The organism is Faecalibacterium sp. An192 (genome assembly GCF_002160175.1).
In the GTDB taxonomy this organism is placed as follows: Bacteria; Bacillota; Clostridia; order Oscillospirales; family Ruminococcaceae; genus Faecalibacterium.
In genome coordinates this window covers 1-51,514 of the sequence record NZ_NFKB01000023.1, presented here as the reverse complement: position 1 = coordinate 51,514, position 51,514 = coordinate 1, and the positions used below count along the sequence as shown (strand labels likewise).

Here is a 51,514-nt window from a genome sequence, read left to right as displayed (position 1 = left end):
TCCTGAATGTGGCTGTATTTTCTGGGCATAGCAAAGACCTCCTGTAGTAGTTTTATTCTACCACAGGAGGCCTTCTTTTTTCATTGTCTACTTTTACTGGAGCGGTTCACAGCTGGATGGCGCCGGGGCTCTTTTTTGAGGTTACAGGGTGCCCACCGGCAGGGTGACGCCGTTGATCTTGGCGGCGTCCTGGCTCAGCAGGAACAGGATGGCCGGCACCACATCGGCGGGGCTGACGGGGCCGGGCTCCCCGGTCTCGGTCTGGAACGGCCCGGCCTGGACGCAGTTGACGGTGAGGCCGGCGGAGGCGTACTCGTCCGCCAGGGAACGGGCCAGGCCGGTGAGGGCGTTCTGGACCACTGAGGCGGAAGCGGTCTGCCCGGCGGGAACACCCGGCAGGGCGCCGTTCAGCTGGAACAGTACCCGGCCGGCGCCGGCGGCAGCCATCCGGGGCAGGAAGGTCTTGCACAGCAGCAGGGCGCTGTCCAGCTGGACAGCCCGCTCTTCGGCAAAACGCTCCTCGTCAAAGCAGGCGTAAGCGGCGGGAATGGTCCGCAGCCCGGCCAGATGAATCAGATGGGTGGGGGCGGGGTAGGTATCGGTCAGATCGCTGAGGAATGCCCGCACCGCCAGCGGCTGGGTGAAATCCACGTCGTAGGGGCGGATGAAGCCGGGGCGGGCCTGGCACAGCCCCGCCAGCCGGGAGAGATCGCCGCAGCCCTGGGCCAGGATCAGATCTCCTTCCGCCAGAGTGGGCAGCAGCCGCTCCATCAGGGCCAGGCCCAGGGGAGAGGTGGCGCCGGTTATCAAATAAATGTTGGACATAAAAAGCCCTCCTGGTAAGTTACAAAATTCTTACAAGTCAGTATACCCTAACAGGCGGGCCGCTGTCAACCGTTCAAGCGCCCAGATCTTCCAGCAGGGTCTCCAGCTCCTGGCGGCTCCAGACCAGATACCCCGCCTTGAACCGCAGCGCGTCCTGTTCGGGCAGCAGGTTGACGTAGATGTCGGTCAGCTCCAGCCGCTGGCGGGGAGTGCCGTCGGCGGTGCAGCTGTACACCGCCAGCCGTCCGCCCTCGTCGCAGAGATAGTAGCCCTCCTGCTGAGTTTCCTGGGGCACGTCCGCCAGGGAGTTGCCCGCCCGCAGGCTGGGGGTGCTGCTGGAGGAGGACGAACTGGGGGAAACCGAAGAAGCGGACCGGGGCGGCATGGTGGCCATCCAGTACAGGCTGAAGACAATGGTGAAGGCACACAGGCCATAATAGAGATAATACCAAAGTTTACGCATAAAAGCCGGGCTCCTTTCGGCGATAGTATGGGCAAAAGGGGCCCATTTCACACAATAGACGCCAAATTTCACAGCGGGGTGCTGTACTTTCACCGGATAAGTGTGTTATAATAACACGCAGGACTGTGCGCCGCCAGGCATGGACGGCGGCCGCAGAAAACGCCGAAGATCATCCCTCTGCCGCCGGGCGGCAGACGGGGAACAGATAACCGGAACAATCCGGATAAGGAGGCAATTTGCATCGCTATGAATGAAATGAGGCGCATTCACCGCAGCGACAGCACGGGCAGCGGCAGCCACAGCGCCGCGTCGGGCTCGGGCCGCCGGGTGGTCAATACCACCCACAGCCGCAAAGAGTCTGCACAATCCGCGCCGTCGGGCAGCGGGCGGCCCCCCCGTGAGCCGGGTGACCCCCAGCGGGGCCGCGGGCCCAAAAAGCAAAAGAAAGGCCATCCCATCCTGCGGGGTGTGATGCGGGTCATCGCCACCCTGTTCTGCCTGGGCATCATGGCCGGGTGTGCCCTGGCGGTCTGCCTGGTCTTTTATGTGGTGCAGGCCACCGCCAACGACGGCGACCTGCTCAACCTGGACAACATCGAGCTGAGCCAGTCCAGCGTGGTGATGGCCACCGACCCCGACACCGGGGAACAGATCGAGTACGCCACCCTGCGCTCCAGCAACAGCCACCGGATGTGGGTGGATCTGGAACAGATCCCCACCTACCTCCAGTACGCCTTCATCTGCACCGAGGACAAGGACTTCTACAGTGAGCCCGGCTTCAACCTCAAGCGGACGGTGGGCGCCATGATCAACGAGTATATCATCCCCATCTACAGCTCCAAACAGGGCGCGTCCACCATCGAGCAGCAGCTCATCAAGAACCTGACCGACGATGACAGCGCCAGCGGCATCGAGGGCGCCCTGCGCAAGGTGCGCGAGATTTACCGCGCCTATACCCTCTACCGAAACTACTCCAAGGAGACCATCCTGGAGGCGTACCTCAACACCATCAGCTTCACCGGCACCATCCAGGGCGTCCAGACGGCGGCTCTGGAATATTTCAACAAGGATGTCAGCCAGCTGACCCTGTGGGAGTGCGCCACCATCGCCTCCATCACCAAGAATCCCACCAACTACAACCCCTACACCAACCCCGAGAACCTGATCAACCGCCGGAATTTCATCCTTTATAATATGTGGGATCAGGGGGTCATCTCGGAGGACGTCTACCGCGAGGCCATCGCCCAGCCCCTGGTGCTGGCGGAGGAGGACGCCTCCAAGACCACAGCCACCAACAACTCCTACTTCACCGACGCCCTGTTTGAGGAAGTGGTGGAGGACATCATGGAGAAGGAGGGCATCACCGAGGCGGCTGCCCAGCAGATGCTGTACACCGGCGGCTTCACCATCGAGGCCACCGTCAATCCCAAGATCCAGACCCAGATGGAAGAGCTGATGCTCAACACCGGCGACGCCTACTTCCCGGCGGGCTGGCATGAGGAGCCGGTGTCCTCCCTGTCGGAGGACGACACCCCCGTCTACAACGCCGACGGCGCCCTCAAGACCACCACCGCCGAGGACGGCACCGTCACCTACTACCGCAACGTCCGCACCCAGGCGGCCATGGTCATGCTGGATTACGACGGCAACGTGGTGGCCATGGTGGGCGGCCTGGGCGAAAAGACCCGGGACCTGACCCTGAACCGCGCCTACAGCGTCACCCGCCAGACCGGTTCGTCCATCAAGCCCATCGGCGCCTACGCCCTGGGCATCGAGTATGGCCTGGTCAACTGGTCCACCATGCTCAACAACTCGCCCCTCTACCTCAAGAGCGACATGGTCATCCGTGACGACGACTACTGCCGCCGGAACGGCCTGTCCGGCCTGTCCGACCAGGCTCTGCGGGCTTATCCCAACGCATGGCGCAGCTGGCCCCAGAACTATGGCGGCAACTACGGCGACAACCAGGATGTTCCCCTGTGGAACGGTCTGGCCCGCTCCCTGAACACCATCGCCGTCCGTGTGGGCGACCTGGTGGGCGCCAGCACCATCTTCAACTTCGTCTATAACACCCTCCAGCTGGATACCCTGGACCCGGTCAACGACGTCGGCCTGGCCCCCATGGTCATGGGCAGCCAGACCCACGGCGTCACGCCGCTGGCTCTGGCGGCGGCCTTCCAGATCTTTTGCGACGGCCAGTACACCACACCGCATCTGTACAGCCGGGTTCTGGACCGGGACGGCAACATCTATCTGGAGAACAACGCCACCAGCTACCAGGCTCTGACTCCCCAGACCGCCACCATCATGAACCAGCTGCTGCAGAACGTTCTGTACAGCAGCGTCGGTACCGCAGCCGGCCGCTATCCCACCACCGGCGGGATGCGCTCCTTCGGCAAGACCGGTACCACCACCGATGAAAAGGACCTGTGGTTTGTGGGCGGCACTCCCTACTACGTCACCGCCGTCTGGTGGGGCTATGACTCCCCCTACGACATGACCAAGACCCTGGGCAGCCAGGCCAAGACCCGCACCTGTGTCGAGGCCTGGAAGGCGCTCATGAACGAGGTCCAGGAAGGCTACGCCTACAAGGAATTCCCGGTGGCCGACGGCGTGGTCCAGCGGTCCTACTGCACCCAGAGCGGCCTGCTGGCCACTTCGGGCTGTCCCAGCACCGCGGTCGGTTACTACAAGGCCGATGACCTGCCCGCTACCTGCAACTACGACCACAGCGGCGGCGTAGTGCCTGCATCGGTGGACACCGAGGGCGTGGATACCGACTGATTCGGGGCAATTCGGACACCTAAACCGTGTTCACTCAAGTGAAAACTGGCGATTCTGCCAAAAACGCATCCGTCCTCTTGCATTGCAGGGGGGCGGATGCTATTATATTTCCTGCAAGAACAGTTGTGCTTGAGAGGTGAACAGATTGGAGCGCCGATTTTATCTTGTAGACGCGCAGGTGCTGCCGGAGGTTTTTCTGAAGGTGATCCGCGCCAAAGAGCTGCTGGCCAGCGGCCAGGCCCGGAATATTTCCGCGGCCACCCGCAGCGTGGGGCTGTCCCGCAGCGCATTTTATAAGTACAAAGACTGCATTTTCGACTCAGAGAACGGGCGGGAGCTCATCACCGTAATGGCCACCCTCCGGGACGAGACCGGTGCTCTGCAGAGCCTGCTGGCCGGCATCAGCAGCGCCGGGGCCAGCATCGTCACTATCAACCAGGCCACCCCCGAGAACGGGACGGCCCAGGTGGCGGTGACCATCCGCACCGACACCATGCAGATGACCCCCGACGAGCTGGCCGCCATGCTGGGCCGCCAGAGCACCGTGGTCGGGGTCCGGCTGGGCTACGACGTCTGAGCCGCAAAACAGAAGGATAGGAGCGAGGGCAAGACTATGGCTAAGATTGCAATTTTAGGGTTCGGCACTGTGGGCAGCGGCGTGTATGAGGTTTTGAACCGCAACGCCGCCAGCGTGGCCCGCCGGGCCGGCGAGCCGGTGGAGGTCAAGTACATTCTGGATGTGCGGGATTTCTCGGACCGTCCCGACGCGGCCCTGTTTGTCAAGAACATCGACGTCATTCTGGCAGACCCCGAGGTCAAGGTGGTGGTGGAAACCATCGGCGGCACCCGCTTCGCCTATCCCTACGTGAAGCAGGCCCTGGAGAGCGGCCGCAGCGTCTGCACCTCCAATAAGGAGATGGTGGCCACCTATGGCGCCGAGCTGCTGGCCCTGGCCAAGAGCCATAACTGCGCCTTCCTGTTTGAGGCATCGGTGGGCGGCGGCACCCCCATCATCACCCCCATGCACCAGTGCCTGGCCGCCAACGTCATCACCGAGGTGGAGGGCATCGTCAACGGCACCACCAACTTTATGCTCACCAAGATGGCCCGGGAGAATATGGGCTTTGATGAGGCCCTCAAGATCGCCCAGCAGCTGGGCTACGCCGAGACCAAGGACCCCAGCGACGATGTGGACGGCCGCGACGCCTGCCGCAAGATCGCGATTCTGTCCTCGCTGGTCTGCGGGCATCACGTCTACCCCCAGAACATCCCCACCCGCGGCATCCGTGACGTGACGGTGGAGGATATCCAGGCCGCCGACAAGCTGGGCTGCGTCATCAAGCTCATCGCCTGGATGAAGCTGCTGCCCGGCGGCGGTGTGGCCGCCGGCGTGGAGCCCTGCCTGGTGCCCAAGGTCAACCAGCTGGCCGGCGTGGACGACGTGTTCAACGCCGTCAAGGTCAAGGGCGATATGCTGGGCGACGTGGTCTTTTACGGCAAGGGCGCCGGCAAGCTGCCCACCGCCAGCGCGGTGGTGGCCGACGTGGTGGACGCCCTGAAACACGGGGTCCAGATGCACGACAGCCTTTTCTGGCAGCCCGCCCAGCCGGCGGAGGGGATGCTCACCGACCCCGCCCCCGCGGCATACTATGTGCGTGTGGAGGGGGCTGCGCCGGCGGTGGTGGAAGCCATTTACGGCAAGGGCCGCCTGGTGGCGGAACACTTCGACGGCTGCGCCTACCTGGTCGAGAAGGCGGACGCCTCCGCCCTGGAGGAAGCAGCCCGCAAGATCGGCGCCGTGGGCGGCAGCGTCAAGCTGGTGCTCCGCCGCCTGCCCGAGGAAGAATAAAGAGGGGAGAGACGGAAGATGAAAATTAAGGTATCCGTCCCGGCCACCAGCGCCAACGTGGGCTCGGGCTTTGACGCCCTGGGCCTGGCCGTGACCCTGTACAATACCGCAACCTTTGAGGAGAGCGACAAGCTGGATATTTCGGCGGCGGACGGCACCCGCATCCCCCGCAACGAGTCCAACCTGATCTATCGCTCGGCCAAGAGCCTGTTTGACCGGGTGGGCAAAAAGATGCCGCCCCTCAAGATCGTCCAGACCAACCCCATCCCCATGGCCCGGGGCCTGGGCTCCTCGTCGGCCTGCATCATCGCGGGCCTGCTGGGCGCCAACCGGATGCTGGGGGATGTGCTCAACACCCAGGAGCTGCTGACCCTGGCCACCGCCATCGAGGGTCACCCCGACAACGTGGCCCCGGCTCTGCTGGGCGGCCTGACCTCCAGCGTCTTTGAGGATGGGCAGGTCTATTCGGTTAAGCGGGATGTGGACCCCAGCCTCTGCTTTGCGGCCATCGTGCCCGACTACAAGCTGCTGACCGAGGCAGCCCGGGCGGCTCTGCCGGCCCAGGTGCCCCACAAGGATGCGGTCTATAACCTGTCCCGGGCGGCGCTGCTGCCGGCGGCCTTCTGCGACGGGCGGCACGATCTGCTCCACATCGCCACCGGCGACCGCCTCCACCAGCCCTACCGCATCCCCCTGATGCCGGGGTCCAAAGAGGTCTTTGCCCTGGCCAAAGAGTGCGGAGCTCTGGCTGTTTATGTCTCGGGCGCAGGCAGCACCGTCATGGCGGTGGCCGAGCGCAGCGGGGCGGAGAAGTTCTACGCCGGTCTGGAACAGGGCCTGGAGGCTCTGGAAGGGCTGGACGGATGTGAAGCATTTACACTGCTGCGCCTGGACGCGGACAACACCGGCGCGACAGTTGAATGACAGAGGGAAAAGGGAAGAACCAAAACCATTTGGGGATGAACGCCCACTGTTGACAGAGGAAGAAAAAGAGGAGAGTGACAAGTATGGCGTTGATCGTACAAAAGTTCGGCGGCTCATCGGTCCGTGACCGCGAGCGTATTTTCAACGTGGCGCGCATTGTGGCCAACACCCACAACGCAGGCAACGACGTGGTGGTTGTGGTGTCCGCCCAGGGCGACACCACCGACGACCTGATCGCAAAGGCGGCAGAGATTACCCATAATCCCTCCGCCCGTGAGATGGATATGCTGATGGCCTCGGGCGAACAGATCAGCATCGCCCTGCTGGCCATGGCGCTGAATGAGATCGGCTGCCACGCCACCAGCCTCACCGGCTGGCAGGCAGGCTTCCGCACCGACCGTGCCTACACCAAGGCCCGCATCAAGCGGATGGATACCGAGCGGATCACCTCGGAGCTGGAGCGCAACCGCGTGGTGGTTGTGGCCGGCTTCCAGGGTCTGAACAAGCTGGATGACATTACCACCCTGGGCCGCGGCGGCTCGGATACCAGCGCAGTGGCCATTGCAGCGGCCCTGCACGCCGACCGGTGCCAGATCTTCACCGATGTGGAGGGCGTCTACACCGCCGACCCCCGCAAGGTGCGCAACGCCCGCAAGCTGCCTGAGATCACCTTTGACGAGATGCTGGAGCTGGCCAGCCTGGGCGCTCAGGTGCTGAACAACCGCAGCGTGGAGCTTGCCAAGAAATACAATGTCGAGCTGGAGGTCCTCTCCAGTCTGAACCCGGTGCCGGGCACAGTGGTTAAGGAGGTTGCAAAAGAAATGGAAGGTATGCTGATTAAGGGTGTTGCAAAAGACACCGACGTGGCCGTTATCACCATCATGAACGTCCCCGATGAACCCGGCATGAGCTTTAAGATCTTCGGCATGCTGGCCCAGAAGAAGGTCAACGTGGACATCATCCTGCAGTCCACCGGCCGCGACGGCAAGAAGGACATCATCTTCACCTGCTCCCAGGGCGATGCCCCCATTGCGGTCCGCGCTCTGAAGGAGAGCGGCAAGTTCTCTGAGGTCAGCTGCGACAACAGCTACGCCAAGGTGTCCATCGTGGGCGCCGGCATGCAGAGCCACAGCGGTGTGGCCGCCAGCATGTTCGAGGCCCTGTCCAACAGTAACATCAACATCCACATGATTTCCACCAGTGAGATCAAGATTTCCTGCATCATCGACAAGGATGAGGCCGACCGCGCTGTCAGCGCTATCCACGACAGCCTGTTCCACTGATTCCGCCGCTTTTGCAGAAAACCCCGCGAAGGGGCAGAAAATGAGCGTCTTTTACGGCAGATTGTGCGCCTGGCCAGCGGCCAAGTACACGGTCTGCCGTAAAATTTTGCCTTTTCGCAGGGGAAACCCAGCCCGGCCCCCGGCGGGGCGGGGCAGGGGACGCAGGCCGCTTTTGCCGCGCTGTGACACAATTTTTTAACTTTTTTCATCGTTTACAGACCGGCGCAAAAGCGGTATACTAACATCCGAGCTCTGCGGGGGCCCGTCCCCCGGCCCGGAGCGCGGACTACCAAACGATGGAGCAATCATGGAACAGAAACAACGACCCCCGGCAGGAACCGCCGGCAGGCCCCGCCTGACGCGGGAACAGTGGCTGGCGCGCCGCCGTCGCCGCCGCATCCGGCTGATCCGCAACTGGATTCTTTTTTTGTCGGCCTGCGCCGTCCTGGTGGGGCTGATGACCGGCGTGATTCTCTGGGCCCTGCCCCAGATCAGCGGCATGCTGGGCAAGCATCAGGAATTCACCGCCCCCACCTACGATTTGTCGGGCTATGTCTTTGACCCCGACGACCCCTATCTAGTTCTGGCGAACAACAACCTTCCTCTGGAACAGACCGAGGCCCCCATTCTGGAGGTGGCCGACGAGTCCACCGGCCAGCAGCTGGAACAGCAGGCCGCCGCTGCCTGGAAGGCCATGGCGGCCGCCGCCCGGGAAGTGGGGATTGAGCTCACCCTGACCGAGGGCTACCAGACCCCCGAGCGCCAGCAGGAGGCCTTTGACGCCCGCAAACAGACCTATCTTCAGGAAGGAAAGAGCGAGGAGGAGGCCGACGCCCGCGCGGCGGCCATCGTGCCCCGGCCCGGCTGCAATGAGAGCGGCACCGGCCTGGCGGCAGATATCACCTCGGCGGATTACCCCGCCCTGGACACCGGCTTCGCCGACACCGACGCTTTCCGCTGGCTGAAAGCCTACGCCGCCGACTATGGCTTCATCCTCCGCTGGCCGGAGGACTGCCAGGCCGTCACCGGCATGGTGTATCAGCCCTGGCACTGGCGCTATGTGGGTGTGGACAACGCCCGCGCCATCGCCGCCAGCGGCCTGTCCCTGGAGGAATTTGTGGCGGTGCATCAGCTCAGCTGAGCCCGCACCCTTTGCGATGACACATACACGGCCCGGGGAGACGGGCCAGGAGGATAGACAGATTGGAACGTAAGCAGCTTGCACCTGGGGTGCATCTCTCCTGCGATCCGGCCGAGAAACTCAACCGCTGCCGGATCAGCATTCACTTTACTTTTCCCGCCCAGCGGGACACCGCTACCGCCCACGCCCTGCTGCCGCTGGTGATGGAGCGGGGGTACGCCGGCTGCCCCGACATGACCGGCCTGACCAAAAAGCTGGCCCGCCTCTATGGGGCGGACCTGACGGTGGACGGCCGCCCCATGGGGGCCAACCGGAACCTGTGCATCAGCGTCACCGGCATCAAGAACCGGTTTGCCCTGGCCGGGGAGGACCTGAGCCAGGAATACACCCAGCTGGTGCTGGGGGTGGCCTTCCATCCCTGCATGGCGGACGGCGCCTTTGACGCCGAGGCGGTGGCCATCGAAAAACAGATGCTCCGCCAGTCCCTGGAGGACGAACTGAACGACAAGCGGCTGTACTGCATGCGCCAGACCGCCCGGGAATTCTATGGGGACAGCCCCATGGGCATCCGCCAGGAGGGCTATCTGGAGGAAGTGGACGGCCTCACCGGGGCCGACCTGGCCGCCGCCTATGAGGACATGCTCCGCACCGCCTCCATTGAATTGATGGTGCTGGGCTGCACGCCCGACGAGACCGCCCGCATCGAGGCGGCCTTCCTGGCCGAGCTGGACAAGATTTCCCGCCGTCCCCAGCCCATGGCCCCCTTCCTGGCCATGCCCCGCCAGACCACCGTCCACAAGACCGAATACTTTGATATGGTCCAGGCCAAGCTGTGCATGGCCTTCACCCTGGGCCAGCCCATGGACCTGGCCGACCTGGCGGCCTGCCGCCTGGCCATGGCCCTCTACGGCGGCAGCGTCACCAGCCGCCTGTTCCTGAATGTCCGGGAGCGGGACCACCTGTGCTATTACTGCGCCTCCTCCTTCCAGAGCTTCACCGGCAGCATGACGGTGTCCAGCGGCATCGAGCCGGGGGACGCCGCCCGGGCCGAGGAGGCCATTCTGAACGAGCTGGCCGACCTTTGCACCGGCCCCATCACCGACCAGGAGCTGGAGGACTGCCGCCGGGGCCTCATCGACGGGCTGGAAGGGGTAGAGGACTCCCTCAGCAGCCTGGAAAGCTGGTACGGCATGGAAATCATCCGGGGCGGGGCCATTACTACCCCCGCCCAGGCCCGGGCCGACCTGGCCGCCGTCACCGTGGACCAGGTCCGGGCGGTGCTGCGGCGGTTCAGCCTGTCGGTCAGCTATCTCTTGACCAAAAAGGAGGGGCCCTATGTCTGAGCATCTGCGCGCCATTCTGGACTGTGCCGGGAATGAACGGTACGTCCTGCCCTCGGGCCTCACCGTCCTGGTGCGGCCCATGCCCGGCTACGCCGCCGCCCACGCCATCGTGGCGGCGCGGTTCGGCTCCATTGACCTTCACTTCCGGCTGGGGGAGGAGGAACTGACCCTCCCCGCCGGCGTGGCCCACTACCTGGAACACAAGATGTTTGAGGACCAGGAAGGGGATGCTTTCGCCCAGTTCGCCCGCACCGGCGCCAACGCCAACGCTTTCACCAGCTTTGACCGCACCTGTTACTATTTCACCGCCACCAACGCGGTGGACGAGAGCCTGGACGTCCTGCTGAACATGGTGACCCATCCCTATTTCACCGACGAGACGGTGGCCAAGGAGCAGGGGATCATTGCCCAGGAGATCAAGATGTATGAGGACAGCCCCGACTGGCGTCTGATTACCGAGCTGTGCCAGTGCCTGTACTATACCCATCCCATCCGCAGCGACATTGCGGGCAGCTGCGAGAGCATCGCCCGGATCACCCCCGCCATGCTCTACGACTGCTGCCGGGCCTTCTATGCCCCCTCCAACCTGGTGCTGGCCGCGGCGGGCAACATCACCGCACAGCGGGTGCTGGCGGCCTGTGCCCGGGCCGGGCTGGACAAGCCCGCCGCCGCTCCGGCGGCCGGGCGCCTGTTTGACCCCGAACCCATGACCCTGCCCTGCGCCGAAAAGACCCTGAAAATGGCGGTGGCCAAGCCCTGTTTCGGCATCGGCTTCAAGGAGGAGCCTCTGGCCCCCGGCGACGGCCGCACCGAGGCTTTGTACGATTTGATCCTCTGCTGTATCAGCGGGGGAATGTCCCGGCTGTATCGCCGCCTCTACGATGAGGGCCTGGTGAACCCCGGCTTTGGGGGCGAGGTGCTGCGGGTGGACGGCTGCTGCTGCATCCTGTTCACCGGCGAGAGCGACACCCCCGACACGGTGGAACAGCTGCTGCTGGAGGAGATCGAGCGGATTCGCGCCGAAGGGGTGGACCGGGAGATCTTTACCCTGTGCAAAAACGAAAAGTACGGCCAGCTGGTGGAAAACCTGGAAAACGTGGAGGATTCCGCCAGCCAGATGGCAGACTTTGCCCTCATGGGCCAGACGGTGGCCCAGCAGATCGAGATGCTGGCCGGCCTCACCCCCGAGGACGCCGACGCCGCTTTGCAGCGGATTTTGCAGCCCGGCCGGATGGCCCGGGTGCGGATTCTGCCCGACGGCTCTGCTGCCCCCGATTCCGACGAGACCGACTGAAACCCCAAGGAGGTACGTAATTATGACAAATCTTGTGACCTTTCCCGGGCTGGGCCTCAGCTTTGAGATCAGCCGGGTCGCCTTCACCATCGGGGGCGTGAACATCTACTGGTACGGCGTGGTCATCGCTGTGGGCCTTGTGCTGGCTATGATCTTTGCTATGCGCCACTGCACCGAGTTCGGCATCGACGGCGATTCCATGGTGGACGTCCTGGTGGTGGGCGTGGTGCTGGGCATCCTGTCCGCCCGTGCCTACTATGTGGCCATGGCCCCCTTCAAGTACCAATCCATCCGGGAGATCCTGTCCCTCCGGGACGGCGGTCTGGCCATCTATGGCGGCATCATCGGGGCGGTGGTCTTTGGCGGCCTGGCCTGCAAATGGCGCAAGGTGCCGGTGCTGCCCATGTTTGACCTGACCGGCATGGGCTTCCTCATCGGCCAGTGCCTGGGCCGCTGGGGCAACTTCTTCAACCAGGAGGCTTTCGGCTGCAACACCACCCTGCCCTGGGGCATGTACAGCGCCGCCACCGAGGCCTATCTGCGGGGCAGCACCGTGACGGTGCCCGCCGGCGTCACCATCGATCCCACCATGCCGGTCCACCCCACCTTCCTGTATGAGAGCATCTGGTGCCTGGTGGGCTTTGTGGCGCTGCGGTTCTACATGAAAAAACGCCGTTTCAACGGCGATATCGCCCTGCTGTATGCCATCTGGTACGGCCTGGGCCGGTTCTGGATCGAGGGCCTGCGGACCGACAGCCTGCTGCTGGTGCCCTCCATGGGCCTGCGTGCGTCCCAGCTGGTGGCGGCCATCGCTGTGGTGGGCGGCATCATCGCCCAGGTGATCCTCCGCCGCAAGTACAAGGATCAGACCCTCATGGTGCATCTGGCCATCACGGCGGACAACCGCAAACTGCAGGCCCAGGTGGCCAAGAAGGAGGGCGTCGCCGTCAAGGACGTGGTCCTGCCGGTGGAGGAGGCTTATGCCGGCCTGTCCCGTGCAGAGTTTGCCGACCGCACCAAGACCTACAATGACCAGCTGAAGGAAATGCTGGAAGCCCGCCTGAAGGGCGAGCCCCAGCCCGACGCCCATACCGACGCGGACACCGGCGCCGACGGCCAGTAAGGCCCCGGCGGATGGTGCTCTCTCACAAAAAGCAGTCCGGTTTTTTGTGCTTTGTGCCGATGGACGGGAAAATGCGATTGTGATAGAATAAGAAAGAAATCAAGGCGTTACTCCCCGGAGGCGCTACTTGTACATCTGCCCTTAGAGAGGGTAGGTGTATGTTGTAGTCGCTTCAGGGGATTTTTTTATTGGTTTGAGCGGTGCCCGCGTGACCGGGCTGGCCGGGGAGGAAAGTGGTTCCGACGTGCGCATCATCAAAAAGATCAACAACAACGCAGCGCTGGGGCTGGATGGCAGCGGCACCGAAGTGGTGGTGCTGGGCAAGGGGATCGGCTTTGCCGACATGCCCTACGAACTGACCGATTATTCCAAGATACAGCGTACTTTTTACGATATGGACCCCCGCTATGTCCAGATGGCGGCCGGCATCCCGGACGCGGTGCTGGAGGCCAGCGCCGACATTGCCGAGCTGGCCGAGATGGAGCTGGAGTGCGAGCTGAACCCCAATTTGCCCTTCACGCTGGCGGACCATCTGAACTTTGCACAGGAGCGTCTGCGCAGCGGCACCGTCCTGTCCACGCCGCTGTCCTACGACGTGCGGCACCTGTACCCCAAAGAGGCCGCCCTGGGCCGCAGGGCCCTGGACATCATGGAAGCCTATACCGGCACCCGCCTGCCCGACTGTGAGGCGGTGAGCGTGGCCCTCCACCTCATCAACGCCGAGAACGAGTCGGGGGATATCCATTCCACCATGCTGGCCCTCAAGATCACCGAGGACGTGGACGCCATCATTGAGAAGGAGCTGCACATCCGGCTGGACAAGGACAGCTTTCAGTATTCCCGGTTCGCCATGCACCTGCGCTACCTGATCCAGCGGCTGATGAGCGGCCGCCAGGTGGAGGACCAGGCCGTGGGCCTGCTGGGCCAGATGCGGCGGGAATACCCCCAGATTTATGTCTGCGCTAAAGCGGTGGTGGAGTATTTCGCCTCCGCCTGGAGTTGGCAGTGCAACGACGAAGAACTTTTGTACCTGATGCTGCACATCTACCGCGTGCAGCAGAAAGGGGACTGACAGGCCCTGCCTGTCCCGCAATCAGAATGGACCGGTCTATGGCGCGCGTGGCCCGGTGCAGATAAAAAGGAGAGATCAACCGTGAATCAGGAGCAGTTTTTGCAGCAGGTATACCCGTACATCGGCGGCCAGGCCAACGTGGGCCGTTGGCAGGCCAGCGGAGACAAGCTGTATATCACCGTCAAGGACCGCAGCATGGTGGATCTCGCATCGGTACGCGGGGTGCCCGGCGTGGCGGCGGCAGAACTGGGCCGCAGCCGCCTGAGCATCACGGTACAACCAGACTCTCAGGAGGAATTGTACATGGCTAAAAAAGGAAACTACGACGAGCTGGCCAAAAAGATCATCGCCCTGGTGGGCGGTGAGGCCAACATCGCCAACGTCACCCACTGCATCACCCGCCTGCGCTTCAATCTGAAGGACGAGAGCAAGGCCGACACCGAGGCCATCCGCAGCACCCCGGGCGTGGTGGGCGTCACCTCGGCCAACGGCCAGTATCAGGTCATCATCGGCGCCGAGGTCACCCAGGTGTATGAGAAAGTGGCGGCCCAGCTCCACAATCTGGAGGGCGGCTCCGCCGCTCCCGCCAAGCAGGAGGGCTCCTTCGTCAGCCGCCTGATTGACACCATCACCGGCATCTTCACCCCCATCCTGCCCCCGCTGACCGCCGCCGGCATGCTGAAGGCCGTTCTGGCCATCCTGGTGGCCTTCAAGCTGGTGGACAGCGCCTCCAGCACCTACCAGGTCATCAACTTCATGGCCGACGCCACCTTCTACTTCCTGCCCATCCTGCTGGCCAACTCGGCCGCCAAAAAGCTGGGCTGCAACCCCTACCTGGCCATGATGCTGGGCGGCATCCTCATCCACCCCAACTTTGTCAGCATGGTCACCGCCTCCAAGGAGACCGGTGACGCCATCACCGTCTTTGGCCTGCCCATCTACAACGCCACCTACTCCTCCTCGGTCATTCCCATCCTGCTGGGCGTGCTGCTGATGTCCAAGGTGGAGCCTCTGGCCAACAAGTTTGCACCCAAGGCGGTCCGCTTCTTCACCGCACCTCTGATCACCATGCTGGTGGTGGGCATCGCCACCCTGTGCGTCCTGGGCCCCATCGGCTACGTGATCTCCAACATCCTGGCCTCCGCCATCAACGGCCTGGGCGCCAACGACACCCTGGTGCCGGACGGCAAGGGCGGCTTCACGGTGGAGGACGACTACCGCATCAAGTATATGAACGACCACCTGGTCCAGGTCAGCGAGGCGCTGCACGACGGGGTGGACGTGATGGGCTATACCGCCTGGGGCTGCATCGACCTGATTTCCTGCTCCACCGCCGAGATCAAAAAGCGCTACGGCATGATCTACGTGGACCTGAACAGCGACGGCACCGGCACCCTGGCCCGCTGGCGCAAAAAGAGCTTTGACTGGTACAAGGAAGTCATCGCCACCAATGGCGAGAGCCTGAAAGTCTGAGCCTCTGCATGACACTCTGAAGACGGCCGCCCGGGTGGAGATTCCACAGGGCGGCCGTTTTTGACTGGGAAACCCCGGGCCCGGCGGCCGGCCGGGACGGCTCCCCGCCGAAACCACGCTGCAAGGCGAAAAGATTCGCCGGAAAATCCGAAAAACCCCTTGCAATGCCCCCGATTTTCTGGTATACTATATCAGCCGCTTGGCGTGGGCGCCCAAAATGGCCCGGATGCGGGCCTGCCTTGACAGCCAGCGAGTACACAGAAAAGGATGAAACACATGTACGCAATCATTGTTACCGGCGGTAAGCAGTACCGCGTGGAGCAGGGCGACATCGTCTACATTGAAAAGCTGGACGTTGAGGCTGACTCCGAAGTGAAGTTCGATCAGGTCCTCGCTGTGGGCGAGGAAGGCTCGGTGAAGGTGGGCGCTCCCGTCGTGGAGGGTGCTTCGGTCACTGCCAAGGTCATCAAGAATGGCAAGGGCAAAAAGCTGAACATCATCACCTATCGTCCCAAGAAGCACAGTGCTCGCCGCATGGGCCATCGTCAGCCCTACACCAAGGTTGAGATCACTGCGATCAACGGCTAAGGAGGAAGTATACAATGGCACACAAGAAAGGCGTAGGCAGCACCAAGAACGGCCGCGACTCCATGGCCCAGCGTCTGGGCGTGAAGCGTGCCGATGGGCAGAAGGTTCTGGCTGGCAACATCCTGGTCCGGCAGCGCGGCACCCACATTCAGCCGGGTGAGAACGTTGGCAAGGGCAGCGATGACACCCTGTTCGCTCTGGTGGACGGCACCGTCCGTTTTGAGCGCGTGGGCAAGTCCGGCAAGAAGTGCAGCGTCAAGCAGTAACTTCCCAAGGACCTGACAAACTGCAGATCGAAGAGCCGGACCGTTTGGCCCGGCTCTTTTATGTGTAAGAGAGTTTGGATGACGCCCCGGATGCAGGGGAATGCTGAGAGCAGAATCTCCGCAGCCCGGGCGCCGGCCCGCTCACCTGCGGCAGAATAAAGGAGAAACACATGGCAGCACAGACAAATTTCATTGATATCGCCACCATCTGGCTCCACGCGGGCAAGGGCGGCGACGGGGCGGTCAGCTTCCACCGGGAAAAGTTCGTGGCGGCGGGCGGCCCCGACGGCGGCGACGGCGGCCGCGGCGGCGACATCATCTTTGTGGTGGACGATCACCTGACCACCCTGATGGATTTCCGCTATAAGCGCAAGTACACCGCTCAGGAGGGCGGCCCGGGCCGGGGCAGCAACTGCCACGGCGCCAACGCCCCCGACCTCATCATCAAGGTGCCCATGGGCACCGTCATCAAGGACACCGCCAGCGGCCTGGTCATTGCCGACCTGTCCACCCACGACCCCGTGGTGGTGGCCAAGGGCGGCCGGGGCGGCTATGGCAACGCCCATTTCGCCACCCCCACCCGCCAGGTGCCCAAGTTCGCCAAGCCCGGCATGCCCGGCGAGGACATCCAGGTCACCCTGGAGCTGAAGCTGATCGCCGACGTGGGCCTGATCGGCTTCCCCAACGTGGGCAAGTCCACCCTGATTTCCACCATCAGCGCCGCCCGGCCCAAGATCGCCAACTACCACTTTACCACCCTGGTGCCCACGCTGGGCGTGGTGTCGGTGGGTGAGGGCGCCAGCTTTGTCTGCGCCGACATCCCCGGCCTGATCGAGGGCGCCAGCGAGGGCGTGGGCCTGGGCCACGATTTCCTGCGCCATGTGGAGCGGTGCCGTCTGCTGCTCCATGTGGTGGACGTCTCGGGCAGCGAGTGCCGGGACCCCATGGACGACTTTGAGAAGATCAACCAGGAGCTGGAGCGGTTCAGCCCGGCCCTGGCCCAGCGGCCCCAGATTGTGGTGGGCAACAAGTGCGACCTGGCCACCGAGGAACAGATCGAGGCCTTCCGCCAGTATGTGGAGGCCAAGGGTCTGACCTTTGTGCCCATCTCGGCGGCCACCATGCAGGGGGTCAAGGCCCTGCCCGGCCTGGTGTACAACCGTCTGAAGGATATCCCGCCGGTGCCGGTCTTTGCGACCGAGTACAAAAAGCCGGAGGTCAAGCCCGACGACCGCAGCTTCACCATCACCCGGCTGGAGGCCCACCGCTGGTCCATCGACGCTCCCTGGCTGGAGCGGATTCTGGCCGGCAGCAACGTGGACGACTACGAGAGCCTGCAGTTCTTCCAGCGGCAGCTGGGGGAGAGCGGCATCCTGGACGCCCTGGTGGACAAGGGCGTGGAGGAAAACGACACCATCCTCATCGGCGATTATCAGTTCGACTATATCTTCTAACCGGAGGGCAGCGCCATGGACAAGACACCCGCGGAAAAGATCGACCTGCGTGAGATCAGCCCCCTGGCCCTGGCCTTTGTGGGGGACAGCGTGCTGGAACTGCTGGTGCGCCGGCGGCTGGTGGAATATCACCGGCTGGCTCCCGGCCGCCTGAACGCCGAAAAGATCAAATATGTATCCGCCCGGGCCCAGTTCCGGGAGGAGCAGCTGCTGGAGCCTCTGTTCACCACGGAGGAGCTGGAGATGTTCAAGCGGGGCCGCAACGCCAGCCGCGCCGCCGTCTCCAAGCACGCCACACCCCAGGAATACCGGGCCTCCACCGGCTTTGAGTGTTTGCTGGGCTGGCTGTACCTCCAGGGGAACACCGCCCGCATCGGCGAGCTGTTCGAGGCGCTGTGGGCGGGGTATGACCCCGCCGCGCCCGGCAGCTGACCCTGACCCCCAGAGGGCCCGCCATCCCGACGGAAAAAGCCCGCTGCTTCCCGCACGGGAATCCGTGAAGGGGAGGCAGCGGGCTTTTCAGGTGTGTGAAAGGTCAGGGAAGGGAAGATGCGCCCGGAAACGGGTTACGCTCCCGGACCAAAGCCGGGGAATCAGCGGCAGTTCTTGCTGCTGGTCTTGGTGGACTTGGCGTTCTGTGCGCCCTCGTCGTCAGCGCCCTTGGTGTACTGGTTGGGGTGCTTGTGCTCGTTGGTGGAGCTGGTGGTGCGGCTGTTGGACGCACGGTTGCTGTGGGTGCTGGACTGGGCGCCGGACTGCTTGACGTTGTTGCTGCGATTTTCCATGATTTGATTGCTCCTTTCGGATTGTGGTCAGGTTGTGGTCGCATTTCCTGCGGGGACGGCTGCCCCCGCTGGTCATAGTTTGGCCGTTTGCGACGGCTTTATACATCTGCCGCAAGGGCACAAGGGGGAGATTTTCTTGCCGACCGAATACTTTGAACAGCGGGAGCGGGCTTTGTTGGGTTCCCGCTATGAGGAGCTGTACGCCCCGCCGGCGGCTCAGGCCGCCCGGGGGGTTACCGTCTCGCCGCTGCGGATGTCCCCGGCGGATTTCGCAGCCGGGGCCGGCTTTGCCGTGACGCCTTCCCCCTTCTGCGGGGCGGGGTTCCTGGTGCAGGAAGAGGACTTCAAGCCGGGGCGGCACCCCTGGCACCATGCGGGGGTATTCTATTCCCAGGAGCCCTCAGCCTCGTCGGCGGCCCCCCTGCTGGGGGTCCGGCCGGGGATGCGGGTGCTGGATCTGTGCGCCGCGCCGGGAGGCAAAACCAGCCAGCTGGCCGCCGCCCTGGCGGGGGAGGGCCTGCTGATCGCCAACGAATACGTGGCCGCCCGGGCCGAAATCCTCAAGAGCAACCTGGAACGGATGGGAGTGGCCAACGCAGTGGTTCTGAACGAGAGCCCCGAGCGGATTGCGGCGGCCCTGCCCGAGTTCTTCGACCGGATTCTGGTGGACGCCCCCTGCTCGGGGGAGGGAATGTTCCGCAAGGAGCCCGCCGCCCTGGCCCAGCATTCGGAGGCCCTGGTGGCCCAGTGCGCCGCCCTGGGCTCCTCCATTCTGGACAGTGCCGCGGCAGCTCTGGCCCCCGGCGGCGAGATCGTCTACTCCACCTGCACCTTTGCCCCCGAGGAGGACGAGGGCCAGGTGGCGGCCTTTCTGGCCCGGCACCCGGAATTTGCCCTGGCCGACGTGATGGAACGGGCTTTTGCGCCCTTCGGCAGCCCGGGCGAGGAAAACCGCACCGGCGGCCTGCCTCTGGATGTGAGCCTGGTCCGCCGGATCTGGCCCTGCCAGGGGGGCGAAGGGCATTTTATGGCCCGTCTGGTGAAGGCGGGGACCACCGATCCCGCCCAGCGGGCTGCCGAGGAGGCGGTGTGGCTGGCCCGGCTCCAGAAGCCCCAGCCCGACCGCAAATCCTCCGCCCCCAAAGGGAAAAACCGCACCCCTGCGGGCCGCAATCCCCGGGGCGGAAAGCCGGAACCCGTCCCGGCAGGGCAGATGCTGGCGGCGTGGAAGGATTTTGCCGCCCAGTTTTTCCCCGCCCTGGCGGATAAGCCCGCCGTGGTGCTGGGAGAATCGGTGCTGCTGCCCCCGGTCTGCCCGGCCCTGGGCCTGCATATCCTGCGGGCAGGGGTGCTGGCCGGCACCGTCCAGAAGGGGCGGTTTGTGCCGGGACATCACCTGTTCACCGCCTTCGGCAAAGAGTGCGTCAATACAGAGGCCCTGACCCGCAGCGATCCCCGCTGCCGGGCCTACCTGCTGGGGCAGGAGATCGAGGCCGCATCGGCCAAAGACGGCTGGTGCTGCGTGACGGTGGACGGCTGCCCCCTGGGCGGCGGCAAGGTGTCGGGGGGACGGGTGAAAAACCACTATCCCAAGGCCCTGCGGCTGCTGGGCTGAGGCGGCGGCCAAACTGGCGCTTGAAGAAAGAACCAGTTTGTGCTAAAATTGATAAGAAAGTCTGATGAAAGATACCTTCAGGACTTCACCAGAGGGAAAGGACACGCCGCGCCGGGTCGGCTGGCATCGGGGCGGCACGTGAAAGATACAGCTAGGAGGCTCAATCCCATGTCAGGACACAGCAAATGGAACAACATCAAGCGCAAGAAGGAAAAGACCGACGGCGCCCGCGCCAAAGTCTTTACCAAGATCGGCCGCGAGATCAGCGTCGCGGTCCGCAACGGCGGCCCTGACCCCGCCTCGAACGGCAAGCTGGCCGACCTGATCAGCAAGGCCAAGCGGATGAATGTTCCCAACGATAATATCCAGCGCATCATCAAGAAGGCCGAGGGCGGCGACAAGACCGAGTACGAAGCCATCAACTACGAGGGCTACGGCCCCGGCGGCGTGGCCGTCATGGTGGAAACCCTGACCGACAACCGCAACCGTACCGCTGCCGACCTGCGCCACTATTTTGATAAAAATGGCGGCAATCTGGGCACACTGGGCTGTGTGGGCTTCCTGTTCACCCAGAAGGGCGTCATTGACATCTCGCTGGAGGACAAGGACGCCGACGAGGCCATGATGGACGCTCTGGACGCCGGCGCCGAGGACTTCGACGCAGGCGAGGACGCCGCCGAGATCACCACCGATCCCGACAGCTTCTCGGCCGTGTGCAACGCACTGGAGGCCAAGGGCTATGAGTTCATCTCGGCCGACCTGGCCATGGTGCCCATGACCACCACCCGGCTGACCGACCCCGATCAGCTCAAGCTGATGGGCAAGCTGCTGGATGCTCTGGAGGAGGACGACGACGTCCAGAACGTCTGGCACAGCCTGGAGAACGAAGAGGACCTGCCGGAATAATCCGCACACACAAGCCGGGCCGTGGCTTTGGCCCGGATGAAGCGTGTCTGTGACACGCTCCAGGGGGAACCCATTTCTGCCTGTCTGCGCAGGTCAGAAATTCCTTCCCCCTGGTATATCCCTCTTGCGCTTAGCCGATTTTTGCAGCGCGCCGTAGCGGCGCTTGCAAAAACGGAGCGCTGCGCCAGCGGCGGCTCCCTGATTCATCCACTGGATGCGGTTGCCGCCGCTGCCCAGGGGACAAAATTGCCCGCAGAACCGCGCACTCGCCCTGATGGGCTCGCACACTCTCTGCGGGCAATTTCCCTGTATGTGTCCAGACCGTACGCACTTGTCGTCCGGTCTGGACTTTTTCTACAGGTTGATAAATCAACACAAACCACCGGAGAGGGGGAGCGCAGATGGAACCGCAGAAGATCCTTTGCCCGTACTGCCGGGCCGAACTGACCGAGGGGGCCGCCAGCTGTCCCCATTGCCGGCGGAGCTTTGCCGGGCGGAATCCGGCGGGGGCCCTGCCGGTGGGCACTTTGCTGGCGGGCCGGTACACGGTGGGGGAGATGCTGAGCATCGACGGCGAAGGCATTCTCTACCGCGGCGTGGAAAACCGGGGCCGGTTCCGGGTGACCATCAAGGAATACCTGCCCATCACCCTGTCGGCGGAGCGGGGCAGCGACTGTCAGCTGCGGGCCAAGCCCGGCAGCGAGGTGCTGCTCAAGACCACCCGAATGGATTTCGCCGACCTGTACCGGTCCATCCAGCGGATCACCCCGGCCACCGGCCTGGAGGCGGTGCTGGATGTGGTGGAGGCCAACAACACCGTCTATGCCGTTCTGGAAAACCCCGGCGGCGTGCCGCTGGACCAGTGGCTGGACAAGCAGCGCCGCACCATCACCCCCGAGGAGGCCTGCGCCATGCTGCAGCCGGTGTTCAATGGGGTGGCAGCCATGCATCAGGTGGGGCTGGTTCACCGGGGCATCTGCCCTGAGAACATCCGGGTGCTGGACAATGGCCGGGCCCGGCTGACCGGCTACGCCACCATCGGCCTGCGGACGGCAGGCAGCGGCCTGCACGGCCAGCTGTACGAGGGATATTCGGCCCCGGAACAGTATTCGGCTGTGGAGTTTGAGGGCCGCTACACCGACGTGTACAGCCTGTCGGCGGTGCTGTACCGGATGGTGTGCGGCCAGAGCCCGGTGCCGGCTGCCCAGCGGATGGTCACCGACTCCAACCCCAAAGCCCGCACCGTCAACCCGGCGGTGCCGCCCTATGTATCGGAAGCACTGGCCCTGGGCCTGCAGCTGGACCCGGCCCGCCGGATTCAGACGGTGCCCCAGCTGAGCCGGGCCCTGTCCTCGCCGTCGGCGGCAGAGGAGGAAGCCCGCACCGTCCATGCGGCCGGACGCCGCAAGGCGCGGGAGAAAAAGCAGAAGCCCGCCCTGACCCTGACGGCCATCCTGACCGGCATTTTGGTTCTGCTGGCGGTGCTGACCCTGCTGACGCTGTGGAGCCTGTTGGGCCGCAGCCAGCCTCCCGCCGACCAGACGGCCCCCTCCGAGTCCACCAGCGCACCCAGCGTCGTGACGGTGAACTACGTCCCCAACTTTGTGGGGATGAGCTATTCCCAGATTCAGAACAACCGGGAATACACCGGCATCTATCTGTTCTACGTCACCGAAGAATACAGCGACAGCGCCCCGGCGGGCACCGTCCTGACCCAGGATCCCGCCCCCGGCACCGCCATCACCGAAGGGGAAAACTCCACCATCCGCCTGGTCATCAGCAAGGGCCCCCAGATGGTGGAAATGCCAAATACCATCGGTTTCACCCAGGAGGGAGCCATCCGGGAACTGGAAAGCCGGGGCCTGGTGCCCAGCTGCTTCATGGTAGTGAACGACGGGTCGTATGCGTCGGGCTGCGTGGTGGCCTGCAGCGTGGAGCCGGGCACCATGGTGGAGGCAGGCAGCACCATTGTGGTGTATATTGCCGCCGATCGGGATGTCCAGATCACCACTACCCCCGATACCGTCCCGGATCCGGGCGGCGCCCTGACCGAGGAGGACATCGACACCAGCGGCGTGGATACCGACTGAGACGCCGGGAAACCGCCGCATTCCAAGCATAAACAAACAACCCCCGCCTCTTTTTGAGAAGCGGGGGTTTTGTTATTGTTTTTTCAGGGCGTACCGGGTGAAGAAAGCGGGCTATCCGAAATCTTGGACTCACTGGGCCGCAGACCGGGAGCCTTCTAAAGCGGCTGACAATCCTTGACCTGTAAAATCAGGTTTTGAGTCCGTTTACATCGCACCGCGCCGCAGGCGCAAACGCAACGAGCGAGCCGGGGCGTATATGTCCCGCGGAACCTTCGGAGACCCGCCAACTTGATGGTACACAGTGAAAAGTCTTTTGCCTACTTTTCTTCAGAAAAGTAGGTTGGTGTAGCCCATGAGGTACTGGTCCACCTGGGCGGCGCAGTCGCGGCCTTCACGCAGGGCCCAGACCACCAGACTCTGGCCCCGGCGCATGTCGCCGCAGGCAAAGATTTTGTCCGCGCTGGTTCGGTAATCGGGTGCGTCGGCACAGCCCCGGGCGTTCAGATTCACCCCGAAAGCCTCAGCCCCATAAGGCTCGCAGCCCACAAAACCCGCCGCAATCAGCGCCAGCTGACACTCGTAGGTAAAGGTTTCCCCGGTGGGCACCATCGACGTGCGCCCCGTCTCCGGGTCCCGCTCGGGCCGCAGCCGGGCAATGACCGCCCCGCACAGCTTGCCTTCCTCGTCGGTCAGGAACTCCTGAACTGTGGTCTGGTAGGCCCGGGGATCTTTGCCCAGCCGGGCCAGACTCTCCACCTGACCGTAATCCGTCTTCTTCACCCGGGGCCATTCGGGCCAGGGATTGGATGCGGTGCGCTGGGCGGGGGGCTCCGGCATCATCTCCAGGGCCAGCAGGTCGGTGCAGCCCTGGCGCAGGGCGGTGCCCTGGCAGTCGTTGCCGGTGTCGCCGCCGCCAATCACCAGAACGTTTTTCCCCGCCGCCGAAATGGCTTTGCCGTCCGACAGGTCCGAGTCCAGCAGACTCCGGGTGACGCTGGTCAGGTAATCCACCGCAAAGCAGACCCCCTGGGCATCCCGGCCCGGAACGTTCAGGTCCCGGGGCCGCTTGGCCCCGCAGCAGAGCACCACTGCGTCGTAGTGGGCCGCCACCTCGGCGGCGTCCACCGTATGGCCCACATCCATCCCGGTGAGGAACTCGATCCCCTCCGCCTGCATGATCCGGATGCGCCGTTCGATGACCTCTTTCTCCAGCTTCATGTTGGGGATGCCGTACATCAGCAGGCCGCCGGGCCGGTCCTCCCGCTCGTAGACGGTGACGCTGTGGCCCCGCCGGTTCAGGTATTCCGCTACCGCCAGGCCCGCCGGGCCGCTGCCGATCACCGCCACGCTCTTGCCGGTGCGGGCCGGAGGCGGGGCGGGCTTCATCCAGCCCTTGGCATAGCCGGTCTCGATGATGGCGTGCTCGTTCTCCCGCACGGTCACCGGACTGCCGGTGACGCTGCCGCAGGTGCAGGCCGCTTCACACAGGGCCGGGCAGACCCGGCTGGTGAACTCGGGGAACCGGTTGGTGGCCAGAAGCCGCCGCAGCGCCAGCTCCCATTTGCCCTGCCACACCAGCTCGTTCCACTCGGGAATCAGGTTGTGCAGGGGACATCCCGACGCCGCCGGGCCGATCATCAGCCCCGCCTGGCAGAAGGGGACCCCGCAGTCCATGCAGCGGCCCGCCTGGGTCTGCTGCTCCTCCCGGGAGAGGAAAGCGTGAAACTCATTGTAATGCTCCAGCCGCGCCAGGGGCTCGGCGTCGGCGCTGACTTTGCGCTCAAACTCCATAAATCCTGTGGTTTTGCCCATGATAGGTTCCCTCCCTCACTTGACTTTCTGCTGGGCGTAGAAGGCTTCGATCTGGGCCTGCTCGCCGTCCAGGCCGCGCTCCTCCATGGAGGCGATGATCCGAAGCATCCGGTCGTAATCGTAGGGCAGGACCTTCTTGAACTTGGGCAGGTAGTCGCTGAACTGATCCAGGATTTCCTGGCCCCGGGGGCTGCCGGTGGCCTCCACATGGGCCCGGATCAGCTCTTTCAGGGCGGCCACGTCGTGCTTGTGCTCCACCGGCTCCAGGCTGACTGTCTCCTTGTTGACCCGCTGGTAGAAGTCCCAGTTTTCGTCCAGAACGTAGGCGATGCCGCCGGTCATGCCGGCCGCAAAGTTCTTGCCGGTGGGGCCCAGGACCACCACCGTGCCGCCGGTCATATACTCACAGCCGTGGTCGCCCACACCTTCCACCACCGCCGTGGCTCCCGAATTGCGGACGCAGAACCGCTCGCCGGCCACGCCCGACAAAAACGCCGTGCCGCTGGTGGCGCCGTACAGAGCCACGTTGCCGGTGATGATGTTGTCCTCGGGACGGGACGCCATCCCCTCGGGGGGACGGACGATGATCTTGCCGCCCGACAGGCCTTTGCCCAGATAGTCGTTGCAGTCGCCGGTGAGGCGCAGGGTGAGGCCCTTGGGAATGAAGGCGCCGAAGCTCTGGCCGCCGGCCCCGGTGCACCGCACCGTAAAGGTATCGTCGGGCAGGGCGTTGCCGTATTTCCGGGTGATTTCGCTGCCAAAGATGGCGCCGAAAGCCCGGTCGGTGTTGGACACCGCTACATCCACCGTCTGGGGATTCTTGCTGTTCAGGCGGAACTTCTTCATCAGCACCCGCATGTCCAGGGTCTGTTCCAGGTGGAAGTCGTAGGCGTCGGCGGGCTGATAGTGCACGTTCAGGTTGTCGATGGCGGGGTTGTGGAGGATGGATTCCAGGTTCAGCTTGGCGGCCCGGCCGGCGGCGGGCTTCACCCGCAGCAGGTCGGTACGGCCCACCAGCTCGTCGATGGTGCGCACACCCAGCTTCGCCATATACTCCCGCAGCTCGGAGGCCACAAAGGTCAGGTAATGGATGATATACTCCGGCTTGCCCATGAAGTTCTTCCGCAGCTCGGGGTTCTGGGTGCAGATGCCCATGGGGCAGGTGTCCAGATTGCACACCCGCATCATGACGCAGCCCTCGGCCATCAGCAGGCTGGTGCCGAAGCCGAATTCCTCTGCGCCCAGCATGCAGCTGATGGCCACATCCCGGCCGCTCAGCAGCTTGGAGTCGCTCTCGATCCGCACCCGGGTCCGCAGGCCGTTGAGGATCAGGGTCTGATGGGTCTCGGCGATGCCCAGCTCCCAGGGCAGGCCCGCATTCTGGATGGAGGTGCGGGGGGCTGCGCCGGTGCCGCCGTCGTAGCCCGACACCAGAATCACCTGGGCGCCGCCCTTGGCCACGCCGGCGGCAATGGTGCCCACGCCCGCCTCACTGACCAGTTTTACGTTGATCCGGGCGTCCCGGTTGGCGTTCTTCAGGTCGTAGATCAGCTGGGCCAGGTCCTCAATGGAATAGATATCGTGGTGGGGCGGGGGAGAGATCAGCCCCACGCCGGTGGTGCTGTGGCGGGTGCGGGCAATCCAGGGATAGACCTTGCTGCCGGGCAGCTGGCCGCCCTCGCCGGGCTTGGCGCCCTGGGCCAGCTTGATCTGGATTTCCTCCGCAGACACCAGGTACTGGCTGGTGACGCCGAACCGGGCCGAGGCCACCTGCTTGATCTTGGAGTTGCTGGGGCTGTGGTACCGCTCGGGGGGCTCGCCGCCCTCGCCGGTGTTGCTGCGGGCCCCGATCTGGTTGAAGGCCAGGGCAATGGTCTCGTGGGCCTCGCTGCTGAGGGCGCCGTAGCTCATGGCCGCACCCTTGAACCGCTTGAGGATGGAGGACACCGGCTCCACCTCTTCCAGAGGGATGCCTCCCTCCTGGGGATAGGCGAACTCCAGCAGGCTGCGCAGGTGGACGCCGTTGTCGCCCATCTGGTCTACCGCCCGGGTGAACTGCTTGAAGGCATCGTAATCGTTCTCAAAGCAGGCCTTGCGGAACAGGTGGATGGTCTGGGGAGTGAACAGGTGATCTTCGCCCCCGGCGCGGTACTTGTGGTCGCCGCTGGAGGCCAGCTGCATATTGATGTCCAGCCCCAGGGGGTCGAAGGCGGCGGAATGCCGGGCCTCCACGTCGGCCTGGATCTCCTCCAGCCCAATGCCCCCCACACGGCTGACGGTGCCGGTGAAATACTTGTCGATGACCTCTTTGGAGATGCCCACCGCCTCGAAAATCTGGCTGCCCTGGTAGCTCTGGATGGTGGAAATGCCCATCTTGGAGGCAATCTTGACGATGCCGTTCAGGACGGCGTTGTCGTAGTCCTGCACCGCGGCATAAAAATCCTTGTTCAGCAGGCCGTCCCCGATCAGCTGGCCGATGGCCTCATGGGCCAGGTAGGGGTTGACGGCGCAGGCGCCGTAACCCAGCAGGGCCGCAAAGTGATGGACTTCCCGGGGCTCGGCGCTCTCCAGAATCAGGGCCAGGGCGGTGCTCTTTTTGGTGCGGACCAGGTACTGGCTCACCGCCGACACCGCCAGCAGGCTGGGAATGGCCACATGGTATTCGTCGATGTCCCGGTCGGACAGGATGATGATGTTGGCCCCGTCCTTATAGGCCCGGTCCACCTCCAGGAACACCCGGTCGATGGCTTTTTCCAGGCTGGTGTTCTTGTAGTAGTTGATGGAGACGGTGGCTACCTTGAACCCCGGCACGTTCATGGCCTGGATTTTCAGCAGGTCGGTCTCGCTGAGAATGGGGTTGTGGACCTTGAGCACCTTGCAGTTTTCGGGCCGGTCCTCCAGCAGGTTGCCGTGGGCCCCGATATAGACGCTGGTGGAAGTGACCACCTTTTCCCGGATGGCGTCGATGGGCGGATTGGTGACCTGGGCGAACATCTGCTTGAAATAGCTGAACAGGGGCGGGTGACGGCTGCTGAGCACCGCCAGGGGGGTGTCGGCTCCCATGGCGCCGCTGGGCTCCGCGCCCTGGCGGGCCATGGGCAGAAGCAGCTCGTGAATCTGCTCGTAGCTGTAGCCAAAGGCCTTTTCCAGCCGGGTGAGCTGGTCGGGGGTGTAGGAGGGAACCTTCCGGTTGGGAATTTTCAGGCTGCTCAGCTGCACCAGGCACCGGTCAATCCACTCGCCGTAGGGCTCCCGGGCGGCATAGGCTTCTTTCAGCTGCTCGTCGTCCACCACTTCGCCCTTGACCGTGTCCACCAGCAGCATCTTGCCGGGGCGCAGCCGGTCTTTCACCAGGACGTTCTCGGGCGGGCAGTCCAGAACCCCCACCTCCGAGGACAAAATCACCCGTCCGTCCCGGGTGATGGTGTAGCGGCTGGGCCGCAGGCCGTTGCGGTCCAGAACCGCACCCACCACGTCGCCGTCCGAGAACAGGATGGCTGCCGGGCCGTCCCAGGGCTCCAGCATGGTGGCGTAATACTGATAAAACGCCCGCTTTTTGGGGCTGATGTTCTGGTTGTTCTCCCAGGGCTCGGGAATGGTAATCATCACCGCCAGGGGCAGGTCCATCCCGTTCATCACCAGGAATTCCAGGGTGTTGTCCAGCATGGCCGAGTCGGAGCCGGCGGTGTTGACGATGGGGAGAATCTTGTTCATGTCCTCCTGCAGGATGGGGGAGGAGATGGACTCCTCCCGGGCCAGCATGGCGTCGGTGTTGCCCTTGATGGTGTTGATCTCGCCGTTGTGGAGGATGAACCGGTTGGGGTGGGCCCGCATCCAGCTGGGGGTGGTGTTGGTGGAAAAGCGGCTGTGGACCATGCCGATGGCGGATTCATAGTCCTCGTCCTGCAAATCCAGGTAGAACTGCCGCAGCTGGTGGACCAGGAACATCCCCTTGTACACGATGGTGCGGCTGGACAGGCTGGCCACATAGGTGCCGCTGGAAGCCTGCTCAAACACCCGCCGCAGCACATACAGCCGGCGGTCAAAGTCGATGCCCTTGCTGACCTTGGCCGGCTTCTTGATGAAGCACTGCCAGATGGAGGGCATGCAGTCCCGGGCCTTCTGGCCCACGGCGTCGGGGGCTACCGGCACCCCGCGCCAGGCCAGAAACTCCAGCCCTTCCTTCCGGGCCACCACCTCGAACAGTTTCATGGCCCGGGCCCGCAGGTGTTCGTCCTGGGGGAAGAAAAACATACCTACACCGTATTCCCGCTCGCCGCCGATGTCGATGTTGAGCCGGTCGGCGACCTTGGAGAAAAAGCGGTGGCTGATCTGGAGCAGAATGCCCACGCCGTCGCCGGTTTTGCCCTCGGCGTCCTTGCCGGCGCGGTGCTCCAGGTGTTCCACGATGGTCAGCGCGTCGCTGACGGTCTGGTGGGTTTTGCGGCCATGGATGTCCACCACGGCCCCGATGCCGCAGGCATCGTGCTCGAACCGGGGGTCATACAGGCCGGCAGGCGCTGTGCGTTCGGTCAAATGATCCATTTCCTTTCCCATCCTTCTATCGTATCTGAAATGGCAGGCCGCCGGGGCACCATCCCCGGCCGGCGGGAAAAACAAAAAAGGCGTTTCCGACAGGCATAGCGTGCCCGCCGGAAACACCTTTGTTTCCCTGGATCTATTATACAGCGTATTGAAATAGTTTCAAGTGACGGATGCAACAAACAACACACCACCCCGCCCGCGGATTTTCTGCGAAAACCACAAGAGAGACGGATGGAACCGGCGGCCCGTTCACAATTTGTTCATGTGTCACTCTCACCACTCCCACCACTCTCACCACTTTCACCACTCCCACCGGGGGACGCAGCATCCTGTGGGAAAAGCGCCAGAAAACCGCGGCCCAAAGGACACACTGGCCGCCGGAGGGGGCGGGGTGTAGACTGGATGCGGAAAGGGGAGAGCATCCCCGGTCAAACGAAAGGAGAGATGATCGATGAATCACGCCCATACCGCGCCCGCCCGGAGCCGAAAGGCAGGTGAGGACGCATGATGGAGGAGGACCGCTTTCTGGAGGAGCTGATGAAGCTGACCCGGGCCGAGGTGCTGAGCAGCCGGGCTTTTGCCCTGTGCTGGGACTGTCCCGACCAGGGCACCCGTGCCGACCGCACCCATGCGCTGCAGCTGCGGGCCACCAACCCTATGGATTCCAGCCCGCTGCCGGGGTGGGGGCTGGCCCTGGAACGGTTCCAGGAGGCCCGGGCCAACGCCTGGGAGGCCTACAAGGCCGACAAGGAGGGCTTTCTGGAACAGGCGCTGTCGGGCGGGCTGTGGGAATCGGCGGCGGTGCTCACCGCCCGGACCCTGCCCGCCATCCACTATGTGGTGGAGGGCCTGCTGCCCCAGGGGCTCACCATATTGGCATCGCCCCCCAAGTACGGCAAGAGCTGGCTGATGCTGGACCTATGCGTCCAGACCGCCCGGGGCGGCCAGCTGCTGGGACGCCGGTGCAGCCGGTCCAGCTGTCTGTATCTGGCTCTGGAGGACAGCCCCCGGCGGCTGCAGGACCGTCTGTGCAAGCTGCTGGCAGGCCAGCCCTGCCCGCCGGGGTTCTATTACCAGACCAGCTCCCCCGGCATCGGGGAGGGGCTGCTGGCCAACATCGAACTGTTTGCCCAGCGGCATCCCGACTGCAGGCTGGTGGTGATCGACACCCTGCAGAAGGTGCGCACCAACGCCGACCGCACCGCCGGCGGGGCCTATGCGGCGGACTACAGGGACGCCGGCGCGCTGAAAGAGCTGGCCGACCGGCTGGGGCTGTGTCTGGTGCTGGTGCACCATCTGCGAAAGATGGAGGATACCTCCGATCCCTTTAACCGGATCGCCGGCACCAACGGCCTGTCGGGCGCGGCGGACACCAATATCGTGCTGGCCCGGGCCAGCCGCCAGGACGCCGAGACCGCCTTTCACCTGACCGGCCGGGACGTGGAAGAGCAGCACCTGGCCATCCGATTCAATAAGGAGCGGTTCCGGTGGGAGGTGATGGGGGATGCCGCCGACCTGGAAACCCAGCGCCTGGCCGCAGCCTATGAGGAGAACCTATGGGTGCAGACCATACGGCGCGGGGTGGACCAGGCCCCCGACCACCGGTGGCAGGCCACGGCCGTGGGCCTGATGAAGGGATGTGCGGCCCTGTACGGCCGGTGTCCCGCCGATACGCCCCAGGCGGCAGGCCGCCAGCTGGAAGCACTGTTCCCCCTGCTGCTGGAACGGGACTGCATCCAACATACCAGCCGGTACAGCAGCGGCTCTCGGGTGCATATCTTCCGCCGTCTGTCGGAGGAGGAGGCCCTCTTTGGCCCATCCGCCGGTGGAAGTGGTGAGAGTGGTGGGAGTGGTGAGAGTGGTGAGAGTGGCACATGAACAAATTGTGAACGGGCCTCGTCCCACTCTCGTCCTGCGGCAGCAAAAGACGCAGTGAACCACCGCCCGCCGCTCCGATTGCGGAGCCCGTGAGTGAGCCGACACCAACAGAAAACCCCCGCCCAGATAAGTAGGGCAGGGGTTGAGGTATTTTATAGGCTTTCAGGGCGTACCAAACGAAGAAACCAGGCTACGCGAAACTTTGCATCGTACCGCGCCGCAGGCGCAAACGCCGGGGGCGAGCGGGGGCGTAACGGCCCCGCGGAACCTTCGGAGACCCGGAAAGTGTATGGTACACAGTGAAGTCCTCTTGCGCTTAGCCAATTTTCCCAGCGGGCGACGGTGCGCCCTTGTGAAAATTGGAGCACTGCGCCACTCACGGCTCCCTATTTCGTCCGCAGGACGCGGTCGCCGTTCGTGCCTCTTGCGCTTAGCCAATTTTCTCTGCGGGCATGAATGCCCTTGCGAAAATTGGAGCGCTGCGCCAGCGGCGGCTCCCTGTTTCATCCACCGGATGCGGTCGCCGCCGCTGCCAAGCTTTTTCTCGAAAAAGCGGGGATTAGTAGGTGATGCCCTGGGCCAGCATGGCGGTGGCCACCTTCAGGAAGCCGGCGCAGTTGGCGCCCACCATCAGGTTGCCCTCGGCGCCCACCTCGACGGAAGCGTCGTAGCTGGCGTGGAAGATGCCCTCCATGATGCCCTTCAGCTTGGCGTCCACTTCCTCGAAGCTCCAGCTCAGGCGCTCGCTGTTCTGGCTCATCTCCAGGCCGGAAGTAGCCACGCCGCCGGCGTTGGTGGCCTTGGCGGGTCCGTACAGGACGCCGTTGGCCAGGTAGACCTCGATGGCCTCGGGGGTGCTGGGCATGTTGGCGCCCTCGCACACCACGGTGCAGCCGTTCTTCACCAGGATCTCAGCCGAAGCCTTGTTGATCTCGTTCTGGGTGGCGCAGGGCAGGGCGATGTCGCAGGGGGTCTCCCAGATGCGGGTGCAGTCGGCCACGTAGGTGGCGCCGGGATGGGTCTCGGCGTACTCCTTGATGCGGCCGCGGCGGACCTCCTTCAGATCCTTGACGTAATCCAGGTCGATGCCGTTGGGGTCGTAGACATAGCCGTTGGAGTCGCTCATGGTGACCACCTTGCCGCCCAGCTGGGTGGCCTTCTCGCAGGCATAGATGGCCACGTTGCCCGAGCCGGAGATGACAACGGTCTTGCCCTCGAAGCTGTCGTTGCGCATGCACTTGAGGGCCTCGGCGGTGAAGTAGCACAGGCCGTAGCCGGTGGCCTCGGTGCGGACCAGGGAGCCGCCGAAGGTCAGGCCCTTGCCGGTGAGCATGCCGCCCTGGAAGCTGTTGGTCAGACGCTTGTACTGGCCGAACATGTAGCCCACCTCGCGGCCGCCCACGCCGATGTCGCCGGCGGGGCAGTCCACAAACTGGCCGATGTGGCGGTACAGCTCGGTCATGAAGCTCTGGCAGAAGCGCATGACTTCCATGTCGCTCTTGCCCTTGGGATCAAAGTCGGAGCCGCCCTTGCCGCCGCCCATGGGCAGGGTGGTGAGGCTGTTCTTGAAGATCTGCTCAAAGCCCAGGAATTTCAGGATGCTCTGGTTGACCGACGGATGGAACCGCAGGCCGCCCTTGTAGGGGCCGATGGCGCTGTTGAACTGGACGCGGTAGCCGCGGTTGACCTGGACCTTGCCCTGGTCGTCCACCCAGGGCACACGGAAGGTGATGATCCGCTCGGGCTCCACCAGCCGCTCAATGAGGCCGGCCTTCTCATATTCGGGGTGCTTTTCCACCAGGGGCTGGATGCTCTCCAGCACCTCGGCCACAGCCTGCAGGAACTCAGGCTCGTGGGCGTTGCGCTGAGCCAGACCGTCGTAAACACGCTTGAGGTATTCGTTTGTCAGCATAACAGAAACTCCTTTCCCTACTGAGGCCGGCGGCAGGGCCGCGGGCCGCTCTATACCAGATGCCAGACCCCGGCCGCTCCAACCGGCGGCGGAAGATGCGGGGGAAAAGCCGGTTCCCTCTTTGCAGCGGGGGTGCTTTATTATTATAAAGCATTCAGGAAAAATTTTCAATAGAAGCGGGGTGATAAAATTTAAAAAAACAGAATAAAACCTCAAACCGCTTCAGAAAACCAAAAATAAAACCGAAAAAGCAAGCTTTGCTTCCGATCGTAAAGCGAATGGGGGCAAACAAAAACGTCCGGGCCGGGCGCAGCGCACCCACAGCCCGGACCAAGCCGGAAACACAGCGCCCTGACCCGCAGCGGGGGCAGAGCGAAAAAACAGGGTTACAGCAGGGCCTGGACGGCGTCGGCAGCGCCTTCGAGGAACTCGCCGCCGTAGGCCTCCACCCGGCCCTCGTCGGCCAGAGCGGCCAGAGAGGGGTCAATGGGCATCTTGGCCAGGACCTTCAGGCCGTACTTGGCGGCAATCTGCTCCACGTGGCTCTCGCCGAACAGGGAGATGTGCTTGCCGCAGTCGGGGCAGACCAGATAGCTCATGTTCTCGATGATGCCCAGGATGGGGACATTCATCTTCTGGGCCATGTTGACGGCCTTGGCCACAATCATGCTGACCAGTTCCTGGGGGCTGGCCACCACCACGATGCCGTCCACCGGCAGGCTCTGGAACACGGTCAGGGGAACGTCGCCGGTTCCCGGAGGCATATCCACAAAGAGGAAGTCCACGTCCTTCCAGACCACATCGGTCCAGAACTGCTTGACAGCGCCGGCGATGACGGGGCCGCGCCAGACCACGGGGTCCTCTTCGTTTTCCACCAGCAGGTTGATGCTCATGACATCAATGCCCATCCGGCTCTGGATGGGCCAGCAGCCCTGGTTGTCGGCCATGGCGCGGCCATGGATGCCGAACAGCTTGGGGATGGACGGGCCGGTGATGTCGGCGTCCAGGATGCCGCAGTGATAGCCGCGGCGGCGCATGGCGCAGGCCAGCAGGGCGCTGGTCATGCTCTTGCCAACGCCGCCCTTGCCGGACACCACGCCGATCACCTTTTTGACGCTGCTGTGGGGGTTGGGTGCTTCATGCTGGGGGGCCTGCTGCCGGGACGGGCAGTCTGCCCCACAGCTGGAACAATCATGGGTGCATTCTTCGCTCATTCTCTCCTGCGCCCGCCGGTGAAAGCGGGCGTACCTCCTGTTTGATCATAATAATGCCAGGGGCGCGGGCCCCCGTTTGGCTTGCCTACCTATGATAGCACAAAACGCCGCCAAGTACAAGGATTCACTGTGTACCATACACTTTCCGGGTCTCCGAAGGTTCCGCGGGGCCGTTACGCCCCCGCTCGCCCCCGGCGTTTGCGCCTGCGGCGCGGTACGATGCAAAGTTTCGCATAGCCTGCTTTTCTCACCCGGTACGCCCTGAAAACCCATAAAACACAATACCCCCTGCCCAGCCCAAACAGGAAATCTATATTTTATAGGAAAACAGACTGGACAAAACCCCGGACTCACCGGGCCGCAGGCCGGGAGCCTTCTACAAAACCCCGGACTCACCGGGCCGCAGGCCGGGAGCCTTCTACAAAACCCCGGACTCACCGGGCCGCAGGCCGGGAGCCTTCTAAAGAGGTGAAAAACTGATCGCCGGCAGGGCCTTATGAAGCCCACAGCAGTCAGCGGTACCAGATGAATCCTCTTGCGCTTAGCCGTTTTTTGCGGCGCGCCACGGCGGGCGCTTTCAAAAAACGGAGCGCGGCGCCAACGGCGGCTCCCTGTTTCGTCCACTGGACGCGGTCGCCGCCGTTGCCTTTGCCTACTTTTCTTCCAGAAAAGTAGGGATAGCGTAGTCATCGTCCGCATATCCTGTCAGGAAGGGAGGGGGTCGCTGTGCGGCAGAGCTATCTGAAAAATGCCGCCCTGCTCACCGTGTCGGACGTAGGGCTGCGGCTGGCGGGCATGGGCCTGCGGATTTACCTGGCAAACGCCCTGGGGGGCGAGGGGATGGGCCTGTATCAGCTGGTGCTGGCGGTGTACTCCCTGTTTGTCACGCTGGCCACATCGGGGGTGTCGGTGGCTTCCACCCGCCTGATGGCCGAGGAACTGACCGGTTCCCCGGCCCGGGCCAAGGGAATGCTGCTGCGGCTGTGCGGTATGGCGGCGGCCCTGGGCGGGGCCGCCATGGGCGCCCAGTGGATTCTGGCAGAGCCGGCGGCCCGGTGGTGGCTGGGCGACGCCCGGGCGGCGGCGGCCCTGCGGGCAGGGGCCTTCGGGATGCCCTTTATGGCGGTGGCGGCGGTGCTGCGGGGCTTTTTCGTGGCGCGGCAGCAGGTGGGGCCCAACGTGGCCAGCCAGGCTGCTGAACAGCTGTTCCGGATGGGGGTGATGGTGGCGGCTCTGGAACTGACCCAGGGCCAGGACGTGGGAGCCCGCTGCGCCTGGGTGATGGCGGCCACCGCCGGCGGCGAAATGGTGTCGGCGGGCCTGATGGCCCTCTTTGCCCGGCGGGAAGGAACGGCGGCCTTTGGCCATGACCGCAGCCGGGCCCCGCTCCACGCCGGACGGCGGATCTGGGAGATTTTGTGGCCGGTGCAGGGGGGACGGTGCCTGTCCAGCGCCCTCCATACCGCCGAAAACATGCTGGCCCCTGCCTGCCTGACCGCCTATCTGGGCGGACAGCGGAGCGTGGCGGTGACCCAGTACGGCTGTCTGAAAGGAATGGCCCTGCCTCTGATGAACTTTCCCTTTGGCCTGCTGGGCAGCCTGGGGGTGCTGCTGATGCCCGAGATCACCCGGGCCCATATCCGGGCCGACCGGGTGCGTCTGGAAGCGCTGCTGCGGCGGATGCTGCGCCTCACCATGTATGTGTCGGCGTTGGTGGGAGCGGTGTTCTGGGTGTGGGGCCGCCCTCTGACCGAGGCCCTCTATGGCAGCGCCGAGCCCGGGGGCTATCTGGAAATCCTGGCCCCCGCCATGCCTCTGCTGTACCTGGAAAGCATGGTGGACGGGGCCATGAAGGGGATCGGAGAACAAAAAGCCGTGTTCCGCTACAGCGTGTGGGACTCCATTTTGCGGATTGCGGGGGTGATGGTGCTGCTGCCCCGGTGGGGGATGAAGGGCTTTCTGTTTGTCATCCTGCTGTCCAGCCTGTTCACCTGTGTGTCCAATACCCTCCACCTGGTGAAAGCAGCTTCCATCCGGCCCGATTGGCTGGGATGGCTGGCGGGCCCGGCCTTTGCGGCGGGCCTGGCTGGTCTGGCAGGCTGGGGGGTGCGCCAGGGCCTGACGGCCTGGCTGGCCGGGGGCCGGGTGACCCAGCTGGCGGCGGTGTGCGCCGGCGCTGCGGTCATGACGGCGGTGTGTCTGGGGGCGGGCTGGCCCCTGGGCCTTTCGGAGGAGGTGAAAGCCATCTGGGAAAGCCGCCGCCAAAAACCAAAAGTTCTGGACACCGGCCTGTGAACGGAGTATAATATAGGATGTGTATCTGCGCGGGGACAGCGGCTGTTTGGTCCTGCGCGGGCCGAAATCAACGGCGGTGCGCCGCCGGGAGAAGATGAGGACGTGTCTTTGAAAAAGGAAACCAAACGCAAGGGCGGGATCATGCTGCGGCGGGGACTGCTGTTTTTGATCGACCTTGTGATCGTATGCTTCAGCTTTTATCTGGGCCTGCTGCTGCGGGCCGACGGCGCCCCCGAGGTGGACGTCTGGTGGCCCCATAACCTGGCCCTGCTCTATCGGAACCTGCCCTGGATCGCGGCGCTGTATATGCTGTCCTTCCTGGCGGGCGGCCTGTACACCATTCTGTGGAAGTACGCCGGCGAGCGGGACCTGATCCGCCTGGCCTTCATGGTGGCGGTGCCCACGGTGGCCGTGTACTTTGTCAACCGGCTGTTTGTCCACGGCGTGCTGTTCAACTCGGCCAACTGCATCGCGGCGGTGTTCATCCTGCTGTTTGTGGGCGGCATCCGGATGGCGTGGCGGCTGTTCCTGGACCACCCCCTGGGCGCTGCCCTGCGGGGTGTGCCGGTGAACGACCCCAACCGCCCTGTTCTGATCGTGGGCGCCGGAGAGGCCGGCGCCTGGGCCATCAACGTCTGCAAGTCCAACAAGACCTATGGACGCCCGGTGGTGGTGGCGGACGACGACCCCGAAAAGCTCAATCAGACCATCCACGGCGTGCCGGTCAAGGGCACCCTGGAGGATATCCCCGAGCTGTGCACCCGCTATAATATCTATGGCATCATCATCGCCATCCCCACCCTGCGGGGCAGCCGGCTCAGCCATGTCATCGACCTGTGCACCTCCACCCACTGCAAGGTCCAGATGCTCAGCGATCCCCAGTCGGTGGGTGCGGGCAGCATGCCCCAGAACGCCTTCCGTGAGCTGAACACCGCCGACTTCCTCTCCCGGGACGAGGTCACCCTGGACACCGAGAAGATCAGCGGCTACCTGAAGGACAAGGTGGTGCTGGTGACGGGCGGCGGCGGCAGCATCGGCAGCGAGCTGTGCCGCCAGGTGATGCGGTTTGGCCCCGCCAAACTGCTGATCTTCGACATTTATGAGAACTGCGCCTACGAGCTCCAGATGGAGCTGCAGCGCAAATATGGCCGCAATGCCCCCATTGAGGTGCTGGTGGGCTCCATCCGGGACAAGCACCGGCTGGACGAAGTGTTCGAGACCTACCACCCCCAGGTGGTGTTCCATGCGGCGGCCCATAAGCATGTGCCCCTGATGGAGGTCAGCCCCGCCGAGGCGGTGAAAAACAACGTTATGGGCACCAAAAACCTCCTGACCAGCGCCAGCGAGCACGGGGTGGAGCGGCTGGTGCAGCTGTCCACCGACAAGGCGGTCAACCCCACCAGCGTCATGGGCTGCACCAAGCGCCTGTGCGAAATGCTGATCCAGACCTTTGCCCAGCACACCGAGATGAAGTGCATGGCGGTGCGGTTCGGCAACGTGCTGGGCAGCCACGGCAGCGTCATCCCGCTGTTTGAGTCCCAGATCAAGCAGGGCGGCCCGGTGACCCTGACCGACGCCAACATTGAGCGCTACTTCATGACCATCCCCGAGGCGGCCCAGCTGGTGCTGCAGGCGGGAGCCCTGGCTGAGAGCGGCAGCATCTACGTGCTGGATATGGGCGAGCCGGTGAAGATCATTGACCTGGCCCGCCAGATGATCCGCTTTTACGGCTATGAGCCGGGGGTCAATATGGAGATCAAGATTGTGGGCCTGCGCCCCGGCGAAAAGCTCTATGAGGAGCTGATGATGGACGAGGAGCAGGACAAGATGCGCCGCACCGAGCACAACAAGATTTTCGTGGCCCCGGCCCGGAATATCCAGCTGGATGTGTTCTATCAGCAGCTGCAGGATCTGTTCCATGCCGCCGAGCACAACGACGAGGGCGTGGTGGAGCAGCTGCAGAAGATGATCCCCACCTTTACCCCGGTGCGGGACAGCCTGAAAAAGTAACCCCGGGCCGGCCGCGGCCCCATCCAAATACCATGAGAGGGAAGTCGATGTTATGATGGAAAAGAAACCGTTTGTCACCGAGGCACAGATCCAGAACATTCTGCCCGATGTGCCCACCCCCTTCCATATTTACGATGAGAAGGGCATCCGGGAAAATGCCCGCCGGATCAACCAGGCTTTCAGCTGGAACAAGGGCTTCAAGGAATACTTTGCGGTCAAGGCTCTGCCCAACCCCTCCATCCTGGAGATTCTGCGGGAGGAAGGCTGCGGCGTGGACTGCTCCTCCCTCACCGAGCTGATGCTCAGCGAGGCAGTGGGCTTTGAGGGCAGCGAGATCATGTTCTCCTCCAACCAGACCCCCAGCGAGGACATGAAGAAGGCCTATGACCTGGGCGCCTATATCAACCTGGACGACGCCACCATGGTGGGCTTCCTGGAGCGGGTGGCCGGCGTGCCCGAGACGGTGTTCTGCCGGTACAACCCGGGCGGAACCTTCAGCCTGGGCCAGAGCAAAGAGGGCTTCCAGGTGATGGACAAGCCCGGCGACGCCAAGTACGGCATGACCGAGGCCCAGATGGTGGAGAGCTTCAAGCAGCTGAAAGCCAAGGGCGCCAAGAACTTCGGCATTCATGCCTTCCTGGCCTCCAACACCCTGTCGGATGACTATTACCCCGAGCTGGCCGGCATCCTGTTCCAGCTGGCGGTGCGGGTGTCCCGGGCAGCGGGGGTCCATATCGGCTATATCAACCTGTCGGGCGGCGTGGGCATCCCCTACCGCCCCGACCAGCGCGAAAACGATATCATGGCCATCGGCGAGGGCGTCCGCAAGAAGTTCGAGGAAATCCTGGTGCCCGCCGGCATGGGGGATGTGTCCATCTTCACCGAGCTGGGCCGGTTCATGACCGGACCCTACGGCGCTCTGGTGACCACCGCCATCCATGAGAAGCATATTTATAAGGAGTACATCGGTCTGGACGCCTGTGCGGCCAACCTGATGCGCCCCGCCATGTACGGCGCCTACCATCACATCACGGTGCTGGGCAAGGAGGACGCCCCCTGTGACCACGTCTACGACGTGGTGGGCGGCCTGTGCGAGAACAACGACAAGTTCGCCATCGACCGCGCCCTGCCCAAGATCGACATCGGGGACCTGGTGTATATCCACGACACCGGCGCTCACGGCTCGGCCATGGGCTACAACTACAACGGCAAACTCCGCAGCGCCGAGGTGCTACTGTGTGAGGATGGTTCCCACCGGCTGATCCGCCGGGCCGAGACCCCCCACGATTACTTTGCCACCCTGGACTTCACCCCCTTCTTCAAGCAGATGTTCCCGGGGGACTTCGAGGAAAAGTAAGGCCGCCGGCCCACGGCCCGGCCTGAGATGAGGAAAAAGCGATGTTTTTTGGTTTTCAGCTCACCTGCGGCATGATGCTGCTGTACTACGGCTACACCGTCATGAAAAACCCCCGGGTCTGGGGCGATCAGGGCCGCCAAAGCGTCAAGCCCGAAAACTTTGCCGAGTATGCCCGCCAGAACGGCCTGTTCTTCATGAAAGCGGGGTTCATCATCTGCGTCATCGGGGCGATGGACGCCCTGGGCTGGCTGGATGGCCTGCTGTACGTGCTGCTGTACGTCTTTGGCCTGGCCTTTGCCTTCTACCCCCTGGGCCGCTGGTGCAAGGAGAAGGAGGGGCACTTCTGGCCCTGGCGCCACACCCAGAGCGAGAAAAAGCGGATTCGCGCCCTGCGCCGCCAGCAGGAGGCCCAGCAGGCCGACCAGAACCCGGACAGCCCGGAGGATTCGGACAGCGCCCGGTAAACCCCGCACATCGTATCATAGAAAAACCCGGCCAGGGAGGTCCCCGGCCGGGTCTTTTTGTTGGTATTGTGTTCAGCGCACCTGGGTGCGGTCCTGCATCCGGTACTGGAGGGCTTCCAACAGGGCGTCCTGCTGGATGTCGTCGGTGCCGGCCAGATCGGCAATGGTGCGGGCCACCCGCAAAAGGCGGTCGTGGGCCCGGGCCGACAGGCCCAGACGGTCATAGGCCGCCTGCAGCACCTGCTGGGCGGCGGGGGACAGGCGGCAGACCCGCCGCACCTGCCCGGCAGACAATTGGGCGTTGCAGTGGGTGCCGCGGTAGCCCAGCTGGGCAAAACGCCGGGTCTGGATCTCCCGGGCGGCCAGCACCTGACGCCGCAGCTGGGCGCTGCTCTCGCCCTGAGCCGCGCCGTGGAGCTCGCTGAACGCGATGGGGTCCATCTCGACGCACAGGTCGATGCGGTCCAGCAGGGGCCCCGAGATGCGGCTGCGATATTGGCGGATGGCGGTGGGGGTGCAGGTACAGGGCCGGGTGGGGTGGCCGTAGTAGCCGCACTTGCAGGGGTTCATGGCGGCCACCAGCTGGAACCGGCTGGGATAGGTGGCGCTGCCGGCGGCCCGGCTGATGGTGATCTGTCCGTCCTCCAGGGGCTGGCGCAGCACCTCCAGACTTTCCCGGGAAAATTCGGGCAATTCGTCCAAAAAGAGAACCCCCGCGTTTGCCAGACTGCACTCTCCCGGGCGGAACTGGCTGCCGCCTCCCGCCAGGGAGACGGGACTGGCCGAGTGATGAGGACTGCGGAAGGGCCGTGCGGTCACAAGCCCGCCGCCCCGGGGCATCAGCCCCGCCACCGAATAGATTTTGGCGGTCTCCACCGATTCCTCCCGGGTCATGGGAGGCAGAATGCCGGGCAGACGCTTGGCCAGCATGGACTTGCCGGTGCCGGGCGGCCCGATCAACAGGACGTTGTGCCCGCCGGCGGCGGCCACCACCATGGCCCGCCGCGCCACCGACTGGCCCAGCACGTCGGCAAAGTCGGGGTAGGCCGACCACCCGGCGTCGGGATCAAAGGGGACGGGCTGCACCGGCTCCAGAGGGCTGCGCCCGTCCAGGGCGTGGACCACTTCATGGACGGTGCGGGCAGGGTAGACCTGCATTCCGCTGTCCCCGCAGGCTTCGGCGGCCTCGGCGGCATTGTCGGCCGGGAGATACAGGGCTTTCACACCCCGCTCGGCGGCGGCCAGCGCCATGGGCAGCACCCCGGTCACCGGGCGCAGTGCGCCGTCCAGGGCCACCTCCCCCAGAAAGGCGGTGTCCGCCTGAGGCGGGTCAATCTGCCCGGCGGCGGCCAGCACCGCCAGCAGCAGGGGCAGGTCGTAGACGGGACCGGTCTTGCGGACGTCGGCGGGGGCCAGATTCACCGTCACCCGCCCGGAGGGCCACCGGTAATGGCGGTTGTGGACCGCCGCCCGCACCCGGTCAGCGCTCTCCCGCACCGCGGAGTCGGGCAGGCCCACGATGGAAAAGGCGTCGACGCCGCCCGACACGTCGGCCTCCACGGCCACGCCGAAGCCCTGCAGCCCGTTCAGGCCGAAACTCTGCAATACAGCGTACATGGATGGGGTCCCTCCTCCCGCGTGAACCGGTCAGCCGGCCGGTTTGGTCTTGTCCAGGGCGTCAAACTGACGGACAATCTGAGGATCTTTCAGCTTGATGACCTTGCCGGTGAGATAGTGCAGGGTGTTTTCCTCGGGAATGTCCAGAAAACTCACCCGCACCGCGCACAGGGCCTGGGTTTTGGCCCCGGCCCGCTCGTTGGCCTTGCGGTTGCCGTACTTGATGTCGCCCAGCACCGGCCGGCCCAGATAGGCCAGATGGGCCCGGATCTGATGGGTCCGCCCGGTAATCAGCCCGATCTTGCACAGGGCATAGGGCCCCGCCGTCCGCAGTACGTCCACATCGGTGATGATCTGCTTGCGGCGGCCCGCCTGGTCGGAATGGGCATGGATGCTGACCTTGTTGGTCTTTTCGTCGTGCTCCCACCAGGCGGTGAACCGGCCCCGGGGCGGGATGCCCACCGTGATGGTGTAGTATTCCTTTTTCAGCCGGTCGGTGCGGATGATTTCGTTCATATCCCGCAGAGAGGCGTAGTTTTTGGCCGCAATCACCAGACCCTCGGTGCCCCGGTCCAGCCGGTTGCAGAGGGCCGGCGCAAACCGGTTTTCCCCGCCGGGGGTGTATTCCCCTTTGTCGGTGAGATACTGGGTGAAGGCGTCCACCAGATTGGCGTCGCCGGTGCGGTCGCTGTGGCACAGCAGATGGGCGGGCTTATACAGGACGGCGATGTTCTCGTCCTCGTAAATCACCTGGACTTTGGGCTGACGGGGCCGGGCGGGTTTGGCCGGCTTGGATGCCCGGGCCGGAGCGGTCTCGGGCGGGAAAAACTCGTCGTTGATGTACAGCTCAATCAGGTCCCCGGCGGCCAGACGGGCGTCGGGGGCAGCCTTTTTGCCGTTGACCTTGATCCGCTTGTTGCGGAAGCTCTTGTACAGCAGGCTGGTGGGCAGGCCCTGGGTCACGCTCTGCACAAAGCGGGACAGGCGTACCCCTTCGTCGTTGGGGGTTGCGGTAAATTGTTTCATGGCAGATTCCTCACTTTGTACCCATGATAAACGATTTCGGGGTGCAAGTCAATTCGTGGGGAAAATTTGCCCCCGGGGTCTTGTCTTTTGGCCCAAAGAAAAGTATCCTTTAAATAAAAAGACCAGACCGCGCCGGCAGCCGGCCGGAGAGAGGAGGGGGCGTCATGGCGCAGAAAAAGGAACCCAACAAGAGCATACACGCCGGGCACCGCCAGCGGATGCATCAGCGTGTGGAGAAGTATGGCCTGGAGAGCCTGGCGGAACACGAAATGCTGGAGTACCTGCTCTACTTCACCAACGCCCAGAAGGACACCAACGCCATCGCCCATGACCTGCTGGAGACCTTCGGGGACTTTGCCGGGGTGCTGGAGGCCGATGAAAAGGAATTGTGCGCCGTGAAGGGCATCGGGCCGGCATCGGCCCGTCTGCTGCACCTGCTGCCCCAGGTGGCGGCCTGCTATCAGCACAGCCGGGTGAAGGACGGCCGCCGCCTGCGGACCACCGAACAGCTGGGCGCCTACGCCATGGCCCGCTACCAGGGTATCCAGAAGGAGCGGGTTTTGCTGATCTGCCTGAGCCGCCAGCACCGGATCACCTCCACCGCCTGGATCAAGCAGGGCGGGGAAGACCGGGTGGCCCTTCCCATCCAGGAGGCGGTCCGCCAGGCATTGCGGGCCCGGGCCGAGAGCGCCGTCCTCTGCCATAACCATCCCGGCGGCAGCGTTCTGCCCTCCCGCCAGGACCTGGAAGCCACCGCCAGCCTGGCCAAGGGAATGGCCGTGGTGGGCATCGAGCTGCTGGATCATATCATCGTCACCGATACCGAATACGCCTCCCTGCGTCAGCGGTGCGGCCTGGACCTTATGACGGTGGGCCAGCCCCGCATGGCCATGCTGCGGGAGCTGGATGCCGCAGAAACGCCCGCCCCCGAGGAAGCCGCCGCTTCCGGCGAGCCCGACCCCGCCGGCGGGTGAAGGCCCCGGGTGCATACCGGCGGGACGCCGGGCCAGACTGAGAGAAAAAGGCGGGAAAAAGATTTGTGGGATGGACTGTACAGAATAAATCAAACGTGGTATAATCTTTGCGAGTGATACAACTATTGATTGTGAAGTCTGCGCCGGAATCCCGGCGGGGAGGAGGCCGTCTATGGCAGAAAATCAATTCAAACTGGTGTCGCCCTATCAGCCCACCGGCGACCAGCCCCAGGCCATCGAACAGCTGACGGCGGGGGTGGAGCGGGGCGACCGCTGCCAGACCCTGCTGGGCGTCACCGGCAGCGGCAAGACCTTTACCATGGCCAATGTCATCGCCCGGTGCAACCGGCCCACCCTGGTGCTGGCCCACAACAAGACTCTGGCCGCCCAGCTGTGCACCGAGTTCCGGGCGTTTTTCCCCGAGAACGCGGTGGAGTACTTTGTCTCCTACTACGACTACTACCAGCCCGAGGCCTATATCCCCAGCACCGACACCTATATTGAAAAGGACAGCGCCATCAACGACGAAATCGACCGCCTGCGCCATTCGGCCACGGCGGCTTTGTCTGAGCGGCGGGACGTCATCATTGTGGCGTCGGTGTCCTGCATTTACTCCCTGGGCGACCCCATCGACTATCGCAGCATGGTCATCAGCCTGCGCCCCGGCATGGAAATGAGCCGGGACGACCTGTGCCGCCGCCTGGTGAACCTGCAGTATGAGCGCAACGACGTAAATTTCGTCCGCAACAAGTTCCGGGTGCGGGGAGATACGGTGGACATCTACCTGGCCTATATGAGCGAAATGGCCATCAAGGTGGAGTTTTTCGGGGATGAGATCGACCGCATCACCGAGTTCAACCCCCTCACCGGAGCCAAACAGAACATCGTCAAGCATGTGGCCATCTTCCCGGCCAGCCACTACATTGTCAGCGCCGAGAAAAAGGCCGCCGCCATCGAGAAAATCCGGGCCGAGTGCGACGCCCAGGTCAAACAGTTCACCGCCGAGGGCAAGCTCATCGAGGCCCAGCGCATCGCCCAGCGCACCAACTACGACATCGAGATGCTCAACGAGGTGGGTGTGTGCAAGGGCATCGAGAACTATTCGGCGGTATTGTCGGGCCGGGCTCCCGGCAGCATGCCCACCACCTTGCTGGATTATTTCCCGGAGGATTTCCTCCTGTTTGTGGACGAGAGCCACGTCACCCTGCCCCAGGTGCGGGCCATGTACGGCGGCGACTACGCCCGCAAAAAGACCCTGGTGGAGTACGGCTTCCGGCTGCCCTCCGCCTTTGATAACCGCCCCCTCAAGTTTGAGGAGGTGGAGTCCAAGCTGAACCAGATCATCTTTGTGTCGGCCACCCCCGGCCCCTATGAAAAGGAGCACAGCACCCAGGTGGCCCAGCAGGTGATCCGGCCCACCGGCCTGCTGGACCCGCTGATTTCGGTCCGCCCGGTGGAGGGCCAGGTGGTGGACCTGCTGGGCGAGATCAAGGCCCGTACCGCCAAGGGCGAGCGGATTCTGGTCACCACCCTGACCAAAAAGATGGCCGAGGACCTGACCGATTACCTCACCGACCAGGGGGTCAAGGTCAAGTATATGCACCACGAGGTGGATACCTTTGAGCGGATGGAACTGATCAAGGACCTGCGCCTGGGCGCCATCGACGTGATTGTGGGCATCAACCTGCTGCGGGAGGGCCTGGACCTGCCCGAGGTGAGCCTGGTGGCCATTCTGGACGCTGACAAGGAGGGATTCCTGCGCAGTGAAACCAGCCTGATCCAGACCATCGGCCGGGCGGCCCGCAACGCCGAGGGCCTGGTCATCATGTACGCCGACACCGTCACCGACAGCATGGAGCGTGCCATCACCGAGACCGAGCGCCGCCGGGCCATCCAGATGGCCTACAACGAAGCCCACGGCATCGTCCCCAAGACCATCGTCAAGGAGATTCGGGATACCATCGAGATCAGCGACAAGGCCGAAAACGCCAAGGCCAACACCCGCCGGATGGGGGCCAAAGAGCGGGAGGCTGCCATCGACCGCCTGACCCGGGAGATGAAGGAGGCCGCCAAGCTGCTGAACTTTGAGCATGCGGCCTTCCTGCGGGATCAGATCGACCGGCTGCGCCGGGGCGAAAACCCCACCACCGACTCGGACGCCGAGAACGAGCGCCGCCAGAACCACGCACAGACACAGAGAAAAGGAAGAAAATACTTTGGCAAACGATAAAATTGTCATCAAAGGGGCCCGGGAACACAACCTGAAAAACGTCAGCCTCACCCTGCCCCGGGAGAAATTCATTGTCATGACCGGCCTGTCGGGGTCGGGCAAGTCCAGCCTGGCCTTCGACACCATCTACGCCGACGGCCAGCGCCGCTATGTGGAGAGCCTGTCCAGCTATGCCCGGATGTTCCTGGGCCGGATGGACAAGCCGGACGTGGACGAGATCACCGGCCTGTCGCCGGCCATCTCCATCGACCAGAAGACCACCAGCCACAACCCCCGGTCCACGGTGGGCACCGTCACCGAGATTTACGACTACCTCCGTTTGCTGTACGCCCGCATCGGCGTGCCCCACTGCCCGGTGTGCGGGCGGGTCATCAGCCAGCAGACGGTGGATGAAATGGTGGATGCCGTCCTCAAGCTGGAGGAGGGCACCAAGTTCCAGGTTCTGGCGCCGGTGGTCCGCCAGCGCAAGGGCACCCAGCAGAAAGAGCTGGATGCAGCCCGCCGCAGCGGCTACACCCGCGTGAAGGTGGACGGCAGCCTCTACGACCTGGACGAGGAGATCACCCTGGATAAAAACATCAAGCACACGGTGGAAATCGTGGTGGACCGCCTGGTCATCCGCAAAGGCGTCCGCAGCCGTCTGGCCGACAGCCTGGAGACGGCGCTGGGCCTCACCGGCGGCGTGGCCGAGGTGGAGGTCATCGGCGGCGAGACCATGACCTTCAGCCAGAACTTCGCCTGCCCCGAACACGGCATCTCCATCAGCGAGCTGGCCCCCCGGCTGTTCTCCTTCAACAATCCCCAGGGCGCCTGTGAAAAGTGCACCGGCCTGGGCATCTTTATGAAGGTGGACGAGGACCGCATCATCCCCAACCGCAGCCTGTCCATCCGCGAGGGAGCCATCAAGGCCAGCGGCTGGTATTACGCCGAGGGTTCGGTCAGCGAGATGTACTACATTGCCCTGGGCAAAAAGTACGGCTTCGACCTGGATACCCCCATCAAAGATTTCAGCCGCCCCGCCCTCAACGCCCTGCTCTACGGCACCAACGGAGAAAAACTGGAGCTCCACCGCACCAATGAGTTTGGCAGCGGCCAGTATTACGCCGAATTCGAGGGCATTGTGGAAAATCTGGAGCGCCGCTTCCGGGAGACCAACAGCGAGTGGATCAAGGAAGAGATCGCCGGGGTGATGTCGAGTGTGGAGTGCCCCGCCTGCCATGGCCAGCGGCTCAAACCGGTGGTGCTGGCGGTGACAGTGGGGGACCTGAACATCAGCCAGTTCTGTGAGATGTCCATCCGGGACGAGCTGGCCTTTATCCGGGCCAACGAGGGCAACCTCACCGAAAAACAGCGCCAGATCGGCGATCAGATTATGAAGGAGATCCGCACCCGCCTGGAATTCCTCCAGAGCGTGGGCCTGGATTATCTGACTCTGGCCCGCTCGGCGGGCACCCTGTCGGGCGGCGAGAGCCAGCGCATCCGCCTCACCACCCAGATCGGCAGCGCCCTGTCGGGGGTGCTGTACGTCCTGGATGAGCCCAGCATCGGCCTGCATCAGCGGGACAACGACAAACTGATCGACACCCTCAAGCACCTGCGGGACCTGGGCAACACCGTCATTGTGGTGGAACACGACGAGGACACCATCCGGGCGGCGGATTATATTGTGGACGTGGGCCCTGGCGCGGGCGTCCATGGCGGCGAAATCGTGGCCGCCGGCAAGGTAAAGGATATCTGCAAGGCCAAGCGCAGCATCACCGGAGAATACCTGTCCGGCCGCAAGCGGATCGCGGTTCCCGAGACCCGCCGCCCCGGCAACGGCCACTGTCTGCGGGTCACCGGCGCCCGGGAGAACAACCTCCACAACCTGACGGTGGACTTCCCCCTGGGGACCTTTACCTGCGTCACCGGCATTTCCGGCTCGGGCAAGTCCAGCCTGGTGAATGAGATTCTGTATAAGACCCTGGCCGGGGAATTGAACGGCGCCCGCAGCCGTCCCGGCAAAAACGACGGCATCATCGGCCTGGAATATGTGGATAAGGTCATCGGCATCGATCAGCAGCCCATCGGCCGCACCCCTCGTTCCAACCCCGCCACCTATACCGGGGTGTTCAACGACATCCGCAATGTCTTTGCCCAGACCCAGGACGCCAAGATGCGGGGCTATGGGCCGGGCCGGTTCAGCTTCAACGTCAAGGGCGGCCGCTGCGAGGCCTGCGAGGGCAACGGCATCCTTCAGATTGAGATGCACTTCCTGCCCGACGTCTACGTCCCCTGTGAGGTCTGCAAGGGCGCCCGCTACAACCGGGAGACCCTGGAGGTCAAATATAAAGAGAAAACCATCGCTGAAGTGCTGAACATGACGGTGGAGGAGGCCTGTGTCTTTTTCGCCAATCAGTCCAAGATCGCCCGCAAGCTTCAGACTCTGCTGGACGTGGGCCTGGGCTATGTGACTCTGGGCCAGAGCGCCACCACCCTGTCGGGCGGCGAGGCCCAGCGGGTCAAGCTGGCCAATGAGCTGGCCCGCCGCTCCACCGGCAAGACGGTGTATATTCTGGACGAGCCCACCACCGGCCTGCATATTGCGGACGTGCACCGCCTCATCGAGGTGCTGCAAAAGCTGGTGGACGCCGGCAACACGGTGATTGTCATCGAGCACAACCTGGATCTCATCAAGTGTGCCGACTATATCATTGACCTGGGCCCCGAGGGAGGCAGCGCCGGCGGCGAAATTGTGGCCGTCGGTACCCCCGAACAGGTGGCCGAGGTGCCGGGCAGCTTTACCGGCCAGTATCTGAAACCGCTGCTGGAACGTGATCTTTTGGCCCGCGCCCAGGAGAAGGCCGAAAAAGAACAGAAAAAATAAAAAATGGGTTGACAAGCGGCCCCAAAGTGAGTATAATAGCCCATGTCGCCCCGCTCTGGTAGGATCGGGGGCCGATATCCGGGTGTAGCGCAGTTTTGGTAGCGCGCTTGAATGGGGTTCAAGAGGCCGTGAGTTCGATTCTCGCCACTCGGACCAAAAGAAAGAAATCCGAACTTTATCTTCCGAATAGGAGATGGGTTCGGATTTCTTGTTTATACAGACAATCTGGATTTGATCCGGTAAGTAAAACAAGGCGGGCTTTTCCTTTGATGAACGTGGAAAGCCCGCCTTGTGCTTGTCAGACGGATTTTGAGGGCCCTAAAAATGCTTTTAAGCCTGTCTGCAGCTAATTTAATTATCTGTGGCTGCGGCATTTCTAGGGCTTCTATGGGCTTGTAGAATGCTGCACCATGATACAGAGATATAAGCTAAATCTCCTTCAGAGCAAGATGGGACTATTTTGGACTGGAGATAACACAACGCGCTTTGTGTGATGTAAATCAAGTGCCCAGCTGGGCACTTGATGGAGAATCGGTTGATTTATCCAGTCATGGAGAGGCCTTGCTGCTTTAGCTGCTGTTCCTCTTTCCACCGAGCAAACTGGCGCTGACCTTCTTCGCTGGCATAAAATTTTTCAATTTCTGGCAACAAGACCCGAGCCAACGCTTCCATCTCGTGCTGTGGAATGCCGGTGCCGTAATCATTGATCGCTTTCTTTTTTGCCAAATGATTACCTCCCATGCTCATAAGCCCTGTTTCATGGGGTGGTTTCGTTCTGTGGTTCCCATGTGGGTATACGCATCCAGAACCTCTTTGGGAATGCGCTCCAGAATCGCGAGAGCCTCCTGGTACTCCCTCTGGAGCTTGGCATCTTTCAGCTGCTTCAACACGCTCTCGTGAGTCGCCTCGTCCAGGGAATCCGAGAGCTTTTTGTTTTTCTTCTTGAGTTTTTCATTCTCAGCCTTGGTACTGGTGAAGGCTGTACTGTACTTTTTCAGCTGGGTCCGCATCTTCTCCACGGCCGGGATATAGCTGTCCAGCAATTCGGAAATCTCGGCGGCCCGCTTCTTGCCGTTCAGAGGCCCGATGCCTGTGAGCAGCTGATCCAGCTTCTGGCGCTGCTTGGTCAGGTGGGTCATCTCCTTGAAAATGCGGGGAGGGATATGGTCGCGGCCCGTTTGGCTGGCGCTCTCGCCGCGCTCCAGGTCTGCATACTTGACGACCATGTGCTCCCAGAACTTATCCTGCCACCAGCTCAGTTTCTTCTTGTTGCCCACAATCTCCTTGGCACTGAGTCTGCCGTCTGGCGTCAAGGGGACAAAGGAAAGGTGCATATGGGGCGTCTTCTCGTCCATATGCACCACGGCGGAGATGATTGTTTCTTTGGCTTGATACTGCTCCAGGAAGTGGAGTGCTTCTTCAAAGTACCGCCGGATTTCGGGCAGCTTCTTGCCCTGAAAGAATTCCGGGGTGGCAGTGAACAGAACTTCTACCAGCCGGACGCTGTCCTTCCGGGTGCGGCAGTCGGCGGCACTGATCTGCCGCTCAGCTTCGGTCCGGTACCGCTGGGGCGGTTCGATCAGGTGGAAGTTATGCTTGCTGCAGGAAAGGTCAATATCAGGGTTACTGGCGTACTTTTCTTTTCTGCGCTCGTTATGGGCCTCGATGTTGGTGATCTCCGGCCCCTTGTACTTGGCAAAGCGCATGATGGCGTATTGTGGTTGGCTCAATGGCGGCCCTCCTTTTTGGCAATTCAATCGTATTGATGACGGGCATAGTATAGACTCCTTTCGTTTGAATGGGTGGATCTTTTCGATTCCTGATGTGGTGGTGCTCAACTTGAACACCACAAAAAATCAAGTGTTCATTTTGAGCACTTGATTATAAGTCTAGTAACCGAGACAACCGTGCTCTCCAAATCAAGTTATCAAAATGATATGCTCCCTATAACAGAGACACTGAAATAGGGAAAGGGTTAAAATGAGCAAACGAAAAGAGATTGATCCAGAGTTTAGAATCTGGCTCATTGAGGAATG

37 protein-coding genes and 1 tRNA gene are annotated in these 51,514 nt (G+C 63.3%); 27 read left to right on the top strand and 11 right to left on the bottom strand.

Features of this window, described 5'->3' with window-relative positions; genetic code table 11:
* Positions 1-141 precede the first annotated feature (141 nt).
* Entirely contained in the window at positions 142-825 is a 684-nt protein-coding gene (locus B5F27_RS08585; RefSeq protein ID WP_087245343.1) for an SDR family oxidoreductase, read from the bottom strand.
* Between the two features lie 73 nt (positions 826-898).
* Complete coding sequence (locus B5F27_RS08580; protein ID WP_087245345.1) at positions 899-1,288, bottom strand: hypothetical protein; 390 nt, start codon at positions 1,286-1,288, stop codon at positions 899-901.
* A 246-nt stretch (positions 1,289-1,534) separates the two neighbouring features.
* Here B5F27_RS08580 and B5F27_RS08575 point away from each other — a divergent pair, with 246 nt between their 5' ends.
* From B5F27_RS08575 to B5F27_RS08505, 15 genes are all read left to right on the top strand, one after another.
* The gene (locus B5F27_RS08575; protein ID WP_242962136.1) at positions 1,535-4,072 is read left to right on the top strand and encodes a transglycosylase domain-containing protein; all 2,538 of its coding nucleotides are present in this window, start codon (positions 1,535-1,537) and stop codon (positions 4,070-4,072) included.
* A gap of 136 nt (positions 4,073-4,208) precedes the next feature.
* Positions 4,209-4,649, top strand: a complete 441-nt coding sequence (locus tag B5F27_RS08570; RefSeq protein ID WP_087245347.1) for an ACT domain-containing protein — start codon at positions 4,209-4,211, stop codon at positions 4,647-4,649.
* A gap of 36 nt (positions 4,650-4,685) precedes the next feature.
* Complete coding sequence (locus B5F27_RS08565) at positions 4,686-5,921, top strand: homoserine dehydrogenase (protein WP_087366504.1); 1,236 nt, start codon at positions 4,686-4,688, stop codon at positions 5,919-5,921.
* 18 nt (positions 5,922-5,939) lie between these two features.
* Positions 5,940-6,845 carry a homoserine kinase gene (gene thrB / locus B5F27_RS08560; RefSeq protein ID WP_087366500.1) on the top strand — a complete coding sequence of 302 codons (906 nt, stop codon included), beginning with the start codon at positions 5,940-5,942 and terminating at the stop codon, positions 6,843-6,845.
* Between the two features lie 83 nt (positions 6,846-6,928).
* Positions 6,929-8,128, top strand: a complete 1,200-nt coding sequence (locus B5F27_RS08555) for an aspartate kinase (RefSeq protein ID WP_087245353.1) — start codon at positions 6,929-6,931, stop codon at positions 8,126-8,128.
* Between the two features lie 307 nt (positions 8,129-8,435).
* Positions 8,436-9,269, top strand: coding sequence for a M15 family metallopeptidase (locus tag B5F27_RS08550; protein ID WP_087245355.1), 834 nt, complete (start codon positions 8,436-8,438; stop codon positions 9,267-9,269).
* Between the two features lie 62 nt (positions 9,270-9,331).
* Positions 9,332-10,612, top strand: a complete 1,281-nt coding sequence (locus B5F27_RS08545) for a pitrilysin family protein (protein WP_087366497.1) — start codon at positions 9,332-9,334, stop codon at positions 10,610-10,612.
* Complete coding sequence (locus tag B5F27_RS08540) at positions 10,605-11,906, top strand: pitrilysin family protein (RefSeq protein WP_087366495.1); 1,302 nt, start codon at positions 10,605-10,607, stop codon at positions 11,904-11,906. Before B5F27_RS08545 ends, B5F27_RS08540 begins: the two co-directional genes overlap by 8 nt.
* 22 nt (positions 11,907-11,928) lie before the next feature.
* Positions 11,929-13,029: a prolipoprotein diacylglyceryl transferase gene (gene lgt, locus B5F27_RS08535; protein WP_087366492.1), complete on the top strand. Its 1,101-nt coding sequence runs from the start codon at positions 11,929-11,931 to the stop codon at positions 13,027-13,029.
* A gap of 193 nt (positions 13,030-13,222) precedes the next feature.
* Positions 13,223-14,101: a PRD domain-containing protein gene (locus B5F27_RS08530; RefSeq protein WP_242962135.1), complete on the top strand. Its 879-nt coding sequence runs from the start codon at positions 13,223-13,225 to the stop codon at positions 14,099-14,101.
* An 81-nt stretch (positions 14,102-14,182) separates the two neighbouring features.
* Positions 14,183-15,574 (top strand): family 1 glycosylhydrolase, encoded by a 1,392-nt coding sequence (locus tag B5F27_RS17415; protein ID WP_087366489.1) that lies wholly within the window; start codon positions 14,183-14,185, stop codon positions 15,572-15,574.
* A 276-nt stretch (positions 15,575-15,850) separates the two neighbouring features.
* Positions 15,851-16,162, top strand: a complete 312-nt coding sequence (gene rplU / locus B5F27_RS08520; RefSeq protein ID WP_164488780.1) for a 50S ribosomal protein L21 — start codon at positions 15,851-15,853, stop codon at positions 16,160-16,162.
* Between the two features lie 14 nt (positions 16,163-16,176).
* Entirely contained in the window at positions 16,177-16,428 is a 252-nt protein-coding gene (rpmA, locus tag B5F27_RS08515; protein ID WP_087245369.1) for a 50S ribosomal protein L27, read from the top strand.
* A 170-nt stretch (positions 16,429-16,598) separates the two neighbouring features.
* Positions 16,599-17,882, top strand: a complete 1,284-nt coding sequence (obgE, locus tag B5F27_RS08510) for a GTPase ObgE (protein WP_087245371.1) — start codon at positions 16,599-16,601, stop codon at positions 17,880-17,882.
* Positions 17,883-17,897: 15 nt separating this feature from the next.
* Positions 17,898-18,314, top strand: a complete 417-nt coding sequence (locus tag B5F27_RS08505; protein WP_087245373.1) for a ribonuclease III domain-containing protein — start codon at positions 17,898-17,900, stop codon at positions 18,312-18,314.
* Positions 18,315-18,475: 161 nt separating this feature from the next.
* On the opposite strand, the gene B5F27_RS08500 is transcribed toward B5F27_RS08505, so the two are convergent.
* Positions 18,476-18,667, bottom strand: a complete 192-nt coding sequence (locus B5F27_RS08500; protein ID WP_087245375.1) for a hypothetical protein — start codon at positions 18,665-18,667, stop codon at positions 18,476-18,478.
* Positions 18,668-18,803: 136 nt separating this feature from the next.
* Here B5F27_RS08500 and B5F27_RS08495 point away from each other — a divergent pair, with 136 nt between their 5' ends.
* The 3 genes from B5F27_RS08495 to B5F27_RS08485 all read left to right on the top strand — a co-directional run bounded on the left by B5F27_RS08495 (position 18,804) and on the right by B5F27_RS08485 (position 23,278).
* Positions 18,804-20,282, top strand: coding sequence for an RsmF rRNA methyltransferase first C-terminal domain-containing protein (locus B5F27_RS08495; RefSeq protein ID WP_087366486.1), 1,479 nt, complete (start codon positions 18,804-18,806; stop codon positions 20,280-20,282).
* Between the two features lie 168 nt (positions 20,283-20,450).
* Complete coding sequence (locus B5F27_RS08490) at positions 20,451-21,188, top strand: YebC/PmpR family DNA-binding transcriptional regulator (protein WP_087245379.1); 738 nt, start codon at positions 20,451-20,453, stop codon at positions 21,186-21,188.
* Between the two features lie 401 nt (positions 21,189-21,589).
* On the top strand, positions 21,590-23,278 hold the full coding sequence (locus B5F27_RS08485) for a PASTA domain-containing protein (protein ID WP_087366482.1): 1,689 nt from the start codon (positions 21,590-21,592) through the stop codon (positions 23,276-23,278).
* A 327-nt stretch (positions 23,279-23,605) separates the two neighbouring features.
* On the opposite strand, the gene B5F27_RS08480 is transcribed toward B5F27_RS08485, so the two are convergent.
* The gene (locus B5F27_RS08480) at positions 23,606-25,090 is read right to left on the bottom strand and encodes a glutamate synthase subunit beta (protein ID WP_087366479.1); all 1,485 of its coding nucleotides are present in this window, start codon (positions 25,088-25,090) and stop codon (positions 23,606-23,608) included.
* Positions 25,091-25,105: 15 nt separating this feature from the next.
* The gene (gene gltB, locus B5F27_RS08475) at positions 25,106-29,635 is read right to left on the bottom strand and encodes a glutamate synthase large subunit (RefSeq protein ID WP_087366476.1); all 4,530 of its coding nucleotides are present in this window, start codon (positions 29,633-29,635) and stop codon (positions 25,106-25,108) included.
* 504 nt (positions 29,636-30,139) lie between these two features.
* Between gltB and B5F27_RS08470 the strand changes: the two genes are divergently transcribed.
* A complete protein-coding gene (locus tag B5F27_RS08470) occupies positions 30,140-31,513 on the top strand; it encodes an AAA family ATPase (RefSeq protein ID WP_087366473.1) in 1,374 nt (457 codons plus the stop codon).
* A 559-nt stretch (positions 31,514-32,072) separates the two neighbouring features.
* Here the strand turns inward: B5F27_RS08470 and gdhA are convergent.
* Positions 32,073-33,425: an NADP-specific glutamate dehydrogenase gene (gene gdhA / locus B5F27_RS08465; protein WP_087366466.1), complete on the bottom strand. Its 1,353-nt coding sequence runs from the start codon at positions 33,423-33,425 to the stop codon at positions 32,073-32,075.
* Positions 33,426-33,811: 386 nt separating this feature from the next.
* Positions 33,812-34,639 (bottom strand): Mrp/NBP35 family ATP-binding protein, encoded by an 828-nt coding sequence (locus B5F27_RS08460; protein WP_087366464.1) that lies wholly within the window; start codon positions 34,637-34,639, stop codon positions 33,812-33,814.
* 726 nt (positions 34,640-35,365) lie between these two features.
* Between B5F27_RS08460 and B5F27_RS08455 the strand changes: the two genes are divergently transcribed.
* The 4 genes from B5F27_RS08455 to B5F27_RS08440 all read left to right on the top strand — a co-directional run bounded on the left by B5F27_RS08455 (position 35,366) and on the right by B5F27_RS08440 (position 40,765).
* Positions 35,366-36,934 (top strand): polysaccharide biosynthesis C-terminal domain-containing protein, encoded by a 1,569-nt coding sequence (locus B5F27_RS08455; RefSeq protein ID WP_087366461.1) that lies wholly within the window; start codon positions 35,366-35,368, stop codon positions 36,932-36,934.
* 108 nt (positions 36,935-37,042) lie between these two features.
* Positions 37,043-38,944: a nucleoside-diphosphate sugar epimerase/dehydratase gene (locus B5F27_RS08450; RefSeq protein ID WP_242962134.1), complete on the top strand. Its 1,902-nt coding sequence runs from the start codon at positions 37,043-37,045 to the stop codon at positions 38,942-38,944.
* A 55-nt stretch (positions 38,945-38,999) separates the two neighbouring features.
* Positions 39,000-40,301, top strand: a complete 1,302-nt coding sequence (locus tag B5F27_RS08445) for a diaminopimelate decarboxylase (protein ID WP_087366511.1) — start codon at positions 39,000-39,002, stop codon at positions 40,299-40,301.
* A gap of 41 nt (positions 40,302-40,342) precedes the next feature.
* A complete protein-coding gene (locus B5F27_RS08440; RefSeq protein ID WP_087245395.1) occupies positions 40,343-40,765 on the top strand; it encodes a hypothetical protein in 423 nt (140 codons plus the stop codon).
* A 72-nt stretch (positions 40,766-40,837) separates the two neighbouring features.
* Here B5F27_RS08440 and B5F27_RS08435 read toward each other — a convergent pair whose 3' ends face one another.
* Positions 40,838-42,382: a YifB family Mg chelatase-like AAA ATPase gene (locus tag B5F27_RS08435; RefSeq protein ID WP_087366458.1), complete on the bottom strand. Its 1,545-nt coding sequence runs from the start codon at positions 42,380-42,382 to the stop codon at positions 40,838-40,840.
* Between the two features lie 30 nt (positions 42,383-42,412).
* Positions 42,413-43,408: an RluA family pseudouridine synthase gene (locus tag B5F27_RS08430; RefSeq protein WP_087366454.1), complete on the bottom strand. Its 996-nt coding sequence runs from the start codon at positions 43,406-43,408 to the stop codon at positions 42,413-42,415.
* Positions 43,409-43,572: 164 nt separating this feature from the next.
* On the opposite strand from B5F27_RS08430, the gene B5F27_RS08425 reads away from it, so the two are divergent.
* The 4 genes from B5F27_RS08425 to B5F27_RS08410 all read left to right on the top strand — a co-directional run bounded on the left by B5F27_RS08425 (position 43,573) and on the right by B5F27_RS08410 (position 49,634).
* Entirely contained in the window at positions 43,573-44,382 is an 810-nt protein-coding gene (locus B5F27_RS08425) for a JAB domain-containing protein (RefSeq protein WP_087366450.1), read from the top strand.
* 172 nt (positions 44,383-44,554) lie between these two features.
* Positions 44,555-46,612, top strand: a complete 2,058-nt coding sequence (gene uvrB, locus B5F27_RS08420) for an excinuclease ABC subunit UvrB (protein ID WP_087245403.1) — start codon at positions 44,555-44,557, stop codon at positions 46,610-46,612.
* Positions 46,599-49,478, top strand: coding sequence for an excinuclease ABC subunit UvrA (gene uvrA / locus B5F27_RS08415; RefSeq protein ID WP_087366447.1), 2,880 nt, complete (start codon positions 46,599-46,601; stop codon positions 49,476-49,478). Before uvrB ends, uvrA begins: the two co-directional genes overlap by 14 nt.
* A gap of 78 nt (positions 49,479-49,556) precedes the next feature.
* Positions 49,557-49,634 (top strand) — tRNA-Pro (locus B5F27_RS08410).
* A 384-nt stretch (positions 49,635-50,018) separates the two neighbouring features.
* Here B5F27_RS08410 and B5F27_RS08405 read toward each other — a convergent pair.
* Positions 50,019-50,204 (bottom strand): hypothetical protein, encoded by a 186-nt coding sequence (locus B5F27_RS08405; protein ID WP_242962133.1) that lies wholly within the window; start codon positions 50,202-50,204, stop codon positions 50,019-50,021.
* A 17-nt stretch (positions 50,205-50,221) separates the two neighbouring features.
* Complete coding sequence (mobV, locus tag B5F27_RS08400; protein WP_087366444.1) at positions 50,222-51,208, bottom strand: MobV family relaxase; 987 nt, start codon at positions 51,206-51,208, stop codon at positions 50,222-50,224.
* Between the last annotated feature and the right edge of the window lie 306 nt (positions 51,209-51,514).

Bases quoted from the DNA above. Each gene is read 5' to 3' on its own strand.
- B5F27_RS08585 (WP_087245343.1), bottom strand. From the start codon at position 825: ATGTCCAACATTTATTTGATAACCGGCGCCACCTCTCCCCTGGGCCTG.
- B5F27_RS08580 (WP_087245345.1), bottom strand. From the start codon at position 1,288: ATGCGTAAACTTTGGTATTATCTCTATTATGGCCTGTGTGCCTTCACC.
- B5F27_RS08575 (WP_242962136.1), top strand. From the start codon at position 1,535: ATGAATGAAATGAGGCGCATTCACCGCAGCGACAGCACGGGCAGCGGC.
- B5F27_RS08565 (WP_087366504.1), top strand. From the start codon at position 4,686: ATGGCTAAGATTGCAATTTTAGGGTTCGGCACTGTGGGCAGCGGCGTG.
- thrB (WP_087366500.1), top strand. From the start codon at position 5,940: ATGAAAATTAAGGTATCCGTCCCGGCCACCAGCGCCAACGTGGGCTCG.
- B5F27_RS08555 (WP_087245353.1), top strand. From the start codon at position 6,929: ATGGCGTTGATCGTACAAAAGTTCGGCGGCTCATCGGTCCGTGACCGC.
- B5F27_RS08550 (WP_087245355.1), top strand. From the start codon at position 8,436: ATGGAACAGAAACAACGACCCCCGGCAGGAACCGCCGGCAGGCCCCGC.
- B5F27_RS08540 (WP_087366495.1), top strand. From the start codon at position 10,605: ATGTCTGAGCATCTGCGCGCCATTCTGGACTGTGCCGGGAATGAACGG.
- lgt (WP_087366492.1), top strand. From the start codon at position 11,929: ATGACAAATCTTGTGACCTTTCCCGGGCTGGGCCTCAGCTTTGAGATC.
- rplU (WP_164488780.1), top strand. From the start codon at position 15,851: ATGTACGCAATCATTGTTACCGGCGGTAAGCAGTACCGCGTGGAGCAG.
- rpmA (WP_087245369.1), top strand. From the start codon at position 16,177: ATGGCACACAAGAAAGGCGTAGGCAGCACCAAGAACGGCCGCGACTCC.
- obgE (WP_087245371.1), top strand. From the start codon at position 16,599: ATGGCAGCACAGACAAATTTCATTGATATCGCCACCATCTGGCTCCAC.
- B5F27_RS08505 (WP_087245373.1), top strand. From the start codon at position 17,898: ATGGACAAGACACCCGCGGAAAAGATCGACCTGCGTGAGATCAGCCCC.
- B5F27_RS08500 (WP_087245375.1), bottom strand. From the start codon at position 18,667: ATGGAAAATCGCAGCAACAACGTCAAGCAGTCCGGCGCCCAGTCCAGC.
- B5F27_RS08490 (WP_087245379.1), top strand. From the start codon at position 20,451: ATGTCAGGACACAGCAAATGGAACAACATCAAGCGCAAGAAGGAAAAG.
- B5F27_RS08485 (WP_087366482.1), top strand. From the start codon at position 21,590: ATGGAACCGCAGAAGATCCTTTGCCCGTACTGCCGGGCCGAACTGACC.
- B5F27_RS08480 (WP_087366479.1), bottom strand. From the start codon at position 25,090: ATGGGCAAAACCACAGGATTTATGGAGTTTGAGCGCAAAGTCAGCGCC.
- gltB (WP_087366476.1), bottom strand. From the start codon at position 29,635: ATGGATCATTTGACCGAACGCACAGCGCCTGCCGGCCTGTATGACCCC.
- B5F27_RS08470 (WP_087366473.1), top strand. From the start codon at position 30,140: ATGATGGAGGAGGACCGCTTTCTGGAGGAGCTGATGAAGCTGACCCGG.
- gdhA (WP_087366466.1), bottom strand. From the start codon at position 33,425: ATGCTGACAAACGAATACCTCAAGCGTGTTTACGACGGTCTGGCTCAG.
- B5F27_RS08460 (WP_087366464.1), bottom strand. From the start codon at position 34,639: ATGAGCGAAGAATGCACCCATGATTGTTCCAGCTGTGGGGCAGACTGC.
- B5F27_RS08445 (WP_087366511.1), top strand. From the start codon at position 39,000: ATGGAAAAGAAACCGTTTGTCACCGAGGCACAGATCCAGAACATTCTG.
- B5F27_RS08440 (WP_087245395.1), top strand. From the start codon at position 40,343: ATGTTTTTTGGTTTTCAGCTCACCTGCGGCATGATGCTGCTGTACTAC.
- B5F27_RS08435 (WP_087366458.1), bottom strand. From the start codon at position 42,382: ATGTACGCTGTATTGCAGAGTTTCGGCCTGAACGGGCTGCAGGGCTTC.
- B5F27_RS08430 (WP_087366454.1), bottom strand. From the start codon at position 43,408: ATGAAACAATTTACCGCAACCCCCAACGACGAAGGGGTACGCCTGTCC.
- B5F27_RS08425 (WP_087366450.1), top strand. From the start codon at position 43,573: ATGGCGCAGAAAAAGGAACCCAACAAGAGCATACACGCCGGGCACCGC.
- uvrB (WP_087245403.1), top strand. From the start codon at position 44,555: ATGGCAGAAAATCAATTCAAACTGGTGTCGCCCTATCAGCCCACCGGC.